The sequence below is a fragment of the Microbulbifer regidiadema (SeqCode) genome (genome assembly GCF_052467605.1).
The window spans coordinates 1-41385 of the sequence record NZ_CP174318.1; the positions used below are offsets into that span (position 1 = coordinate 1).

35 protein-coding genes and 5 pseudogenes are annotated in these 41385 nt (G+C 52.2%); 20 read left to right on the plus strand and 20 right to left on the minus strand.

Annotated features, from left to right (window positions below; genetic code table 11):
• The first annotated feature begins 91 nt into the window (after positions 1–91).
• On the plus strand, positions 92–262 hold the full coding sequence (locus ACJJIF_RS22185) for a c-type cytochrome (protein ID WP_444932456.1): 171 nt from the start codon (positions 92–94) through the stop codon (positions 260–262).
• A gap of 232 nt (positions 263–494) precedes the next feature.
• A complete protein-coding gene (locus ACJJIF_RS22190) occupies positions 495–689 on the plus strand; it encodes a hypothetical protein (protein ID WP_444932457.1) in 195 nt (64 codons plus the stop codon).
• Between the two features lie 165 nt (positions 690–854).
• Here the strand turns inward: ACJJIF_RS22190 and galE are convergent.
• The 3 genes and pseudogenes from galE to ACJJIF_RS22205 all read right to left on the minus strand — a co-directional run.
• Positions 855–1637, minus strand: a pseudogene (gene galE / locus ACJJIF_RS22195) (UDP-glucose 4-epimerase GalE); the annotation flags it as partial.
• Between the two features lie 82 nt (positions 1638–1719).
• Positions 1720–2652, minus strand: a complete 933-nt coding sequence (locus tag ACJJIF_RS22200) for a cation diffusion facilitator family transporter (protein ID WP_008547303.1) — start codon at positions 2650–2652, stop codon at positions 1720–1722.
• A 112-nt stretch (positions 2653–2764) separates the two neighbouring features.
• Positions 2765–3397 carry a MarC family protein gene (locus ACJJIF_RS22205; protein ID WP_008546602.1) on the minus strand — a complete coding sequence of 211 codons (633 nt, stop codon included), beginning with the start codon at positions 3395–3397 and terminating at the stop codon, positions 2765–2767.
• A gap of 407 nt (positions 3398–3804) precedes the next feature.
• Between ACJJIF_RS22205 and gyrA the strand changes: the two genes are divergently transcribed.
• From gyrA to tgt, 8 genes are all read left to right on the plus strand, one after another.
• Positions 3805–6522, plus strand: coding sequence for a DNA gyrase subunit A (gyrA, locus tag ACJJIF_RS22210; RefSeq protein WP_444932464.1), 2718 nt, complete (start codon positions 3805–3807; stop codon positions 6520–6522).
• Positions 6523–6569: 47 nt separating this feature from the next.
• Positions 6570–6863 (plus strand): hypothetical protein, encoded by a 294-nt coding sequence (locus ACJJIF_RS22215; RefSeq protein WP_444932458.1) that lies wholly within the window; start codon positions 6570–6572, stop codon positions 6861–6863.
• A 23-nt stretch (positions 6864–6886) separates the two neighbouring features.
• Positions 6887–7057, plus strand: a complete 171-nt coding sequence (locus tag ACJJIF_RS22220) for a GNAT family N-acetyltransferase (RefSeq protein WP_444932459.1) — start codon at positions 6887–6889, stop codon at positions 7055–7057.
• 199 nt (positions 7058–7256) lie between these two features.
• The gene (gene coaD / locus ACJJIF_RS22225) at positions 7257–7760 is read left to right on the plus strand and encodes a pantetheine-phosphate adenylyltransferase (RefSeq protein ID WP_352930084.1); all 504 of its coding nucleotides are present in this window, start codon (positions 7257–7259) and stop codon (positions 7758–7760) included.
• A gap of 198 nt (positions 7761–7958) precedes the next feature.
• Entirely contained in the window at positions 7959–8465 is a 507-nt protein-coding gene (locus ACJJIF_RS22230; protein WP_014285766.1) for a peptidylprolyl isomerase, read from the plus strand.
• Positions 8466–8520: 55 nt separating this feature from the next.
• Positions 8521–8982 carry a peptidylprolyl isomerase gene (locus ACJJIF_RS22235; RefSeq protein WP_086003620.1) on the plus strand — a complete coding sequence of 154 codons (462 nt, stop codon included), beginning with the start codon at positions 8521–8523 and terminating at the stop codon, positions 8980–8982.
• 271 nt (positions 8983–9253) lie between these two features.
• Complete coding sequence (queA, locus tag ACJJIF_RS22240) at positions 9254–10339, plus strand: tRNA preQ1(34) S-adenosylmethionine ribosyltransferase-isomerase QueA (protein WP_444932460.1); 1086 nt, start codon at positions 9254–9256, stop codon at positions 10337–10339.
• The gene (gene tgt, locus ACJJIF_RS22245) at positions 10336–11517 is read left to right on the plus strand and encodes a tRNA guanosine(34) transglycosylase Tgt (protein WP_352930090.1); all 1182 of its coding nucleotides are present in this window, start codon (positions 10336–10338) and stop codon (positions 11515–11517) included. The genes queA and tgt overlap by 4 nt, the downstream gene beginning before the upstream one ends.
• A gap of 56 nt (positions 11518–11573) precedes the next feature.
• Here the strand turns inward: tgt and ACJJIF_RS22250 are convergent, their stop codons facing one another.
• Genes ACJJIF_RS22250 through galU form a run of 3 tightly spaced genes read right to left on the minus strand, consistent with a single transcriptional unit; the run spans position 11574 to position 14794 of the window.
• Complete coding sequence (locus ACJJIF_RS22250) at positions 11574–12860, minus strand: nucleotide sugar dehydrogenase (RefSeq protein WP_444932461.1); 1287 nt, start codon at positions 12858–12860, stop codon at positions 11574–11576.
• A gap of 21 nt (positions 12861–12881) precedes the next feature.
• Positions 12882–13892: an NAD-dependent epimerase gene (locus ACJJIF_RS22255; RefSeq protein ID WP_352930095.1), complete on the minus strand. Its 1011-nt coding sequence runs from the start codon at positions 13890–13892 to the stop codon at positions 12882–12884.
• A gap of 17 nt (positions 13893–13909) precedes the next feature.
• On the minus strand, positions 13910–14794 hold the full coding sequence (galU, locus tag ACJJIF_RS22260) for a UTP--glucose-1-phosphate uridylyltransferase GalU (RefSeq protein WP_414134245.1): 885 nt from the start codon (positions 14792–14794) through the stop codon (positions 13910–13912).
• 261 nt (positions 14795–15055) lie between these two features.
• Between galU and cysQ the strand changes: the two genes are divergently transcribed.
• The 7 genes and pseudogenes from cysQ (at position 15056) to eno (ending at position 22823) form a co-directional block, all read left to right on the plus strand.
• Entirely contained in the window at positions 15056–15865 is an 810-nt protein-coding gene (gene cysQ / locus ACJJIF_RS22265; RefSeq protein WP_444932462.1) for a 3'(2'),5'-bisphosphate nucleotidase CysQ, read from the plus strand.
• 71 nt (positions 15866–15936) lie between these two features.
• Positions 15937–16845, plus strand: a complete 909-nt coding sequence (gene cysD / locus ACJJIF_RS22270) for a sulfate adenylyltransferase subunit CysD (RefSeq protein WP_008546802.1) — start codon at positions 15937–15939, stop codon at positions 16843–16845.
• Positions 16845–18771 (plus strand): annotated as a pseudogene (cysN, locus tag ACJJIF_RS22275) (sulfate adenylyltransferase subunit CysN). Before cysD ends, cysN begins: the two are co-directional and overlap by 1 nt.
• 205 nt (positions 18772–18976) lie before the next feature.
• Entirely contained in the window at positions 18977–19567 is a 591-nt protein-coding gene (locus ACJJIF_RS22280; RefSeq protein ID WP_008547185.1) for a hypothetical protein, read from the plus strand.
• 120 nt (positions 19568–19687) lie between these two features.
• A complete protein-coding gene (locus ACJJIF_RS22285; protein ID WP_444932463.1) occupies positions 19688–20338 on the plus strand; it encodes a hypothetical protein in 651 nt (216 codons plus the stop codon).
• Positions 20339–20509: 171 nt separating this feature from the next.
• Positions 20510–21358 carry a 3-deoxy-8-phosphooctulonate synthase gene (gene kdsA, locus ACJJIF_RS22290; protein WP_008547281.1) on the plus strand — a complete coding sequence of 283 codons (849 nt, stop codon included), beginning with the start codon at positions 20510–20512 and terminating at the stop codon, positions 21356–21358.
• A 190-nt stretch (positions 21359–21548) separates the two neighbouring features.
• Positions 21549–22823, plus strand: a complete 1275-nt coding sequence (gene eno, locus ACJJIF_RS22295) for a phosphopyruvate hydratase (protein WP_075698535.1) — start codon at positions 21549–21551, stop codon at positions 22821–22823.
• Between the two features lie 483 nt (positions 22824–23306).
• On the opposite strand, the pseudogene ACJJIF_RS22300 reads toward eno, so the two are convergent.
• Positions 23307–23964 (minus strand): annotated as a pseudogene (locus ACJJIF_RS22300) (DsbA family oxidoreductase).
• Between the two features lie 232 nt (positions 23965–24196).
• Positions 24197–25294 carry an ABC transporter substrate-binding protein gene (locus ACJJIF_RS22305; protein WP_444932449.1) on the minus strand — a complete coding sequence of 366 codons (1098 nt, stop codon included), beginning with the start codon at positions 25292–25294 and terminating at the stop codon, positions 24197–24199.
• A gap of 222 nt (positions 25295–25516) precedes the next feature.
• Here ACJJIF_RS22305 and ACJJIF_RS22310 point away from each other — a divergent pair, with 222 nt between their 5' ends.
• Entirely contained in the window at positions 25517–26404 is an 888-nt protein-coding gene (locus ACJJIF_RS22310; RefSeq protein WP_208608690.1) for a helix-turn-helix domain-containing protein, read from the plus strand.
• Between the two features lie 28 nt (positions 26405–26432).
• Here the strand turns inward: ACJJIF_RS22310 and ACJJIF_RS22315 are convergent, their stop codons facing one another.
• The 6 genes from ACJJIF_RS22315 to dctP form a co-directional block, all read right to left on the minus strand.
• Complete coding sequence (locus ACJJIF_RS22315; protein WP_414133931.1) at positions 26433–27203, minus strand: SDR family NAD(P)-dependent oxidoreductase; 771 nt, start codon at positions 27201–27203, stop codon at positions 26433–26435.
• A gap of 119 nt (positions 27204–27322) precedes the next feature.
• Entirely contained in the window at positions 27323–28693 is a 1371-nt protein-coding gene (locus ACJJIF_RS22320) for an alpha-glucosidase/alpha-galactosidase (protein ID WP_352930604.1), read from the minus strand.
• Between the two features lie 185 nt (positions 28694–28878).
• Complete coding sequence (locus ACJJIF_RS22325; protein WP_444932450.1) at positions 28879–30300, minus strand: amidase; 1422 nt, start codon at positions 30298–30300, stop codon at positions 28879–28881.
• A gap of 12 nt (positions 30301–30312) precedes the next feature.
• The gene (locus ACJJIF_RS22330; RefSeq protein WP_444932451.1) at positions 30313–31575 is read right to left on the minus strand and encodes a TRAP transporter large permease; all 1263 of its coding nucleotides are present in this window, start codon (positions 31573–31575) and stop codon (positions 30313–30315) included.
• A complete protein-coding gene (locus tag ACJJIF_RS22335) occupies positions 31572–32060 on the minus strand; it encodes a TRAP transporter small permease (RefSeq protein WP_352930610.1) in 489 nt (162 codons plus the stop codon). Before ACJJIF_RS22335 ends, ACJJIF_RS22330 begins: the two co-directional genes overlap by 4 nt.
• A 52-nt stretch (positions 32061–32112) precedes the next feature.
• A complete protein-coding gene (gene dctP / locus ACJJIF_RS22340) occupies positions 32113–33111 on the minus strand; it encodes a TRAP transporter substrate-binding protein DctP (RefSeq protein WP_444932452.1) in 999 nt (332 codons plus the stop codon).
• A gap of 133 nt (positions 33112–33244) precedes the next feature.
• On the opposite strand from dctP, the gene ACJJIF_RS22345 reads away from it, so the two are divergent.
• Both ACJJIF_RS22345 and ACJJIF_RS22350 read left to right on the plus strand, forming a co-directional pair.
• On the plus strand, positions 33245–33913 hold the full coding sequence (locus ACJJIF_RS22345) for a TetR/AcrR family transcriptional regulator (RefSeq protein WP_008546516.1): 669 nt from the start codon (positions 33245–33247) through the stop codon (positions 33911–33913).
• A gap of 59 nt (positions 33914–33972) precedes the next feature.
• A complete protein-coding gene (locus tag ACJJIF_RS22350) occupies positions 33973–35607 on the plus strand; it encodes an AMP-binding protein (protein WP_444932453.1) in 1635 nt (544 codons plus the stop codon).
• Between the two features lie 77 nt (positions 35608–35684).
• Here ACJJIF_RS22350 and ACJJIF_RS22355 read toward each other — a convergent pair whose 3' ends face one another.
• The 6 genes and pseudogenes from ACJJIF_RS22355 to ACJJIF_RS22380 form a co-directional block, all read right to left on the minus strand.
• Positions 35685–35972, minus strand: a complete 288-nt coding sequence (locus tag ACJJIF_RS22355) for a DUF1330 domain-containing protein (RefSeq protein WP_008546710.1) — start codon at positions 35970–35972, stop codon at positions 35685–35687.
• A gap of 77 nt (positions 35973–36049) precedes the next feature.
• Entirely contained in the window at positions 36050–37549 is a 1500-nt protein-coding gene (locus ACJJIF_RS22360) for an NCS1 family nucleobase:cation symporter-1 (protein ID WP_444932454.1), read from the minus strand.
• 211 nt (positions 37550–37760) lie between these two features.
• Positions 37761–39214 (minus strand): annotated as a pseudogene (gene hydA, locus ACJJIF_RS22365) (dihydropyrimidinase).
• Between the two features lie 31 nt (positions 39215–39245).
• Positions 39246–39455 (minus strand): annotated as a pseudogene (locus tag ACJJIF_RS22370) (M20/M25/M40 family metallo-hydrolase); the annotation flags it as partial.
• Positions 39456–39760: 305 nt separating this feature from the next.
• The gene (locus tag ACJJIF_RS22375; RefSeq protein ID WP_444932465.1) at positions 39761–40024 is read right to left on the minus strand and encodes a TonB-dependent receptor domain-containing protein; all 264 of its coding nucleotides are present in this window, start codon (positions 40022–40024) and stop codon (positions 39761–39763) included.
• Positions 40025–40907: 883 nt separating this feature from the next.
• Positions 40908–41327 (minus strand): SDR family NAD(P)-dependent oxidoreductase, encoded by a 420-nt coding sequence (locus ACJJIF_RS22380; RefSeq protein ID WP_444932455.1) that lies wholly within the window; start codon positions 41325–41327, stop codon positions 40908–40910.
• Between the last annotated feature and the right edge of the window lie 58 nt (positions 41328–41385).

Consider the following 41385-nt stretch of genomic DNA (forward strand, 5'->3'; position numbering starts at 1 on the left):
CAGTCGTCGCGCCAGGCTCAGGTCCGGTGATCGGTGAGGAAGGCGTGAAGAACACTGCCAGTATCCTGAATGGCCTGGAGCACGACCCACTATGGCCGCTGAGGGTCAGAAGGTGTTCAACACCGTGTGTATGGCCTGTCACGGTCTGGATGCCAAGGGCAACCAAATGCTGGGTGCGCCCAACCTGACTGACAATATCTGGCTCTACGGCAGCAGCCGCGACCAGATCCAGCACACTGTCGCGGCGGTCGTACCAATATGATGCCCGCGCAAAAAGACAAGCTGCGCGAAGACAAAATCCGCTTGGTAGCGGCCTATGTCTACAGCCTGTCCCAGCAGGAAGAAGAAAAGCAGTAATTTACTATTGAGGCCCGGCATTTGCTGGGCCTTGTTTTATCAAGGGACTCCGGGCGCTACAGGGACGGAGAAAAAACCCTCAACATAAGTGGCTACCTGGCCCGCGTACAGATGTCCCGTGCGGAGTTGAGGTTTGTGTGAGTGATTTAATTCCAACCGTGAGGAACAGAGGTGATGGCGAAGTTCGCTATCGCATGTTGTATGAGTCGGAAGACAAAGTCTACATCCGACATATCAAGGGTGTTTTCACCCGCGTTCGCAAATATACCGGCCTGCCGCTGCTGCTGGCTTTTTTCTTTCTCCCCTGGATCAATATCGACGGGCGCCGGTAAGCCATCTTGTTTGATCTCTTCCCCACCGCCAATTCCATCTTCGATTTTTTTGTCACTTCTTTGGTTCAGTTATGCCCACTGGGTGTTTAACCGTGTTACCGTGGGAATGAATCCTTGTTTTCGCATTTATCGTGAAACGCTTTCGCGTTTTTCGTGCGCGCTTCACTGGAGTACGGAATAGCCGTCGCCGTAACCAGCGTTCATGACGATGCTGTCGCCGCCATCGCGCAGGCGCTTGAGGGCGAGGTAGTGCGCGCTTGCGAGGTCGGACACATGGATGTAGTCGCGCACACCGGTGCCGTCCGGAGTGTCAAAATCATCGCCAAAAATGCCAAGATGAGTGCGCTTGCCGAGTGCTGCTTCGCAGGCAACCTTGATCAAATGAGTGGCGTTTTTGGTCGATTGACCGGTGCGGCCTTCAGGGTCCGCGCCTGCCACATTGAAGTAGCGTAATGCGGTGTATTTGAAGTCATGTGCAGCGGCGGTGTCGCGCAGCATGAGCTCTGTCATAAGCTTTGAAGTGCCGTAAGGGCTTAAGGGGGTTAGGGGTGTATCTTCAGAAACCGGAATAACTTCCGGATCCCCATAAACAGCAGCCGTAGAAGAGAAGATGAAGTGCTTGATGCCATTCTTCACGCACGCTTCAATCAGTGTGCGTGAAGCTGCCGTGTTATTATTGTAGTATTTCAATGGGTTAGAGACGGACTCTGGTACAATAATTGAGCCGGCGAAGTGAATAACTGCCGTGATATCATGATTGCGGAAAATCGTCTGGAGCAGATCAAGATCTGTGATCTCACCTTCGTAAAGTTTAGCGCTCTGCGGTATTGCCCAGTCAAAGCCAGTGGACAGGTTGTCGATGACAACGAAGTCCTCTTTGGCATCGTGAAGGCACCACGTCATATGGCTTCCAATATATCCGCAGCCGCCTGTTACAAGTATGGTCATTGTCTGCCCCAAGACTTCTCAAAATAGGTGTGTTTCATAGAGTGCTTCCTGTCGGATCTCTATGCAAAAGAATTAGCCTTGATTATTCGCCCTCAAGAATCTGATGGTCACGTGCGGCCTGTACTTCCAGGAAGACGCGTCCGATCACAGGGTGCGCGCGTTTGATTGTATCTTCCAGCGAGAAAATGACTTCCTCAACGGCGCCTGCTGTGAGTGCGTCTTCAAAATCCAGAGATGCTGCAAGGAGGACGTCATTCGGGCCGAGGTGCAGGGTGCGGATTTCGTTGACGCCTTTAATAGCTGATGGTGCGTTCAGGATCTCACGCACCGATGCTACAAGCTCGTCAGAAGCACTTTCGCCGATGAGGAGGCCTTTGGTTTCAAGGGCGAGCACGAAGGCTGTGCCTGCCAGAATAAGGCCGATGACGACTGATGCTGCACCGTCCAGCCATACGATGCCAAAAGTTTGAGCGCCCCAGATGCCGCCAAGAGCAACGAGAAGGCCCAGCATTGCAGCGGTGTCTTCAAACAGAACGGTGAAGACCGTTGGGTCTTTGCTGTCGCGGACCGCCGTCATGAACGGGCGTTTGCCTTTGGTTTTTTGGAATTCTTTGAATGCGACCATCCAGGCCCAGCCTTCGAAGATGATGGCAAGGCCCAGAACCACATAAGCGACAAATGCGGATTCGAGTGGGTGCGGATGGATGATCTTCTGGATGCCTTCGTAAAGCGAGATGCCAGCGCCGACTGCGAAGATCATGATGGCGACGACGAATGCCCAGAAATAGATTTCGGAGCCGTAGCCAAATGGGTGCTTTTCGTCAGCAGGCTTTTCTGCGCGCTTCATGCCAAGCAGCAAAAGGCCCTGATTGCCCGTGTCGACGAGGGAATGGATGCCTTCGGACAGCATTGCGGCTGAGCCGGTGTAAGCTGCGGCGCCAAACTTGGTGATCGAAATGAGTGTGTTGCCAGCAAGGGCGGCGAAAATGACTTTCTTGGAGCCGTGGGCAGCCATTCGAATCCTCCATAAAATACAATGGTGACTTTACGAAGGGGATTTTGGACTTCAAGTCCTATCTCATTTTCGGGAAGGGTGCGCCCACAAGTGCTGCGGGCGCAAAGCTGTTTTAAGAGTGCATCTCGATCAGCGAGAAGATGCCGTCTGCGACGAACTGAACGGACAGGGCCGCCAGGATCACACCGAAGAGACGGGTGATGATCAGCTGAACCGTTGAACCGAGCAGTTTGTCGATGCGTGCTGCCAGCAGGAATACGAAGAAACTGAGTGCAAGCACGGATAGGAGGACAGCGATCAGGCTCATCTGGCCTGTGAAGCCCGGTGCCTGGCCTGCGAGCAGGATGATGGCAGAGATGGTTGCCGGACCTGCAATGAGAGGAATGGCCAGCGGAAACACAGCTGTCTGAGACAGGTCTTCCTGCTCAACGACTTTTTCGGCGCTTTCAGCTTTACGCTTCTGGCGATGTTCGAACACCATCTCAGTTGCAATGATGAAGAGCAGAAGGCCGCCCGCAACCTTAAAGGCCGCTTGAGAGATGCCGAGAACTTCCAGAAGCTGGCGTCCGGCAAAGAAGAATGCCAGGAGCGTGACGCCAGAGATGATCACGGCTTTGATCGCGATCTGACGGCGCTCAACACTGCTTGCCCCGGCGGTTACGGCCAGAAAAATCGGCGCCAGACCAATTGGGTCAATGGTGACAAACAGCATGGCAAATGCATTGATCAGAAACTCAATGAGCATTGCGCTTTACCTTGTATGTGGGGTGGGCCCGAGTTCGGGCGTTTTACCCGCAATTCTGCGGTTCTTGAGAGGGCGCTAACAGACAATGTTGTATTTGGCAAGAGTTTGATAGGTTTTTGCACCACCTGAACTGAGCTTAGTATTTTTATGAGGAAGAGCGAGGCTTTTGAGCAACGAAACTGCGTAGAAAGGCCTAGGGACCTGCCGCGGATCAGGCCGTGGGGTAAGGTAGTTGTTATTAGGTGTCTTTTCAGGGCTTGTGGCGTTTGGTTCTGCGGTTTGAATCGGCTATAAAGGTGCGGAATTCTGACTTAAATTGATGAGAATAATCCTTGGCAGATCAGGACTTAAGTACACCACCAGGTGGCCTACCCAGCGACATTCGGCCCGTCTCTATCACAGATGAAATGAAGCGCAGCTATCTCGATTATGCGATGAGCGTGATTGTAAGCCGTGCGCTTCCCGATGTTCGTGATGGTTTGAAGCCGGTTCACCGCCGTATTCTGTATTCCATGCATGAAAACGGATATGAGTGGAACAAGCCCTACCGTAAATCCGCCCGCGTCGTTGGTGACGTTATGGGTAAGTATCACCCTCACGGTGATAGTGCGATTTATGATGCTCTTGTTCGTATGGCGCAGGATTTCTCCATGCGTCTGCCGCTCATTAACGGGCAGGGTAATTTTGGCTCGATTGACGGTGACCGCGCTGCGGCGATGCGTTACACCGAATGTCGCCTCGAAAAAGTTGCTCACACTCAGCTTTCCGATATCGACAAAGATACGGTCAATTTCCATGAGAACTACGATGGTTCTGAGCAGGAGCCTGAGGTTCTTCCGGCTCGCTATCCGAACCTTCTGGTCAATGGTGCTGGCGGTATTGCGGTTGGTATGGCGACCAATATTCCTCCGCACAACATGGGTGAAGTGATTGACGGCACGATCGCAATGATCGAGCGTCCTGAAATCACTCTGCCTGAACTGATGGAAATCATTCCGGGCCCAGACTTCCCGACTGGCGGCATTATTCTTGGCCGTGCGGGTATCAAAGCGGCCTACGAGAATGGCCGCGGCTCCGTGATCATGCGCAGTAAGGTGGACACGGAAGAGATCCGTGCCGGCCGTATGGCGATTATCGTCTCCGAGATCCCTTATCAGGTCAACAAGTCTGCAATGATCGAAAAGATCGCGGAACTTGTGCGTGAGAAGCGTATCGAAGGTATCTCCGACATTCGCGATGAGTCTGACCGTCAGGGCATGCGCGTTGTTATTGAGCTGAAGAAGGATGCGGTTCCTGACGTCATCGTGAACCAGCTCTATCGCTACTCTCAGCTGCAGCAGAGCTTCGGCTGTAACATGGTGGCGCTGAATGGTGGTCGTCCTGAGCAGCTTGCTCTGAAAGACATGCTCAAGGCCTTCATCGCGTTCCGTGAAGAGGTTGTTGGACGCCGTACACGCTTCCTGCTGGCGAAAGCACGTGATCGTGCGCATGTGTTGGTCGGTCTGGCTGTTGCGACTGCGAACATCGATGATGTTATTCATCTGATCCGTACTGCGCCGGATCCGGCGACTGCGCGTCGTCAGCTGATGGAGCGCAACTGGCCTGCAAAAGACATTGAGCCTCTGATTCAGCTGATCGATGATCCGCGTTATGCAATTCAGGAAGATGGCACATTCAAGCTTTCTGAAGATCAGGCACGCGCTATTCTGGATCTTCGCCTGCAACGTCTGACCGCTCTGGGTCGTGACGAAATTGGTGATGAGCTGGATAAGCTTGCTGCGGAAATCAAAGACTATCTGGATATTCTGAAGAGCCGTGAACGCATCCTTGAGATCGTTCGCACTGAGCTTGAAGAAGTTCGTGATGAGTTTGCAACACCGCGCCGGACTGAGATCACCGATGGCGGTGGCGATCTGGATGATGAAGATCTCATCCAGCGTGAAGATATGGTCGTGACCGTTTCTCACTCCGGCTACATCAAACGTGTTCCTCTGGATACTTACCGTGCACAGCGTCGTGGTGGTAAGGGCCGTTCCGGCATGCAGACGAAGGACGAGGATTTCGTAACGCGTCTGTTCGTTGCCAACACGCATACGCCAGTTCTGTTCTTCTCTTCCCGCGGTATTGCCTACAAGATGAAAGTCTGGCGTTTGCCGCTGGCTGGTCCTCAGGCACGTGGTAATGCGCTGGTGAACATGCTTCCTCTGGAGCAGGGTGAGCGCATCACGTCTATTTTGCCACTTCCTGAAAATGAGGAGACATGGGCAGAGCTGGATGTATTGTTTGCGACCAAGCGCGGCACCATTCGCCGGAACAAGCTCTCTGATTTTGCGCAGATCAACAAGAACGGCAAAATCGCGATGAAGCTGGAAGAGGGCGATGGCATCGTGAACGTGATGACGTCAACCGAAGACGATGATGTTCTTCTGACGACTTCTGCGGGCATGTGTATTCGCTTCCCAACGACAGATGTGCGTGTGTTCTCCGGACGTAACTCCGTTGGTGTGCGTGGTATCAACCTTGCTGAGGGTGATCACGTTATCTCCATGACCATCCTGCGCCACTTCGACTGTGATTCAGATGAGCGTACTGCTTACCTGAAGCTTTCACGTGCGATGAGTGGTGAAGAGGGTGCTGAGAGCGTATCCTTTGAAGATGCCGGCATGACCAAAGAGCGTTTTGAGGCAATGGACGAGAATGCAGAAGTCATTCTTACTGTTTCTGAAAACGGTTACGGCAAACGCACCAGCTCTTACGAGTACCGGACCACTGGTCGTGGCGGTAAGGGTATTGCTGCGATGACTGTGAACGATCGAAACGGTCGTCTGGTTGCTTCCTTCCGCAGTGAAGAGAGTGATGAGATCATGCTGGTGACCAACGGTGGTCAGCTGATCCGTTGTCCTGTTCACGGTATCCGTGTTGCTGGCCGTTCCACGCAGGGTGTGATTGTCTTCAATACTTCCGCGGATGAAAAAGTTGTTGCAGTGGAGCGTATTAGTGAAGCTGATGATGACGAAAACGTGGAAGCGGAAGGCGCAAGTGAAGGCGGAGCCGATAACGGCGAGGCTGGAGCAGTTCCACCGGTACCTAAGGGTGACGGCGGCGAGACGCCAAGTGCTGAATGATTTGAGAAAGGGAGCTTCGGCTCCCTTTTTTATTGGGTGCCTGAGATGTGAGTGGTGATGTATCGGTTTCAAGTTCTACAAGAAATGCATATGGTCTTGATTGGGTTTTGAACTTGGAATTTGAAATGACATACGAAGTATTGCGGGAACCGCCCAGACTGGAAGATTACATGCGATTGCGCCGCATTTCTGGTTTGAGCGGCTTTTCTGAAGATGGGGCACGTAAGGGATTGGCGGCGACACTATTTGGTGTTTCGATTCTTCATGAGGGCCAAACAGTTGGCATGGGTAGACTGATTGGGGACGGTGGCTGCTTTTTCAGGTGGTTGATATTGCTGTAGATCCTGAACACCAGGGAAAAGGTTTGGGAAAGCAAATCATGGCTGCTCTTAATCAGTTTATTGATGAGATTAAAGAGCGTCCGATCTATGTAAGCCTCATAGCCGACGTGCCTGCCAATAAGCTTTATGAGCAATTTGGCTTTAAAGAAACAGCTCCAGGGTCCATTGGTATGGCGCGCTCTTTGCGTTCTTAAGCACTTCGGAAGCGCTTTCTTGCAGATCGAACTCTCACCAGATGAGCAAGCTTGTATCTTCTTCGACATATTGCTGGGCTAAGCTGATCAGAAACAGCTTGAAACACTTAGTAAAAATAGGTTCAATCGCGCAAACGCCCGAGAGGTAAGCGTCATCTTTGATGCTTATGGGGAGGCATCTAGTGACGCGAGATATTATATGAAGCGCATTGCACTTTATCCGGGGTCCTTTGATCCTATGACGCACGGCCATCTGGATATTCTGGAGCAGTCGTTGGTTCTGGCTGATGAGGTGGTCGTTGCCATCGGTATTCAGGCCTCCAAAGCTCCGTTGTTCTCTTTTGAGGAACGGGTGGAGTTGATCCGCCTTGCTTGCGAAGAGCAGTTTGGCAAGGAAAATGCAGCGCGCATTCGCACTGTTTCCTTTACCGGGCTTGTTGTTGATGCGGCTCGGGAGCATGGCTCCAACATCCTGGTGCGGGGTCTTCGTGACTCGACAGATCTAAACTACGAAATGCAGATGGCTGGCATGAACGGTGCCATGGCGCCGGACATCAAGACTGTCTTTTTTCCAAGTTCGCCTGTGATGCGCCCAATTACGGCTACACTGGTGCGCCAGATTGCGAAGATGGGGGGAGATTACAGTTCGTTTGTCCCCAAGTGTGTTGAGGCTGCGCTGAAAAAGCGCTTTGAGATTGCTTAAAAACAACGCAACAGGAAAGACTGCCTATTTGATAGGGTTAGACTTTTTTAGCGCGTCGCGTTTATGTGCAATCACGCATCACCGCTAATTAGTGTTTTGTACGCGCACCTTGCTCTTCAGGTCGATTGGGGCCTAGGGCGGTGCGCTTTGGTTAAGACAAGGACAGAAATCTTGCTACGTATCCTGACAGCATGTGCGATGGTTCTGGGCGCATTTATGATGCCATTTACCGCCAGCGCCAAAGATCTTGAAAACACGATTTATCTGGACCTGAAAGATGGCCGCGTTGAAATCGCGCTGCGTCCTGATCTTGCTCCTGAGCACGTCAAGCGCATTAAGCAGCTGACCCGTGAAGGTTTTTATGACGGCATCGTCTTCCACCGTGTGATTGATGGCTTCATGGCGCAGACTGGTGACCCGACCGGCACAGGCATGGGTGGTTCTGAACTGCCTGACCTGAAGGCTGAGTTCTCCAAGGCTCCTTTTAAGCGCGGTACTCTTGGTATGGCTCGTTCCCGCAGCCCACACAGCGCGAACTCCCAGTTCTTCATTATGTTCAATGAAGGGTCCTGGCTGAACGGTCAGTACACCGTATTTGGTGAAGTGGTTTCCGGAATGGACGCTGTAGACAAGATCAAACGCGGCGAACCTGTTCGTAACCCTGATAAGATCATCAAAATGCAGGTTGCGGCAGACGCCAAGTAAAGGCTATGTCTGCACTCAGACTTATTCTAAGATAAAGGACAGTCCCGTGGCTGATATCAAAGATCCAGAAAACACACTGCTGTTGGAAACCACTCAGGGTAACGTTGTTATTGAACTGCGTCCTGACCTGGCACCTAACCACGTTGCTCGCATTAAAGAGCTGGTACGTGAAGGCTTTTACAACGGCATCGTGTTCCACCGTGTGATTGACGGCTTCATGGCTCAGACCGGCTGCCCACAGGGTACAGGTACCGGCGGTTCTGGCAAGAAGCTGAAAGCTGAGTTCAACGATGCTAAGCACGTGCGCGGCACCTGTTCCATGGCGCGCTCCATGGATCCGAACTCTGGTGACAGCCAGTTCTTCATCTGCTTCGGCGAAGCAAACTGGCTCGACGGCCAGTACACCGTTTGGGGTCAGGTTGTTGAAGGCATGGACAACATCGACAAGATCAAGCGCGGTGAGCCAGTTGTAGACCCAGACAAGATCGTTTCTTTGAAGGTTGCAGCAGACGCTTAATTTTGAGCGCATTGCGATTTTTGAAAAGGCTCGGCAATTTGCCGGGCCTTTTCTTTGCCTGCATGCAAATGGACGCGGCAGGTCTAAACAGGTTGACCTTAATCGGACTAAAGGGTATCCCCCAGTGGCTTCAAGCGTTTGGCTGCGGGATAGGTGACAGTAAGGCCTGCAGGTGACCGGCGTTTGAGCCGTAATTCCAATAAGACAGCGGATAAAAGGCGACCACATTTTGTGCGGCGCTGAGATGCTGTTTTGTAAAGCTGGATACCCTATGCTGGTTGATGATTTTGATTTTGATCTGCCGCCGGAAAACATTGCGCTTCGTCCGGCAGTGCCGCGTGACAGTTCACGCTTGTTGGTGGTGCGCCCTGATGGGGAGCAACTGCTGACGGATGATCAGGTGCTGTCTCTGCCTGATTTGCTGGAGCCAGGTGATGCATTGGTCTTCAATGATACAAAAGTAATTCCTGCACAGCTCCTCGGCTTTCGCACCCGTGATGGCGTGACGGCTAAAGTAGGTGTGACGCTGCACCAGCGTGCAAGTGCGAAAGAGTGGCGCGCCTTTGTACGCCCAGCCAAGAAACTTAAGGTTGGCGATACCGTTCGCTTTTCTTTTGATGAAGAAAGCAAGGATGCGGCTGAGCTTTCTGCTGTTGTGACTGAGAAGTCTGAAGCAGGAGATATCCTGTTTGAGTTTGATCGCTCCGCAGGTGATCTAGACGCCGCAATCGCACAGGTTGGTCACATTCCGCTGCCGCCGTATATCGCGGCCAAGCGAGCAGAAGATGATCAGGATCGTAAAGACTATCAGACCATCTACGCCAAGCATGAAGGTGCTGTTGCAGCGCCAACCGCTGGCCTGCACTTTACAGATCGCCTGTTTGCAGCTTTGGAAGAGCGCGGCGTAGAAAAGCACTTTGTGACGCTTCATGTTGGTGCAGGTACGTTTTTGCCAGTGAAAGCTGACAAGACCGAAGATCACAAAATGCACTTTGAGTATGGTGAGATCAGCGAAGAGACTGCCGCTGCGCTCAACGCTGTGCGTGCACGTGGCAACAAGATTGTTTCTGTTGGCACAACCTCACTGCGCATTCTGGAAAGTGCAGTTACGGAAGAGGGGATCATCAACCCGATCTCCCAAAGCACTGACATCTTTATTACGCCGGGCTACAAGTTCAAAGCCATCGATGCGTTGATGACCAACTTCCACCTGCCGCGCTCTACGCTGTTCATGCTGGTAAGTGCGCTCAGTGGCATGGAAGAAATGCGTGGCGCTTATGAGCATGCCATCAGCTCTGGCTACCGTTTTTACAGTTATGGAGACAGCTCGCTGCTGTTCAAGAAGGCTTCAAAATGACCGAAACGACTATCGATACACAGCAGGACGCCAAGCCGTTTTCCTTCAAACTGCTGAAGACCGATGGCATGGCCCGCCGTGGTGAAATCACAACCCCGCACGGCAAGGTGCGCACGCCAGCGTTTATGCCAGTTGGCACGCAAGCGACCGTAAAAGCCATGTACCCACAACAGGTACGTGATCTGGGCGCTGATGTTGTTCTGGGCAACACCTACCACCTGATGCTGCGTCCAACAGCAGAGCGTATCGCCAAGTTGGGTGGTCTGCATAAGTTCATGGGCTGGGATCACACGATCCTGACGGACTCTGGCGGGTTTCAGGTGATGTCCTTGTCTGGCTTGCGCAAGATGACAGAAGAAGGCGTGACCTTCTCCTCACATCACGACGGCTCCAAGCACTTCATGAGCCCGGAACGTTCCGTTGAAATTCAGGGCCTTCTGGGTTCCGACATTCAGATGCAGCTGGATGAGTGTATCGCGCTTCCTGCTGAGCGTGACGAAGTTGAGCGCGCTATGCAGCTGTCTCTGCGTTGGGCTGAGCGCTCCCGTGCTCAGTTTGAGAAAATGGGTGGCCCACAAAAGGGACAGGGCCTCTACGGCATCGTTCAGGGTGGTGATGTGCCTGATCTGCGCATCGAATCCGCTCAGCGTCTGGGTGAACTTCCGATGGAAGGGTACTCTGTTGGTGGTTTGGCCGTCGGTGAGCCGCAAGCTGTGATGCTGAAGATGCTGGAAATCACCACGCCAGCGATGCCAAAGGACAAGCCGCGCTACCTGATGGGTGTTGGTACGCCTGAAGATATTCTGGAAAGTGTTGCCCGCGGTATCGACCAGTTTGACTGCGTCATGCCAACTCGCGCTGGTCGTCACGGTCTGGCTTACACCCGCTTTGGTAAGGTGAATCTGAAGAACGCACGTCACGCAGAAGATCCACGTCCGTTGGATGAGCTGTCTAACTGCGAAGCAACTTCCAAGTACTCCCGTGCTTATCTGCATCATCTGGTGCGCGTGAATGAAGGTCTGGCAGCGATGCTCCTGACCTGGAACAACCTTGCGTACTACCAGTACCTCATGCAGGGCATCCGCGATGCAATCGATGAAGGCCGCTTCGAAGAGTTTCGCCAGAAGACCAAAGAAGACTGGGCTCGTGGTGATATTGAGCCTTATGTTTGGTCATAAGACTGTATCTCATTGAACAACAAGAAGGCTTGGATGTGAGTGCATTCAAGCCTTTTTTATAGGCGCCACAATTTTACGTGCTCTGGTGTCTTTTCTCGTTCCAGCAGGCCATGTAGGTCGGCCACGAACACTTTTTCAGCGCTTAAGTAACGTTCCATGACATGCCATGGTTCTTCGTTTTCGAAGAAGGCGTGATGTGGAACTGCGAGGATAACAGCATCGCAATCTCCGGGAGGAGAGTCTTCGTAAAGTTCAATGTCAAAGTTGTCTTTGGTGTGCTGCGGATCTGCCAGTGGATCGACGGCGAAGATATGTGCGCCGAAACGCTCCAGTTCCCGGATCAAATCAATCACTTTGGAGTTTCGGGTATCCGGCACATCGGCTTTGTAGGTTATGCCCAAGACCGCGATCCGAGGCGGCATAGGGCGGGCGAGCTTGACGCAGCCTTGTATGACTTCCGTTGCAATGAAACGGCTCATGCTCTCATTCGTGCCCCGTCCGGCAAGGATCACTTGCGGAGAGAAGCCCAGCTGGTGTGCTTTATCGGTCAAGTAATAAGGATCAACTCCGATGCAGTGGCCTCCGACCAAGCCGGGATGAAATGGTAGGAAGTTCCACTTTGTTGACGCACCTTCCAGAACATCCCGCGTATCGATATCCATGGCATGGAACAGCATGGAGAGTTCGTTCATGAGTGCGATATTGAGATCGCGCTGGGTGTTTTCAATGACCTTTGCAGCTTCTGCCACCTTGATGGATGAGGCTTTGTAGATGCCAGCTTTGACGATCTTGCCGTAAAGCTCTGCCAGTGTTTCCAAGGCTTCGTCGGAACTTGCTGAAACGATTTTGAGGAGATTGGAGAGCGTGTGCTTTTTATCGCCAGGATTGATCCGTTCAGGTGAATAGCCAATCTGAAAGTCTCTAGGGAACCTCAGGCCGGATTCCCGTTGGAGAAGTGGTACGGCGATTTCTTCTGTAGCACCCGGATAGACAGTGGACTCAAAGACAACGATGTCGTTGGGTTTCATGAACGCGCCAACAATCTTGGAAGCCTTTTTGATTGGGCCGAGATCGGGGCGTTTGGAGATGTTGATAGGGGTGGGAACTGCCACAATGTGGATCCGCGCCTGTCTGATATCAGGCGCAGAATAAGTCAGTGTCAGATTTTTGGAAGAAAGAGCCGTCTTGGTGACGGATGAGGTTCGATCTTTCCCTTCAAGGAGTTCCTGAACCCGGTGACGATCAATGTCGTAACCAATTGTTTTGATACCGGCGTGGGCCAGTGCACAAGCAACGGGCAGACCTACGTAGCCAAGCCCGACAACTGAGACGATTTCTTCCATAAAATGGCACCTTGGGACGTCCTAGACATTGTAGTAATCCCGATACCATTTGACGAAGTTTGCAACCCCTGCCTTTACGGAGGTTTGCGGTTTGAAGCCTGTTGTCTCAATCAGATCTGTAACATCTGCGAAGGTTGCTGCGACGTCTCCGGCCTGAAACGGAAGAAACTCTTTCTTCGCTTCCATGCCCAACGCTTCTTCGATTGCGGCAAGGTAATCCATCAGCTGAACAGGATCGCTGTTACCGATGTTGAAGACCTGATATGGCGCACTGGAGGTTGCTGGGTCAGCGTTTTTGCCATCCCAGTCATCTGAGCGCTGTGGTGGAAGATCTGCAATGCGAACGATGCCTTCGACGATGTCATCCACATAAGTGAAGTCGCGGATCATGTTGCCGTGGTTGAAAAGCGGAACGGGTTCCCCTTCAAGGATGGCCTTGGTGAACTTGAAGAGGGCCATGTCCGGGCGCCCCCAAGGGCCATATACGGTGAAGAACCGTAGGCCAGTGCAGGGGATGTCAAAGAGGTGCGCATAAGAGTGCGCCATCGCCTCATTGGCTTTTTTGGTTGCTGCGTAGAAGGAAACCGGATGGTTGCCACCGCGATGTGTCGACAGCGGCATAGTTTCGTCCAGACCATAAACGGAGCTGGTGGACGCATAGACCAGATGCTTTACAGAGTGGGCGCGCGCGCCTTCCAGAATGGACAGGAAGCCCGTGACGTTCGCGTCTACATACGACTGAGGGCTTTCAAGGGAGTAGCGCACACCTGCCTGAGCGGCGAGGTGAATGACTTTTGACGGTGCGTGCTGCTTGAAGATGCGCATAACAGCTTCTGCATCTTCAAGCCTGATCCGTTCTTCAGTGAAATGGTTTGAAGCTGTGAGGCGTTTCAGTCGCTCTTCCTTGAGTGTCACATCATAGTAGTCGGTGACGCAATCAAGTCCGATGACATGATAACCATCTTGCAACAGACGGAGGGCCACAGCATTGCCGATAAAGCCGGCAGTGCCTGTTACAAGTACTTTTTCCATTTCACGTTTCCCGATACTCAGCTGGTTTTTACAAGTAGTTTGTCCAGCATCGGACGCAGCTGAGCTGCAAGCTCCGAATCGTCCAATGCGTAAGCGACATTTGCGGACAAGAACCCTGAGCGAGAACCACAGTCGTAAGTTTCTCCACGGAATTCAACGCCGTGGAAGTCCTGCTGCCCCATGAGAGTGAGCATTGCGTCTGTGAGCTGAATTTCTCCACCAGCACCAGTGCTCTGGTTTTCCAGCAGGCCAAAGATCTCCGGCTGAAGGATGTAGCGACCGTTGATGTAAAGGTTGGAAGGTGCCGTGCCTGGCTCTGGCTTCTCGACCATACCTGTAATGGCGAAAGTTTCATCAGCGCGAGGTGCGTCACGTTCAACAATGCCGTACTTATGGGTCTGATCCCACGGCACTTCCTCAACAGAGATGATGTTACCGCCGTGGTTTTCATAGGCTTCGACCATCTGAGAGAGACAGCCTTTTGGCGCTTTCATCAGCATGTCTGGCAGCAAAATTGCGAATGGTTCGTTGCCGATGATGTCGCGAGCACACCAGATTGCGTGACCAAGGCCCAGCGGTTCCTGCTGACGGGTGAAGCTTGTTGTACCTGCAGAAGGACGGATTTTTTCAAGCAGCTCCAGCGCGTGTTCTTTGTTGCGACGGCGCAGCGTTTCTTCCAGCTCATAAGCAATGTCGAAGTGATCTTCGATTACTTGCTTGTTGCGGCCAGTTACAAATACGATGTGCTCGATCCCAGCAGCCCGTGCTTCATCAACCACGTATTGGATGATGGGACGATCCAAAATAGTGAGCATCTCTTTTGGAACGGCTTTTGTTGCAGGCAGGAAGCGGGTGCCCAGACCAGCAACCGGGAGAACAGCTTTTCGTATTGCACGTGTCATATATTTGAATTCCTTAGGTCAAGGAGATCGAAACAGTCATTTTGAAAGCACTTATCGGCAGCGTGTTAGGCTCGTCAATGGTATCAAATGAATTTGTCCTAGGACATAATGCTTCGATTGCCCGAAATTTGAATTACTCATTCTTCAGAGATGTTCATTCGCAGTCAATTATCGCGAAATTGTGAAGCTCTCTTGTTTCTCCAGAACATGCTGCTTTAAAAGTTACTCCCAGATGAACAGAAGGCTATCAGGGGTATAGTTGTGATTGAAGGTTTTAAGCTTGCGGCGTTAGAAGCCGGGCAACGAATTCTGGGGATTTATGAGGAAGGCTTTCAGTCTGAGACAAAAGGTGATGGGTCTCCTGTCACGATTGCTGACCAGCAAGCGGAAGAAATCATCCTCAATCACCTCTCAACATTTTGCCCGGATGTGCCCGTGATTGCGGAAGAGGCTATGGCTGCGGGTATCATGCCGGAAATCGGATCCCGCTTTATTCTTGTTGATCCATTGGATGGAACGCGTGAGTTCATCAGCCGCAATGGCGAGTTCACGGTCAATATTGCTCTTATTGAAGATGGAACCCCAACCAAAGGCGTCATTTATGCTCCTGTGACGGGAGAGTTGTTCTGGGGTGAAGTCGGGCAAGGTGCGTATCGTGCTGAGGCCAGCGGGCTTGAGCTTGGTGAGGTGGCGCAGATGAACTGTTCTGCGTTTTCTGAAGAGTTGCGTGTGCTTGCCAGCCGGTCTCATCGCAGCGAACGCACCAATGCCATGCTAGAGAAACTGGAGAACTCTTCTATCGTCGCTGCAGGATCCTCTTTGAAATTCTGTCGTCTGGCTGAAGGAAAAGCTGACTTTTATCCGCGTATGGAGCCAACAATGGAGTGGGATACGGCTGCTGGTCAGGCGATTCTTTGCGCTGCTGGTGGCTCTGTAGTTGTGGAAGGTGGCGAGCCGCTTGAATACGGCAAGCTGAAAACGCCTCAGGACAAGCCCTTCGCAAATCCGTGCTTTTTAGCGGTCGCGGACGAAAAAATTATTTCCCATTATGGCTTAAGGTCGGGTTGGTAAGCTTCGGCTCAGCAATGCTCAACCGTTAAACTCTGGCTCAAGACTTAACGACACGTCCTTTGGAGACCGTGATGGGCATTGATAGCCAGTCGCATCTGCGACGACTAGAAAACGAGAGCATTCATATTATTCGCGAGGTGGCAGCAGAGTTTGATAACCCTGTGATGCTTTACTCCATTGGTAAAGACAGCGCAGTGATGCTGCACCTTGCTCTTAAGGCCTTCTATCCTTCCAAGCCTCCGTTCCCGCTTCTGCACGTGGATACCACGTGGAAGTTCAAGGAGATGATTTCCTTTCGTGACCACACGGTTGAGAAGTACGGGTTGGATCTCATCGTTCATACGAACGAAGAGGGTGTCAAAAACAATATCAACCCGTTTGATCACGGCAGCTCCAACTACACGCACATCATGAAGACGGAAGCGCTCAAAGAAGCGCTGACGAAATATAAGTTTGATGCAGCTTTTGGCGGCGCACGACGCGACGAAGAGAAATCTCGCGCAAAAGAACGCGTTTTTTCGTTCCGTTCTGCGAGCCACGGTTGGGATCCGAAAAACCAGCGACCAGAACTATGGTCTCTTTACAATGGCCGTATTGCCAAGGGTGAATCCATTCGTGCGTTCCCGCTTTCCAACTGGACTGAGCTGGATATCTGGCAATACATCCTCGCTGAAGGCATCGATATCGTGCCGCTCTACTTTTCTGCGAAACGTCCGGTTGTTGAGCGTGATGGTACGCTGTTGATGTTGGATGATGATCGCTTCCGGTTGGAGCCGGGTGAGAAGGTTGAGCATCGTGATGTTCGCTTCAGAACTCTTGGCTGTTATCCGCTGACCGGTGCAGTTGAATCCACCGCAGACACTCTTGAAGACATTGTGAGTGAAATGCTGATTGCGCGGACTTCCGAGCGCAGTGGCCGCCTGATTGATCACGACAGCTCTGGTTCCATGGAGAAGAAGAAGCGTGAGGGGTATTTCTAATGAATAAGATCACGCCAGTGGCAGAAGCTTTTGATCTGTCCAACTACATCAACTCCCAGGAATCCAAGAGTTTCCTGCGTTTTCTGACCTGCGGTAGCGTGGATGATGGAAAGTCCACGCTGATCGGACGTTTGCTTTATGACACGAAGCTGATTTTTGAAGATCAGCTGGCCGCGCTTGAAAAAGACAGCCGTAAACACGGTACCGTTTCAGATGATATCGATCTGGCTTTGCTGGTAGATGGTCTGGAAGCTGAACGTGAGCAGGGCATCACGATTGATGTGGCCTATCGCTTCTTCTCTACCGAGAAGCGCAAGTTCATCGTTGCTGATACACCGGGTCACGAGCAGTACACCCGTAACATGGCGACAGGCGCTTCCACAGCAGATCTGGCTATCTTGCTGGTTGACGCGCGCAATGGTTTGCTGACGCAGACACGTCGCCATGCGTTTATCGCTTCGCTGCTTGGTGTGCGTCATGTGGTGTTGGCCGTCAACAAGATCGATCTGGTTGATTATGACCAGACACGTTTTAATGAAATCAAGGCTGAGTTTGAGAGCTTCTCATCTGGTTTTGATTTTGACAGCTGCGAAGTTATCCCGCTTTCAGCGCGCTTTGGGGACAATGTTACCACCAGCAGTGACAAATTGAGCTGGTTCACTGGCCCAACCCTGCTTGAGCATCTTGAGAATGTTGAGCTGGGCCATGAACACAGTGAGGCTGCGTTCCGTTTTCCAGTGCAGTGGGTGAACCGTCCAAATCTGGATTTCCGCGGCTATAGCGGTACGGTTCGTGGTGGTTCTGTCAAGTGTTGGTGATGAAGTTGTTGTCGCACAGTCTGGCAAAACCAGCCGTGTTGAGAAGATTGTCACCATGGATGGGGATCAGGTACGTGCTGACGATGGTCAGTCGGTTACTCTGACCCTGACTGATGAGATCGACATTTCCCGTGGTGATGTTTTGGCTCCGGTGCATTCTCGTCCTGATGTGAGCGACCAGTTTGCAGCGCATCTGATCTGGATGTCTGAAAATGCCATGCTTCCTGGGCGACCATATCTTCTGAAATGCGGTACCAAGACTGTTGGTGCGAGCGTGACGGAGATTAAGCACAAGGTCGATGTGAACACGTTCGATCATCATGCGGCCAAGGAACTCTCACTCAACGAGATTGCGTTCTGTAATCTGGCGCTGTCTGAGGCGATTGCCTTTGATCCCTATGAAGCAAACCGTGACACCGGTAGTTTCATCCTGATTGATCGCATGACCAATGAGACGGTTGCAGCTGGTTTGATCTGGTTTGGTCTGCGCCGTGCAACAAACGTTCATCGTCAGGCTCTGGATGTGAACAAAAAGGCACGTGGTGGTCTGAAAGGACAAAAGCCTGCCGTTCTCTGGTTCACAGGTCTGTCTGGTTCTGGCAAGTCAACCATTGCAAATGCGGTTGAACAGAAACTGCTAAGCTTGGGTCGCCATACCTATTTGCTCGATGGTGACAATATTCGCCATGGCCTCAACAAGGATCTTGGGTTCACTGACGCTGACCGGGTGGAGAACATCCGCCGGGTTGCGGAGACGTCCAAGCTGTTTGTCGACGCAGGTCTGATCACTCTGGTTTCGTTTATCTCGCCTTTCAAAGCCGAGCGCCAGCTTGCGCGTGACCTTCTGGAGAATGACGAGTTCTACGAGATCTTCGTTGATACCTCGCTTGAGGATTGCGAAGCGCGTGATCCCAAAGGCCTTTATGCGAAAGCGCGTAAAGGAGAGATCACCAACTTCACCGGTATCGACAGTGCTTATGAAGCGCCGGAAGCACCGGAATTACATCTGAAGACGCAAGGCCGGACCGTTGAGTCTCTTGCTGATGAGATTGTAGATCGGCTGCTTGCTGATGGCTTTATTGGCTCGGACAACACCTGGGTCATCTAAACCGAAACAGTAACTTCTATTCAAAGCCGGGGGCGAAAGTTCCCGGCCTTTTTTGTGTTCGCTCACATTGGAACCGAGATAAGTCTGCGCATTTTCTGAGATGTTTTTTTACCAAACAAACACCCCGTAATTTTTTGAGGAAGCGAGTTCCGCTAGGTTTCGGCCTAACTCAACTGATCTCATTTTAAGGCTATGGGAGGATCAGATGCCGAAAGCGCTTAAAAAATATAAGAATGTCAAAGAGTTCCTTAGCGGTGTGCCTGCCTTCAAAAAGGAAATGGAAAAGAAGCATAAACTGCCAGCCAAGGACATTGATAAGTACGGCAAGCTGACAAGCGACAAGGCAGGCATCGAGAAGAAGTATATGTCGCTTGTTGAAGAAGATCCCAAGCTGAAGAAAATCTCCAGTGACATTGATAGAGCAGAAAAAGCCGTCAAAAGCCTGTCAAAGGCACAGGATGAGTACATCAAAGCGCATAATACAGTTGAGCAAATCAACAAAGGTATGAAAACCTTGGAAAATTCTGTCAGGGGAGACACAAAACAGCTTCTGGGGAATGATAAGTACCAGCAGCTTCGTCAACACCTGGATGCTGCGAACAAGAGTTATGCCGCTGCGGAAAAGAAGATTGCTCAAAGAGCGGCTCTTCAAAAGCAATTTGAGCAGCTTTTGGATGTCTACGACAAAGAGAAAGACAAAATCGCGAAGAGTTATGGGGTCACTCTCACGACCGATGCAAAAAGCCTGATCGTGCTTATGGGAAAGAGTGCGGAATACTCGATGATCATCGGATAAGCCTGTTGATGCATAGCAGAAAGTGAGAATGCTTTTTCTGGCAATCCTTCATGTTGAAGCGGAGCTGGCCTGAGGCTTCGCTTCCAGAATTATGATGTTCTTCATGTGATAGAGCTCACCATGATCACAGTTACACGACATTTTAAGAGCGTTGATCACTTCCACAAGTGGGGAGCACGGGTTGTTGGAGATTGGGATCTAAGCAAAGAGGCTCTTGCTCAGTATAAGGCCATCCTTGCCGATCCGGATGCTTTGAGGCCATGGCAGTCCTCTGAAAATGAGGACTATGAACTCGGTGATCTGATGGAACTGGGAGAGATGGAAGCGGCAGAGGTTGATCAAGAACTTGCTGCTGCTGAAGATGTGTGTCGACACCTCTCAAAGAAACTGATGCGGCTGGAGAAGAACAACAACGGTGCTGAATCCGCCAGATATCAAGCTTTGCAGAGTGAATATGAAGTAACTGCCAGACAATGCGAGTTGTTGGAGGAAAAACTGCAGGCATTGAAAGTCCAAAGGCAGGAGATCAGCCAAAGCAGGCAGCGCCTAAGGAAACAGAAGAGACGAACTTTAGAGCCGTTGCAGGTCAGCGTTACAAGAACAGATGAGTGCCTCGTTATACGAGTTGGTGGGAGTGTATGCTCCGTCATTCCTTGCAATGAGAATGTGCGCAGGAAAAAGAGCTACAAAAATCCGGATCCGGTCCCGAAGCAGGAGAGGTCGTTGAGAGCGCTCGCCTTGAAGCAAAAGCTTCTCAATCAACGCAGATGAAGGGAAGGGTGATAACTTGCAGGTCTGCAAAGTGAGCTTTGAGCTTCCGAAGGTGACGGCCTCCTAAAACCCTCTTCAGACGCACAACAGGGCGTTCACGCTCTTGTAATTTGGTGCCAAAGCGCCTAATCAACTTTTGGATTATATTCACGCCTTTAAGGAGATCTCTTCGTGTCTCAACCGAACTCAGAAGTTTCCGTCGGAAACGCTGTCTTTTCAAATGATAAACCGTTCTCTCTGATCGCTGGCCCGTGCCAGATGGAGAGCCGGGCGCATGCCTTGGAAATGGCGCATGCAGTCAAGGAAATTGCAGAAGAGTTGAACATTGGTTTGGTTTTCAAGGCGAGCTATGACAAAGCAAACCGGACAAGCCTTTCTGCCAGCCGTGGCATGGGCATGAAGGGTGGTCTTGAGGTCTTTGCGGAAATCAAAGAGACCTACGGTCTGCCAGTTATCACTGACGTGCACGAACCAAGCCATTGTGCGCCAGTTGGTGAAGTTTGCGATGTGTTGCAGATTCCAGCTTATCTGTGTCGCCAAACTGACCTTCTTGTTGCTGCTGCGAAAACCGGCAGAGCGCTGAATGTGAAGAAGGGACAGTTTCTCGCGCCTTGGGACATGAAAAACGTCATGACCAAGGTCGTTGAGAGCGGCAACTCCAACGTGATGTTGTGCGAGCGTGGCGCAACATTTGGTTACAACACTCTTGTTTCAGATATGCGCGCACTGCCAATCATGGCTGAGATGGGCGCACCTGTTGTGTTTGATGCAACGCACTCCGTACAGCAGCCAGGTGGCCTTGGCGGGTCTTCTGGTGGCCAGCGTGAGTTTGTTGCGACGCTTGCCCGTGCTGCTATTGCAGTGGGCATTGCAGGGCTGTTTGTGGAGACACATGACGATCCTGACAACACAACGTCATCTGATGGTCCGAATATGATCCCACTGAACCGACTCAAAGACCTGCTGAAGTGGTTGCAGGAGTTTGACCGGATCGCGAAAAACGGAAGTTTTACGCTTTAGATATTTCACGGCACCTAAGGTAAGTGACAAAATACTGCGTTTTTACGTAGAGGTGCGACAAAATACATTCGTTTATTCCCAAGGATTTACAGAGGAGTACGGTCTCTTCTCTTCCTTGGGGGCAGCGCCTCAGGTAAAAGCTCTTAGAGCCAAAATTCCACACTCTACAAGTACATTGGAGTACTCTTAGATGACTGCTATCATCGACATTATCGGTCGCGAAATTCTTGACAGCCGCGGCAACCCAACTGTTGAAGTTGATGTGCTTTTGGAAGACGGCTCCTTCGGTCGGGCTGCTGTTCCGTCCGGCGCCTCCACTGGCGCGTTTGAAGCTGTTGAACGCCGCGATGGCGGTGAGCGTTACCTCGGCAAAGGTGTTGAGGACGCTGTTGAAGCTGTAAACGGTGAGATCTTTGATGCAATCGGCGGCATGGACGCTGAAGATCAGATCAAAATTGACCGTGCAATGATTGAACTTGACGGCACCGACAATAAAGGCCGTCTTGGTGCAAACGCTATCCTGGGCGTTTCCCTTGCTGTTGCTAAAGCTGCTGCAGAAGCTGCTGCAATGCCGCTTTACCGCTACGTTGGCGGTTTCGGTGCACGCACTCTGCCAGTTCCGATGATGAACATCATCAACGGTGGTGAGCACGCTGATAACCCAATCGACTTCCAGGAATTCATGATCATGCCAGTGGGCGCAAGCTCTCTGCGTGAATCTGTTCGCATGGGTGCGGAAATTTTCCATACCCTGAAGAAGGGCCTTTCCGCTGCTGGCCACAACACCAACGTTGGTGATGAAGGTGGTTTCGCGCCTGGTATCGGTTCTACTGATGAGGCTATCGGTTTCGTTCTGAACGCGATCGAAAAAGCTGGTTACACCCCTGGTGACGACGTGATGCTTGCATTTGATGCGGCTTCCACGGAGTTCTACAAGGACGGCAAGTACAACCTGAAGGGCGAAGGCAAGATCCTTGGTTCCGATGAGATGGTTCGCTACCTTGAAGATCTGGTTTCCAAGTACCCAGTGTTCTCCATCGAAGACGGTATGGCTGAAGAAGACTGGGATGGCTGGAAGTCCCTGACCCAGGCAATCGGCAGTAAGTGTCAGCTGGTAGGTGACGACCTGTTCGTGACCAACTCAGAGCGTCTTGCTCGCGGCATCAAAAACGACACTGCAAACTCCATCCTCGTTAAAGTGAACCAGATCGGTTCCCTGACCGAGACCATGGAAGCTGTCGATATGGCACACCGTGCAAACTACACCTCTGTTATGTCTCACCGTTCCGGTGAAACTGAAGACAACACCATTGCTGACCTGGCAGTTGCATTCAACTGTGGCCAGATCAAAACTGGTTCCCTGTCTCGTTCTGACCGTATGGCTAAGTACAACCAGCTTATCCGTATCGAAGAAGAGCTGGGTGTACAGGGCGTGTTTGCTGGTCGTTCTATCCTACGCGGATAAGACCTTTCAGCATCTGCTTGAAATTAAGAAAGCCGGTCCATTTGGGCCGGCTTTTTTGTTCCTTCACTGCAATGAGATTATTTCTTAAGTCGGCGATATGCATAGGCCACAATTTCATAAGCGCCCCAGCCAACAATCATGTAACTCCACAAGATGGGAACAAGCAAAAGCCCCCAAGCGGCAAACAGGCCGAGACGAGTAGAGAAGACTCGCCCGAATCTACCCTGCCATAGAGCAGGGATTAGCAGCCCTCGGGAACATCGCAGCCTGTTATCTCTCCTGTTATGAACAGCGCACAACTACTGAAAAGACCAGAAGATAAGCGGTGAAGAATAACGAATGAAGGTTCTGCGTTTGCTCATTGCAAGATTCCCCTTGAAGCCATTGGCGCTAACGAAACACCAGTGTGGCAGGTTTTCAGTCAACCGGACTTATTCAGCTCATGTGATTTTGAAGACGAAAGGAATATTTTCAGAGCACGTGCTATTCGCCAGTTTTCGTTTCTTCCGCGTGGCGGATGGCTGCAGCCAGTGTTTCCGGGTTCTCGGCTCCTGCGACTGCGAAGCGGCCGTCGATGACGAAGAATGGAACACCGGTGACGCCGATTTCGTGGGCGCGGAATACGTCCGCTTCCACTTCTTTGACATCCTGATCAGTGTCCAGAAGATCTGAGACGAGTTTGCTGTTGAGACCAGCCCGTTCTGCTGCGTCGACAAGAACTTGCTTGCTCTGTCAGATCCGCGCCTTCGGTGAAGTAGAGTTTGAACAGCTCTTCGACCATCGCATCCTGCATGCCTTCAGAACGCGCCCATCGGATCAGGCGGTGGCTGTCGATGGTGTTTGGTGATTTTTTGATAGCTTCGAACTGGAAGTCGATATCTTCTGCTGCACCAGCATTGCGTACGTGGGAGTAGGCCTGTTCTGCTCGCTCAGGTCCACCGAACTTGTCTTCCAGATACTTTTTGCGGTCCTTGCCTTCTTTCGGGAGGGTCGCATCCAGCTGATAAGGGTGCCATTGAACTTTGACGGTGCTTTCCGGCAACATCATGAGGGCTTTTTCAAGTCGGCGTTTGCCGATGAAGCACCATGGGCACATGACATCGGAGATCACATCAATGACAATTGGGGCAGTAGTAGACATCTGAATTCTCAGTTATGGGTGTATTCGCGTTTGCTCTGTAGCCTATCAGGAAAATCCGATAGTTGCTCTGGAAATCTCTCACAGTTTCGTGAGGTCGCAGAAGGGCTTATCCGTTGCCCAAGCCTGTGGTGCAACCACCAGTGAAAGCGGCGCACGAAAAACGCGAAAGCGTTTCACGATAAATGCGAACAAGGTTACACAAACCCTGGCAATAGCATGGACACCGAAAAGTTTACACAACTGAACGAAGTACAGGCACAGATTCCACGTAGTTGCCCGGATTTTCCATGTTGGAGAAGTCGCCGGTACCCGCCACCGCCTGTGTGGTGCGGTCTGACCATGTGGTCAGCTTGAAGTGCATCTCGTTCAGGTATGGCAGCTGATTGCCGGCTTCATCCGTTTTCCAGTAGAACGGATTGCGGCGCAGAATGACCAGTTCATCGGCTTTGTGGCGCACTGGCACCCAAGCGCCCAGCACGGCTGGTGGCACCGCATCAGCTGGCATTGCGTTGCGATATTCTTCGTAGGATGCATCCTTGTTGTACTTCGGATGCTTTGCTTTCAAAGCGTGTGCAGGTCCAGGGCAGCCCTGAATGTAAGCCAGAGATTTCAGGATTTCCGGGCCTTGCGGCTTGGTGAAGGTGAACTTGAATGTGTAAGCATCAATCACTTCAAGAGTGGTGCCATCGCCGAGACCGCCTTTTGGCAAACGGGATGCAACGTTTTCATCCAGAACGTTGTCTTCCCACCAGAAGCGGATGTCTTCTGTATCAAACGGATCACCATCTGACCATTTGACGCCTTCAACCAGATGCATGGTCAGCTCGGTCTTGTCTTCGCTCCACTCCCAGCTTTTAGCCAGATTTGGCAGCGGACCAGACTGTTCTTCTGCCTTAACCTGCCAGAGCGGGCCGTTGCGGACCAGACATTCCTGAACGGCCATGTTAATGCCGCCCCAGCCCTGATGCTGACCAGCGAGCCAGTTCCAGCCTTCCGGACGACCGCCGATCACATGGCGGAATACGCCGCCGTAAACGCCGATACCGTCGGACATTGCCATGGTTTTCATGACAAGAGGTTCTGCTGGCAAGCGCTCTTCAACTGGTGGCAGCTTACCTGCTTTGACCAGTTCATTCAGGAATGGTGCTTCGCTGTACCCATCCAGCTTTTTGTAGGTCCACAGATCACCGCGCGACAGCAGCTCATATTCCAGTGTGGACATGGACTGCTCAACCGGCATCTTATCGGCCAGTGCCGAACTTGCCATGACAGCGCAGAGGCTTACGCCTGCAGCTAAGCAAATTTTAGACACAAGGTTTGTTGAAGACATCAATTCCTCCCCCTTTTACGTTACTCCCAACACCATCATGGCCACCGGTGCAGTTCATTTTCCTCCGGCTTTCTACTCAAAAATTCCGATTTTCTTCGTAGATGCTTTTAAACTGCGTATTTCTCTATACTATACACATGGGAGAATACAGAGAGCCGAACTCTCGTATAAATATCAATTCATTAGGCTCTTTGAATATTGACGTAAGAGGAGGATGTATAATTGAGTATTAGCGACGATCTATATCGCCAATATCTGGACCAGAGCGTTATCCCCTCGACAGATAATTTCTTAATTATGCGTCATAAACCTCATGTATTCTCCAAAAGACCATACCATCATCATGCTTCTATTGAAGTCAATTTCCTGATCAACTGTGAAATGGACTATTCCTTCTCGGGAAGTCATGTGACGGTACATCCCGGTTACATGATTTGTTTCTGGGGGGCTGCGCCGCACGGTGTTGTGGATGTGCGCGGTGATGGTGATATGGTCAACCTTTACATCTCCTTTGCACAAATCTTGCAGTGGGGGCTGCCAACACGCATCACAGATGCGCTCATTTCCGGAGATGTGATTTGCAACAAGGCGCCCTGCCCGATTGATGCTGTTCGCTTTGGACACTGGGCAAACGAGTTCAAAAGAGATGACATCAACTGGCGCAAGCTGGTGTTGAGTGAGATCTCATCGCGCTTTACCAGGTTGGCACTGGATGGCTGGAACACGCTGCATCATGACTACCGTCAGTCAAGCACGGTGGTGGGGCGCGGAAAGTCCATGTTGCATGTGGAAGAGATGTTGCGGTTCATTTCCGAGAACCACACCTCCGATATTTCCGTCACCGATGTTGCTGAATTTGTTGGCTTATCGCCAAGTCATGCGATGACGCTGTTTAAGCGGATCGTGGGGTTGCCTATCAAGGAGCATCTGACACGCGTGCGGCTTTCTCATGCGCGCATGTTGCTTGCAGAGTCTGAAATGAAGATCTTGTCCATTGCCATGGACTCCGGTTTCCGTTCGCTTTCAAGCTTTTATGAGGCGTTTCAGAACCACTTCAGCACGTCCCCAGCGGCTTTTCGCAAGCAGGCGCGGAACATCGGAAAAATATAGCGGGCAGTTTCCCACCCGCTCTTTGCTTTTAGCCAGTGACGACGACACCGCCATCAATCACAAGTGCCTGACTGGTCATCATGCGGCTGGCTTTGGACGCCAAAAACAGCGTTGCATCAATGATATCGTCTGGTTCCAGATGTTCCTTCAGGCACTGACGACCCAGATGCGCTTTCAGGTCTTCTGGCGTTGCCCAGAGGTCTTTCTGGCGCTGTGTGAGTACCCAACCTGGCATCAAAGCGTTGACGCGGATGTTGTCTGGCCCCAGCTCTCGGGCCAGTGCGCGGGTCAGGCCGGTGATTGCTGCTTTGGAGGTCTCGTAGGCCGGATAGCCTGCGTTGCCCATCATGTAGGAGATGGAGGAGAAGTTGATGATTGATCCACCACCTGCTGCTTTCATACCAGCTGCAGCTGCCTGAGCGGTGAAGAAGTGCGGGCGCAGGTTCACGTTCATGGATGCATCCCATTGATCTTGCGTGAACTCTTCCAGACTGTGGCGGGTATCGTTTGCAGCATTGTTGACCAGCACAGTGACTGGACCATGAGCTTCTTCAGCCTGTTTGATGGCAGCCTGCAGTGCATCAACATCGGTGACATCACACTTGATGAACAAAGGTGCGACGCCGTGCTTTTCCTTCATCTGCTCGGCAAACTCGGAGGCATCAGAGCGCTGCACGAAAGCGACTTTGGCGCCCTGTTGCATGAAGCCGTCAGTGAGGCTTGCGCCGATCCCTGCTCCGCCGCCCGTGATGAATACACTTGCGTCCTTCAGATCATGAAAGGTGACATTCCCAGACATTTGTTCCCCCAGGGAGTGCTTGGCACTCTTCTTTGATATATCAGAATATACATAAGCGGCTGCCTCGTTCCAGACAACCGCTTATGTCATCGCATTACTCTAACAAGCACAGGTTCTTTTTACGCAGTTTCAAGCACTTGCTTCTGCGTCCATGCTGGCAACCAGTCCTTGTGCGCTTCCAGAAGCTCGTCCACCATTGCCCAGATCTGCTCCAGATCCAGCTCCGCTGCGGTGTGCGGATCCAGCATGGCTGCGTGGTAGATATGCTCGCGGTTCTCGGTCATGAGAGCTTCAACTGTAAGCTCCTGCGGGCCGATGTTGGTGCGCATAAGTGCGGCCAGCTGTGCAGGCAGTTTGCCGATATGCGTTGGCTGAATACCGTTGCGATCAACAAGGCAAGGCACTTCCACCGCGCAATCTTGAGGCAGCGAGGTGATGTAGCCTTTGTTCTGGACGTTTCCGTAGATTACGGATGGTTCGCCCGTCCAGATGGAGTTCATGATGGTGGAGGCGTACTCTTGACTGCGCTCCACTTCGATGCTCTCGGCGTTCTTGTAGTCTTCCACCTGAGACTTCCAGCGTTCGATCTGCTCGACGCAGCGGACTGGATATTCATCGAGCGGAATGGAGTATTTCTCCAGAAGATCAGGACGGTCGCGCTTGATAAACCACGGAACATACTCGGAAAAATGCTCTGAGCTTTCAGTCACGAAGTGACCGAGACGGGTGAGCATTTCGTAGCGCACGACGTTCTGACAGCGCGGATTCCAGGTGGATGGCTTCGGATAGCGACCTTCACGATAGCCTTCCATCAGACGTGGGTAGAGGTCTTCGAAAGTGCCGTCTTCCTTGATCTCTTCCAGATACAGGTAGAACGCCATGTGATTGATACCTGCACATCTATAGCGGATATTTGCAGGATCCAGATCAAGGTCGTGGGCCAGTTCTTTCACCGTACCCTGAACAGAGTGACAGAGGCCTACCTGTTTGATTTGTGGGTACTTTTGCGCGATGGCCCAGGTATTGATCGCCATTGGGTTCACGTATTGCAGCATGACCGCTTCCGGGCAAACCTTGAGCATATCTTCGCAGATGCTCCAGAGGTGCGGAACGGTGCGCAGGCCGCGCATGATGCCGCCGATGCCGAGGGTGTCGGCGATGGTCTGGCGCAGGCCGTATTTCTTTGGAATTTCGAAGTCGGTGACGGTGCACGGCTCGTAGCCGCCGATCTGGAAGGCGACCACAACAAAGTCAGCGGAATCAAGAGCTTCCATCTGGTTGGTGTGGGTTGAAACAGTTGCGCTCACTCCCAGTGTCGCAATCAGTTTGCGGGCAACAATTTCAGATTCACCAAGGCGCTCTTCGTTGATATCCATGAGAGCAACGTGTGCTCCAGACAGCGCCGGACGCTGCAGGATATCGCCGATAATGTTCTTCATGAAGGTGGTCGAACCGGCACCAACAAAGGTAATTTTGGGGTTTCGGGCCATGCTTTTCTCCCATTTCCCGAAGGGCTCGCCAGCGCTTCAGGTTGCATAGTTCTTGAGGGGATAACCGGAAAGCCTTGAGACGAACGTCCTGCAGCTCACCTTTGAGCAAAACCTATGGGGCGGCGGCGTCTATTTCTTCCCGTTTTCTATTCTAAATTTCCGGAAACCACGGCAAATGAGGGAAGTTACGCAGTATCGGCCATGCTTGACGCAGCGTCTTCACCTGCCAGCTGTGAAGAGATAAAGCCGTTTTGCTCCAGTACTTTAGCAGTTTTGAATAAATGCTCTTCGCCGTAACGCGGGCCAATGAGCTGGATGCCGATTGGAACACCCTCGTGTTTCTCTTTGCTTGGGATGCTCATGGACGGCAGGTCGAGGAAGTTCATCGATCCGAGGTAAGTGGTTGTTTTTATTATCTCTTCAAGGCTCTCAACCGATTTAACGTCGGCGCCTGCCTCAAATGCGTTTTTTGTGCAAACGGGTGCGATGATTACGGGATATTTGCGTTGAAATTGGTCAATCAGGCGGTGGTAGTGGGATCTGGAGGCCAAAGCGCGCGCATAGCCGTGATAGTCCATGGGTGGGGCTAATTGTGTATAGTACTCAAATACGGTGCGCAGCTGTTCTGAGGCGAACTTGTCGATGATTGTCTCTTTTTGCAGCGCCACTTCGGTGATCAGCAAAGAGGAGTAGCGATCGAAGGCCTCCTGAATGAAGTCGATCGAGGTGTTCTCCACCTTGTATCCCCGCTGCGCCAGCACCTCTGCGGCCTGTTTCAGCACCTCGTTGATTTTCGGATCGGCATCAGGTGGTGTGATGAGTGCGACGGTGTTGGGATAGGACTTATCCTCGTCCATGTCTGGCAGAGACCACGTATCCAGATCGGAATAACCGCGCATGACATCGTAGGCGAGTTTGAGATCATCGACGGACCGTGCGAGTGGGCCCTGGGCGGATGACAGCTGGATGGTCATGGGGCGCTCTGCTGGGCTGGTGGCGTTGTAAAACGGTATGCGGCCATGGGATGGGCGCAGGCCGAGGACACCGCAGCAAAAGGCTGGCAGGCGGATGGAGCCGGAAAGGTCTGAGCCGTGGGCGATGTAGCCGATGCCCGCAGCCAGAGAGCTGCCTGCTCCTCCGCTTGAGCCGCCCGGAGTAAGGGCCGGGTTCCACGGGTTCAGTGTCTGGCCGAACAGGACGTTGTCTGTATGGAAGCGCCACGACATTTCCGGCGTGTTGGTGCGGCCAATGGGGATGGCCCCTGCCCGTTTCAGGCGCTCGACCAGAGGTGCATCCTGTTTGGCAATCAGGCCTGCGAAGGCTTTGACACCGTTGTTGGTTGAGGCGCCTTCCTGATCAACATTTTCCTTGATGGTCACGGGCACCCCGTGGAGCGGGCCGAGTTCATCACCGCGTTCAACAGCCTGATCTGCCAGTTCAGCTGCTTTGCGGGCCTTATCGTCATATCGGGTGGTCACTGCATTCAGATGAGCTTTTTCATCTATGCGGGCCAGATGCTGGTCAATCACCTCAGCGCTGGAAATCTGGCGGTTGCGGATCGCGGCTGCGACTTCGGTAGCTGTCAGTTTGAAGATGTTGTCGGTCATTTTACAGGTTCCTCAGCTAACGAAGATCAGGGAGAGTTCTGGCAGGAAAGTGACGAGCAGCAAGACGATGAGCATAAGCAGGACAAAGGGCACGATAGATCTGGTGACTGTCCAGAAGCTTTCCTTGAAGGCTTGCGAGGCCACCACAAGGTTGATGCCGACGGGCGGCGTGAGCAGACCAATCTCCAGATTGATGATCATGATGATGCCCAGATGCACCGGATCAATGCCGTAAGCGACGGCAACGGGCAGCAGGATCGGCGCCATGATCAGCAGTGCTGAGATGATTTCCATAAAGAAACCAACCAGCAGAAGCAGAATGTTGAGGCCAATCAGGAAGAGCCACTTCTCCTCAACATGGGCAGACAACCAATCTGCCAGCTGGCCCGGCACCTGCTCGGTGGTCAGCACCATGTTCAGGGTTGCGGCGATGGCAACGATGGGCAGCAAGCCGCCGAGCAACTGGGTGGTGTGAATGACAGCATCCCAAAGCTGCGACAGCGTCAACTCCTTGTAGATGAACAGCTCAACAGCAAGCGCATATGCCAGTGCAATGGCCGCGCTTTCAGTTGCGGTGAAATAACCGGAGTAGATGCCACCGAGCAGGATGACGGGCATGAGCAATGACCAGATGCCATTGGAAATGGCTGTGCCTGCGTCTGCCAGATCAAAGCCGATGCGCGGTATGGTTCTGTTCACCCATGCGGAATAAGAGGCCAGAATGAGTGTGAGCAGCAAACCTGGAACAATCCCGGCCAGGAACATGTCGGTGATCGATGTTTCCGTGACCAGTCCGTAGATGATCATCGGAATGCTTGGCGGAATGACGACACCCAATGTGCCTGCGCTGGAGAGCGCTCCAAGGGCGTATGGGGTTGAGTAGCCCTGCTCTTTCAGTGCCGGATAAAGGACGGTGCCCACGGCCAGCAGTGTGACCATTGAAGAGCCGGAAATCGCTGCGAAGAACGCGCAAGACAGGATGGTTGCCACACCAAGGCCACCGGACAGCGAGCCGGTGAGCTGCTTTAGCACGTTTACAAGACGCTCTGCGATGGCACCGCGGCTCATGATGGACCCGCAGAGCAGGAAGACCGGGATTGAGAGCAGCGCCTCGCGGTCCAGTGCCGCCCAGAAGTCCTCTGCCATGAACATCAGCTCGCCGTCGCTGTAAAGCAGCTGCACAGCACCGCCCAGAACCATCAGGATCACGATCAGGTTCTGGCGCAAGACCAGCATGAGGATGACAGCGAGTGTGAGAAGGACAGCGGTGCTCATTCCAGATCAGCCTCCGCTGGTTTCAACGAGGGCATCACGGCAAAGCCGAAATGGCGGAGCGCATTGGAACAGAAGGCGTAGGGCATGATGGTTTGGAACCACCACAGTGGCCAATCCACAACGGGCACGAGAAAGCCAATCTCATAGGACGAGCGTACAAGCTCAAAAGAGATGTAGCCAGCAAGCAGGAAGAGACATCCGCTCAAAACATCTCCCAGTCTTTGCAGCAGGGCCTGCCATGCTTGTGGCAGCACATTGTCAGTGAACTTGGGGCGGATGTGGGTGCCGGAGGACGTTGCCAGACCGAGGCCAAGCATGCCTGCGAAAATGGCGGAGAACAAAGCGATTTTGCTGCTGTGCATCAACGAGGTCTCAAAGAACTCGCGCGCAACCACATCTGCCAGCATGGCCACCACAACAATGATGTAGGCCAGTGCCGCAAAGGTCGCTTCAAAGCGGTAGAGCAGATGGAAAAATCGCTTCATGCAAAATGAAAAGAGCCCTTAAAACGGATGGGCTCTTCCTTTCTGGTTCAGATCAGAGTGTGCAGGCTTGTCTTGCCTCCAGAATTTTCGGCCAGATTTCTTCTGCCTGACCACCAATTGAGCTGACCAGCTGCTCTCGCAGTGGCACAACGGCTGTCTTCCACGCTTCGCGCTGTTCCGATGACAGCTTATGGACGTGACCACCGTTTTCCTGAAAACCAGCGACCATGCCATCTGCCATGTTCCGCACTTCATCCCGCAAGCCCTGAACAGGCACCAGTGCGCTGGTGATGCTCTCCTGCTCCGTTGCACTCAGCTTCTTCCAGGTGCGCATGCTCATGACGAGCGCGCCAGACTGATGCAGGTGGGCGGAAAGAGTGAGATGGGGCGCCAGTTTGCCCATGCCCATGGCCACATAGGTCATGGCTGGCAGCGTTCCGCCTTCTACCATTCCGGTCTGGATGGCAGATGGGGTTTCCGCTAATGGCAACACGACCCCGTTGGCGCCCATGCCTTGCCAGAAGTTGGCGGAGTATTTTGCAGGAGCTGCACGCACTTTGACGCCTTTGACATCGTCCAGCGTGACCAGTGGTTTGGTCCCGAATGCGTGGATCCAACCGAGTTCATTCCACTGGAGGAACTTCAGGCCTTTCTTTTCAAAAAGTGGCTCAAAAACAGTTGTGAGGTGCTTGTCCATAGCACAATCGATCTGGGCGTAGCTGTCCCACAGGAACGGGACGCCCATGAGGGCCATTTCAGGCACCACAGTTGAAAACGCAGTCATGGAAGAGCCGAGAATATCAATGCGTCCGCGAATGGTTTTTTGAACCATCACAGGTTCAGTGCCGAGCTGGCCTGCATGAAATAATTTCGCGCTTATTTCACCTTCAGAGTTTGTGCTGATCTTTTCGGCGATGGCATCAACATGTTTTACCCAAGGGGTACCCAGAGGTGCACTTGTTGCAAACTTCAGTTCTTTTGCGGCTTCAGCGCCCCCAACTGACGCAACGATAGATGCGGCAGCACCCAGCAATAAACCATGTATTTTCATCGTCCCCCCTATATGTTCCCAAATCACACATGCATTCTGCTATTATCGGTGGCCCCAACCTGAGAGATGCTATAGTTTGGCAACTCTATTCTCATTATCAAAAACAGAACTTATCGTCTAGTTTGAGTGTAAAATGAAATCTTATAAGCCAAAACAAAAACGAGGCTATGAGGCGGAGCAGAATTTCCTGCAAGCTGCAAAAACGATTTTTGCCAAGGAAGGTGTGGCACGGGCGCGGGTTTCAGATATCGTTCAACTCGCGGGCTCTTCAACGGGCAATTTTTACTTTCGATTTAAGAACAAAGAGATGTTGTTCGAGCGCCTTTTTGAAATATACGAGGAGCATGCGCAAGGCCTTATTCAGGACTTGCAGGACCCGTTGGGGTCTTTGGAGAGCACCATTTACTTTGTCACAGCCCTGAACCAGCAACTGCTTCAGGAAAATGTCGGGCTTTACCGTGCTGCCCATGAAGTTTCCGCCAAAGAGCCTGAAACCTGGAAGCGATTCCAGCAGCTGACTCTGGCCACCGCAGAGCGTATTCTGACCCTCTGTGAGCCTTATAAAGACGAGATCCCTTTTGAAGATTGGGAGCTTCAGGTGCGTCAGGCGATTCAGCTGATCACCGGCTTTACGGCCAATCAGGCGATCCGTGATGCAGGCCCTGCCCATTTTGGGTCTCAAGCGATGGTCGACATGCTCTTCCTGGCCGCTATGGGCGTGCTGGGGCGGACTCCATCAAAAGAGTTTGAGAGCCAAAAAGAGAAAATCCATCAGATATTGAAGGATGACCGATATTCCTAAAGCGTAAGCTCCAAGAATTTTGTAGTATACTCGTATAAGTTTTAATTTTGGGAGGAATTATGACTGATACACTTAGTGCTCCAGCGTGGACACCTACTGTATTTACCAAGCCAATCAACGTGAATGGCTACAGATCTGTCGTGGAAATATTTGAGGAGGCAAATGGCCGCTTCGCAGATAATGTAGCCTTCACCAACTTTGGTCAGTCACTTACATTTAAAGAAGTTGATGAGAAGTCACGCGCAGTCGCTGCCTATTTGCAGAATGAGCTGGGCCTGAAAAAAGGCGACCGAGTCGCTATTATGCTGCCGAATATTCTGGCGTTTCCGGTTATCATGTTCGGCATATTGCGCGCCGGACTGGTGCAGGTGAACGTCAACCCTCTCTACACACCACGCGAGTTGAAGCATCAGCTGAATGATGCGGATACGGACACCATCTTCATTTTCTCCGGTTCCAGCCCAACTCTGGCAGAAGTGGTTGCTGATACGCCGATCAAGAATGTGATGATCGCGAATGTGGGAGATGCCACTGGGGTGGATATGCCCTCGCCGCCTGCGCATGAGATGTTTGCGGATCGTTTGACGGTCAAAGACGTTCTTGCAAAGGGTGAGCAGCTGGAATTTACGCCACCGCAAATCAATCCAAGCGATCTGATTTACCTGCAGTATACAGGCGGTACGACTGGCCTTTCCAAGGGTGCAGCGCTGAGCCATGGCAATCTGGTGGCTAACATTGCACAGTTTGATGCAGCGACAGATGGCTTTATGCGGGCGGGCGAAGAGATCGTGATCACGGCGCTGCCGCTCTATCACATCTTCGCGTTGATGGTGAACTGCCTGTCGTTCTACTGGCTTGGCTCACAGAACGTTCTGATCACCAATCCGCGTGACATGCCGGGCTTTGTGGGTGAGCTGAAGAACTGGAAGTTCAGCGTAATTACCGGTGTGAACACGCTCTTCAATGGCCTTTTGCATACACCGGGCTTTGATGAGCTGGACTTCAGCAACTACAAGTTCGCCATGGGTGGTGGCTCTGCCATTCAACGGGCGATTTCAGATAAGTGGAAACAGGTGACCGGTCATCACATCATTGAAGGCTATGGCCTGAGTGAGACGTCGCCGATCCTTTCCGTGAACCCGTTTGACAGCACCGAGTTTACCGAGACTGTCGGCCAGTCCATGCCGATGACGGAGATTAAGCTGCTGGATGCGGAGGACAATGAAGTTCCACTTGGTCAGCCGGGTGAGCTATGTGCGCGTGGTCCGCAAATCATGCAGGGATACTGGCGCAAGCCAGATGCAACGGCTGCTGTGATGACCCCGGATGGTTTCTTCCGCACCGGTGATATTGCGATCATGGACAAGCGCAACAACTTCAAGATCGTGGACCGGAAGAAGGACATGGTGCTTGTGTCCGGCTTCAACGTGTATCCGGCTGAGGTTGAGGCCGTGATTGCCGAGATCGCAGGCGTGGTTGAAGTGGCCGTTGCGGGGACATCTGATGAGCGGACCGGTGAGGCTGTGAAGGCCTTTGTGGTGCGCAGCAGTGAGGATGTGACACCGGAAGCGGTTCAGGAATACTGCCATAAAGCGATGGCGGCCTATAAAGTGCCGAAACACGTGGAGTTTCTGGAAGAGCTGCCAAAATCCACCGTGGGTAAGATCCTACGCCGCGAGCTGCGGGACAAGTAAGTTTCCTGTCAGACGACATAAAAAGAGCCGCAGTTTGATCGCTGCGGCTTTTTTCGTTTCATCTGGTGTGATGTGCGTTATGCGCCTTCCACGATGATGATGTTGGCAATGCCAGCGTTTTCGCGATGTTTTTTGGCCGCTTGATACTCTTCACTGTTGTAGCAAGCCATCGCGGTTTCCATATCGGCAAACTCGATGACCACGTTGCGGGGATGGTTGGTGCCTTCCAGATCCTCAAACTTGCCGCCGCGCGCCAGAACGTTGGCGTTGTACTTTTTAAAAGCGGCAGATGCTCCGTCTGCATAGAGCTTGTATGGCTCCGGATCTGTGACTGTGACGTGAGCGACCCAATAGGCTTTTGGCATTTTCTCTTCCTTTAAAACAGGAGGAAGCGGCGCTTGATACGCCGCCCCCTCTTCTCGTTATTTAGCTTAGTTCGCTGTTACTTGTTCAGGATTTTTGCCAGAGCAAGATAAGCGATGCCAGCCACGAACAGGCCGACGAACCAAGCGTATGTGTAGATGGTTGCGAACAGTGGAGATGCCGGACCAGTGAGGCCGACGCCTGCCAGGAAGCCTGGAAGGTTTGGCAGGATACCGATGATCAGTGCCAGCACGCCTGCCCAGTTCCAGCCGTTGGAACCAGCATAGATGCCATTGTGCTTGAACAGATCTTCCACGTTGAGCTTGGTTTTGCGCAGCAGGTAGTAGTCTGCCAGCATCACGCCTGCAATTGGACCCAGCAGCGCTGAGTATGCAATCAGCCAGCCGATGATATGGTTCACGAGGATCCACGGGAACATCACCAGGCCGATCGCTGCGGTGATGTAACCACCCATTCGCAGGTTGATGGCTTTTGGTGCCAGGTTGGAGAACCCATGCGCCGGAGCCACAACGTTTGCTGCCAGGTTGGTTGTCAGCGTTGCAACAATGAGTGCGAACAGCGCGATGATAATGCTCATGCCGCCCATTTTCTCAGCCAATGCGATTGGATCCCAGATGGCTTCCCCGAAGATCACCACGGTTGCGGACGTCACAGCAGAGGCGATGAACGCAAACAGTGCCATTGGGATTGGAAGGCCGATCGCCTGTCCCATGAACTGGTCTTTCTGGCTCTTTGCATAACGCGTAAAGTCAGGAATGTTCAGAGCAAGTGTTGCCCAGAAGCCAACCATACCTGTCAGGCTTGGCCAGAAGACGGACCAGAACTGCCCTTCCTTCGGCTGACCTTCAGCGAACTGACTTGGAGTGGACAGCATCGCGCCGAAACCACCAGCGTTGACGTAGGCCCATGCCAACAGAGCCAGACCCATTGCTAGCAGGAATGGGGCTGCATAGGTTTCCAGCCAGCGGATGGATTCTGTACCGTTTTTGATGAAGTACAGATGCAGTGCCCAGAACGCCATGAAGCAGGCAAACTGGCCTGCGTTGATGCCGAGGATTGGCAGCGGGTCGCCTGCAAGGCCCCCACCCATGAGCGTGTTCAGGATCACATAGATCGCGGAACCGCCGACCCATGTCTGAATACCGAACCAGCCACAAGCTACGATACCGCGGGCAACAGCTGGAAACTTCGCGCCAGCTGGACCGAAGGACGAGCGCAGCAGAACCGGGAACGGAATACCGTACTTGGTGCCTGCATGGCCGATCAGAACCATTGGAATGAGAACGATTGCATTGGCGAGCAGGATTGTCATGACCGCCTGATCCCAGCTCATGCCTGCGCCAATCAGATAGGACGCGAGCAAGTAGGTTGGAATACAGACCACCATACCGACCCAGAGCGCGGCAATAGAAACCCAGTTCCATGTGCGTGCAACAGGTGCGGTTGGCAACTGATCTTCGTTGTAAAGATCAGCATCAATTCCGACAAGTTCCTGATGGATAATACCAAACTCATCCGGTACTACATTCCCGGTTGAGCCTAGAGTTGAATCCGACATTGAGTTTTACCCCCTCAGCTTAAAAGCAGCAGATCCCCTCTAAAAATACCGCTGCGATTAATGACCAGCCCGCGTACCCCACGTGGGCCTGATGGCATATCGCGGCGCTTTGCAGCTCCGCGACACACTCTAATTTTTGCTTCCCGGCGCATCTGGTTCCGAAAGCCAGTGCCCTCTTTTCGGAGATGCGCCGTTCGCTTTGTGGTCAGGCTTATACGCCTGCTGGCATCAATTCTGGCCGACGCTCAACTTTGCGCGGCGCTGTGATTTCTTTCCACTTTGACAGAGCTGCGCCGACCGGAGCATTTGGCTCGCGACCAACGAACTCACCGTGACCTGGTTCAGTCTTGACCGTGCTTTCCTCAATCGCGACTTTGCCGCGGGTGAGTGTGAAGCGTGGCAGACCGACCACTTCCCTGCCTTCAAACACGTTGTATTCAACGCAGGACTGCTGGTTGGCTGCAGTGATTGTTTTTGAGCGGTTTGGATCCCAGACAACGATGTCTGCGTCCGCCCCTTCCAAAATTGCACCCTTTTTAGGATACATATTCAGGATCTTGGCGATATTGGTGGAAGTGACAGCTACGAACTCGTTCATGGTCAAGCGTCCTGTGCGCACGCCAGTTGACCAGAGCATTGGCATGCGGTCTTCCAAACCGCCGGTGCCGTTCGGGATTTTCGTGAAGTCGCCGACGCCGAACCGCTTCTGCTCCATTGTGAAGGCACAGTGGTCTGTTGCCACCACCTGCAATGAACCAGACTGCAAACCAGCCCAGAGGCTGTCCTGATGCTGTTTGTTGCGGAATGGAGGAGACATGACGCGCTGTGCGGCATGATCCCAGCTTGGGTTGGAATACTCACTGTCATCCAGTGTCAGGTGCTGGATGAGCGGCTCACCATAGACACGCATGCCTTTCTGACGGGCGCGACGAATGGCTTCATGGGCCTGCTCACAGCTGGTGTGCACGATGTAGAGCGGTACGCCTGCCATATCCGCAATCATGATGGCGCGGTTGGCTGCTTCACCTTCCACTTCTGGTGGGCGAGAATAGGAATGCGCTTCAGGACCGTTGTTGCCTTCTGCGAGCAGTTTTTGCTGCATGGTGGCGACTACATCACCGTTTTCTGCATGCACAAGCGGCATTGCACCCAAAGCAGCGCAGCGCTGGAAGGATGCGAACATTTCGTCGTCATCCACCATCAGTGCACCTTTATAGGCCATGAAGTGTTTGAAGGTGTTGATGCCGCGATCGACCACTTCCTGCATTTCATTGAAGACCTGCTCGCCCCACCAGGTCACTGCCATGTGGTAGGAATAGTCAGAGCATGCAGCGCCGGATTTTTGCTGCCAGATGGCGAGTGCTTCCATCATGGACTGGCCGGGAGAGGCAGACAGAAGTCCACCACCATGGTGGTGCCGCCCGCAAGACCTGCTCTTGTGCCGATCTCGAAGTTGTCTGCGGAATGCGTTCCCATGAACGGCATTTCCAGATGCACGTGCGGGTCAATGCCACCCGGCATGACGTAACAGCCGGAGGCATCCAGCGTTTCATCACCAGAGAGGTTCTCGCCGATTTCGATGATCTTGCCACCATCCACGAGGACATCGGACTTGTAGGTTCTATCGGCAGTTACAATCGTGCCGCCTTTAATCACTGTAGACATTTTGGTCTCTCAACTCTTTCAGATCTAAGGGTTATTCGGCTGGCTCAGTGGTATCCTGCTCGATCTCGGCATACTCAAGCACTGCATGGAACAGCACGTCGGCACCTGCAGTTGCCCACTCTCTTGAGATCTCTTCGTCTTCGTTGTGGCTCAGACCATCCACGCATGGGCACATGATCATGGCCGTTGGTGCAACACGGTTGATCCAGCAGGCATCGTGGCCAGCGCCGGAGATGATGTTGCTGAAGCGGCGCACGAAAAACGCGAAAGCGTTTCACGATAAATGCGAACAACTCTATGGGTCCCAGATACTTGTTGGTTAACATCGGCTCTTGCAGCAGAATCGTCAAACTTTTTTTTTTTTTTTTAATGACATAGGAGTCAGCTGTCCAGCTATTGTCTAAGTCACAAAGCGATCTCCGGTAAACTTACTGGGAGATGCCACCGTAAAATATTTCAGAATTCCAATCCAGGCCAATCACTATAGAGTTGATCAGCTATTCCTTGACTATTCGTCATTCCCTGGGTCATTCCTTGAGTTTCATCTTACTGCTGAGTTTCCTGAGCCAATATGAGGTAGTGTCCAGCAGGGGTATAGGATGTATAGAGATTTAGAGTTTCTGATAAAATCGTAGTCCAGGGGAAAAGTTCCAGACCATCAGATTCGATTCCGCCGGCATTAAAATAGGTCCCATTGGTACCTATCAAATAGTTATTACCTGCGGAAGTATTGTTATCCAGGAAAATGATCCGGTTTTCAAAATGATTTTGAAAATAGGTGGCAGTTGCCGAGAAATTATCGGGCGGTATAGCGAAGCCCTAGCTCTGTGGTCTCTGAAGGTTTCCGGTTCGAATATCGTCGAGATCTGATATCGGGCCGCTTATATGTGTCTCCAACATCGCCTTAAAGTTTTCAGCGTAGCCTGCGAACAGCTCTGCATCCCTTCCAGGGATGTTTCCCAAATCAAACCGGCGGAGAGCAGGATATCTGAATCAGTTAGCTCCCAAACACTTGCATCGGAAGACTCCTGAAACAGATCTTCCCTTTCAAACATCGACAAAGAACTGCTTGGCGCCCATGTTAAAGTGAGAGTGTCGATGGTCAGGGAGTTCTGGTAATATGCACTTTGTGCTGGTTGAGGGATAACTGCGGTCGTATTGCACCCAGTAGGGTGTTGAATTGGAAACTGGCACCCTGAGTTGCATCAGTGATTTTTGTGCCAATCGCGTGTTTGTCACGGGTGGAGTCTTCATATCCAGAGGCCGCCTCGAGCCCTCATTGTCCAACCCGGCGATGGTGGTAGCGTATGTAAAAGTCTGAATAAACCAGTTGCATGCCTCTTCTCATAATGAGTGTGCCGATAAGACATCGAGGGGTATGGCGCCCTCTGCATAGCAATCTGGATTGTAGGCCGGTCCTGAATCGCCATAGATATTGGTGACGACGCTGACACGTTTCATCATAAGTAAGGGCATTGGCCATTGGCGTCAACAACGATGCCCAACTGGACGGATTCGCCGTAGGCAGTTGAGCCGCCGACGTCTGCACCGCCTGTTTGTTGCTATCTGTAATATCTTACTGAAGCGGCGCACCAAACCAGGAAAGCGTTTCACGATAAATGCGAAAACACAGACGACTACAAACGCAGTAATGATTAATATCGGTTTGCATATGAACGAAGTACAGGACATTTCAATTCCTCGGCCAGTGCTTGGCTAAAGGAAGTGACATAGGCTTTAGTGGCATAGTAAACCGCCTGTAAAGGGCCGGGAATAAAGAAGCGGTGGATGAAATATTGAGGATACGACCGCTATTGCGGCCAACCATACCTTTGATATACAGGTGGGTGAGATTGGTGGGGGAAACCATATTCACCTGCATCATACTCTGCTCAGCTTCCAGGTTTCGCTGGTGGAAGAGACCGTGACCACCAAAGCCCGCGTTGTTGATCAGGATATCCACCTCCACGCCCTCGCTTTGTGTTCGCGCAAAAATTCTCTGCGCGGACAATGGATCAGAAAGATCTTCAGCAATGACCATGGCCTGGATACCAAACTCCCTCTCCAGCTGCTGTTTCAGCGCTACGAGCTTCCCTTCAGATCGCGCGACCAAAACTCAAGTTACCGCCTTTAGCCGCGTGTATTCTGGCCAGTTCAAAACCAGACCCCCC

Excerpts from the sequence above, each read along its gene's own strand:
- ACJJIF_RS22185 (WP_444932456.1), top strand. The coding sequence starts at position 92 with ATGGCCGCTGAGGGTCAGAAGGTGTTCAACACCGTGTGTATGGCCTGT.
- ACJJIF_RS22200 (WP_008547303.1), bottom strand. The coding sequence starts at position 2,652 with ATGGCTGCCCACGGCTCCAAGAAAGTCATTTTCGCCGCCCTTGCTGGC.
- ACJJIF_RS22205 (WP_008546602.1), bottom strand. The coding sequence starts at position 3,397 with ATGCTCATTGAGTTTCTGATCAATGCATTTGCCATGCTGTTTGTCACC.
- gyrA (WP_444932464.1), top strand. The coding sequence starts at position 3,805 with ATGAAGCGCAGCTATCTCGATTATGCGATGAGCGTGATTGTAAGCCGT.
- coaD (WP_352930084.1), top strand. The coding sequence starts at position 7,257 with ATGAAGCGCATTGCACTTTATCCGGGGTCCTTTGATCCTATGACGCAC.
- ACJJIF_RS22230 (WP_014285766.1), top strand. The coding sequence starts at position 7,959 with ATGGTTCTGGGCGCATTTATGATGCCATTTACCGCCAGCGCCAAAGAT.
- queA (WP_444932460.1), top strand. The coding sequence starts at position 9,254 with ATGCTGGTTGATGATTTTGATTTTGATCTGCCGCCGGAAAACATTGCG.
- tgt (WP_352930090.1), top strand. The coding sequence starts at position 10,336 with ATGACCGAAACGACTATCGATACACAGCAGGACGCCAAGCCGTTTTCC.
- ACJJIF_RS22250 (WP_444932461.1), bottom strand. The coding sequence starts at position 12,860 with ATGGAAGAAATCGTCTCAGTTGTCGGGCTTGGCTACGTAGGTCTGCCC.
- ACJJIF_RS22255 (WP_352930095.1), bottom strand. The coding sequence starts at position 13,892 with ATGGAAAAAGTACTTGTAACAGGCACTGCCGGCTTTATCGGCAATGCT.
- galU (WP_414134245.1), bottom strand. The coding sequence starts at position 14,794 with ATGACACGTGCAATACGAAAAGCTGTTCTCCCGGTTGCTGGTCTGGGC.
- cysD (WP_008546802.1), top strand. The coding sequence starts at position 15,937 with ATGGGCATTGATAGCCAGTCGCATCTGCGACGACTAGAAAACGAGAGC.
- ACJJIF_RS22280 (WP_008547185.1), top strand. The coding sequence starts at position 18,977 with ATGCCGAAAGCGCTTAAAAAATATAAGAATGTCAAAGAGTTCCTTAGC.
- ACJJIF_RS22285 (WP_444932463.1), top strand. The coding sequence starts at position 19,688 with ATGATCACAGTTACACGACATTTTAAGAGCGTTGATCACTTCCACAAG.
- eno (WP_075698535.1), top strand. The coding sequence starts at position 21,549 with ATGACTGCTATCATCGACATTATCGGTCGCGAAATTCTTGACAGCCGC.
- ACJJIF_RS22305 (WP_444932449.1), bottom strand. The coding sequence starts at position 25,294 with ATGTCTTCAACAAACCTTGTGTCTAAAATTTGCTTAGCTGCAGGCGTA.
- ACJJIF_RS22315 (WP_414133931.1), bottom strand. The coding sequence starts at position 27,203 with ATGTCTGGGAATGTCACCTTTCATGATCTGAAGGACGCAAGTGTATTC.
- ACJJIF_RS22320 (WP_352930604.1), bottom strand. The coding sequence starts at position 28,693 with ATGGCCCGAAACCCCAAAATTACCTTTGTTGGTGCCGGTTCGACCACC.
- ACJJIF_RS22325 (WP_444932450.1), bottom strand. The coding sequence starts at position 30,300 with ATGACCGACAACATCTTCAAACTGACAGCTACCGAAGTCGCAGCCGCG.
- ACJJIF_RS22330 (WP_444932451.1), bottom strand. The coding sequence starts at position 31,575 with ATGAGCACCGCTGTCCTTCTCACACTCGCTGTCATCCTCATGCTGGTC.
- ACJJIF_RS22335 (WP_352930610.1), bottom strand. The coding sequence starts at position 32,060 with ATGAAGCGATTTTTCCATCTGCTCTACCGCTTTGAAGCGACCTTTGCG.
- dctP (WP_444932452.1), bottom strand. The coding sequence starts at position 33,111 with ATGAAAATACATGGTTTATTGCTGGGTGCTGCCGCATCTATCGTTGCG.
- ACJJIF_RS22345 (WP_008546516.1), top strand. The coding sequence starts at position 33,245 with ATGAAATCTTATAAGCCAAAACAAAAACGAGGCTATGAGGCGGAGCAG.
- ACJJIF_RS22350 (WP_444932453.1), top strand. The coding sequence starts at position 33,973 with ATGACTGATACACTTAGTGCTCCAGCGTGGACACCTACTGTATTTACC.
- ACJJIF_RS22355 (WP_008546710.1), bottom strand. The coding sequence starts at position 35,972 with ATGCCAAAAGCCTATTGGGTCGCTCACGTCACAGTCACAGATCCGGAG.
- ACJJIF_RS22360 (WP_444932454.1), bottom strand. The coding sequence starts at position 37,549 with ATGTCGGATTCAACTCTAGGCTCAACCGGGAATGTAGTACCGGATGAG.